This is a genomic window from Halomonas sp. AOP30-A1-24 (genome assembly GCF_052378165.1).
GTDB classification, from domain to species: domain Bacteria; phylum Pseudomonadota; class Gammaproteobacteria; order Pseudomonadales; family Halomonadaceae; genus Vreelandella; species Vreelandella citrativorans.
In genome coordinates, this window is record NZ_JBQSXL010000011.1 from 1 (window position 1) to 57,671 (window position 57,671).

At 55.6% G+C, this 57,671-nt stretch carries 47 protein-coding genes (1 of these 47 running past the window's edge); 27 read left to right on the plus strand and 20 right to left on the minus strand.

Features of this window, described 5'->3' with window-relative positions:
- The 3 genes from ACT3TJ_RS08025 to otnC form a co-directional block, all read left to right on the plus strand.
- The coding region (locus tag ACT3TJ_RS08025) for a tripartite tricarboxylate transporter permease (RefSeq protein ID WP_444665558.1) at window positions 1-1,498 on the plus strand (1,498 nt) is incomplete at its 5' end.
- A gap of 22 nt (window positions 1,499-1,520) precedes the next feature.
- Complete coding sequence (gene otnK, locus ACT3TJ_RS08030; protein WP_193056651.1) at window positions 1,521-2,807, plus strand: 3-oxo-tetronate kinase; 1,287 nt, start codon at window positions 1,521-1,523, stop codon at window positions 2,805-2,807.
- Window positions 2,804-3,451: a 3-oxo-tetronate 4-phosphate decarboxylase gene (gene otnC, locus ACT3TJ_RS08035; protein WP_193053377.1), complete on the plus strand. Its 648-nt coding sequence runs from the start codon at window positions 2,804-2,806 to the stop codon at window positions 3,449-3,451. The genes otnK and otnC overlap by 4 nt, the downstream gene beginning before the upstream one ends.
- A 3-nt stretch (window positions 3,452-3,454) precedes the next feature.
- Here otnC and ACT3TJ_RS08040 read toward each other — a convergent pair whose 3' ends face one another.
- From ACT3TJ_RS08040 to ACT3TJ_RS08080, 9 genes are all read right to left on the minus strand, one after another.
- Window positions 3,455-4,576, minus strand: a complete 1,122-nt coding sequence (locus tag ACT3TJ_RS08040; RefSeq protein ID WP_193056650.1) for a Gfo/Idh/MocA family protein — start codon at window positions 4,574-4,576, stop codon at window positions 3,455-3,457.
- An 80-nt stretch (window positions 4,577-4,656) separates the two neighbouring features.
- On the minus strand, window positions 4,657-6,159 hold the full coding sequence (locus ACT3TJ_RS08045; RefSeq protein ID WP_193056649.1) for a CoA-acylating methylmalonate-semialdehyde dehydrogenase: 1,503 nt from the start codon (window positions 6,157-6,159) through the stop codon (window positions 4,657-4,659).
- Window positions 6,160-6,194: 35 nt separating this feature from the next.
- Window positions 6,195-7,106, minus strand: a complete 912-nt coding sequence (gene iolE, locus ACT3TJ_RS08050; RefSeq protein WP_193056648.1) for a myo-inosose-2 dehydratase — start codon at window positions 7,104-7,106, stop codon at window positions 6,195-6,197.
- Window positions 7,107-7,144: 38 nt separating this feature from the next.
- Window positions 7,145-8,992 carry a 3D-(3,5/4)-trihydroxycyclohexane-1,2-dione acylhydrolase (decyclizing) gene (gene iolD, locus ACT3TJ_RS08055; RefSeq protein ID WP_193056647.1) on the minus strand — a complete coding sequence of 616 codons (1,848 nt, stop codon included), beginning with the start codon at window positions 8,990-8,992 and terminating at the stop codon, window positions 7,145-7,147.
- A 1-nt stretch (window position 8,993) separates the two neighbouring features.
- Complete coding sequence (locus ACT3TJ_RS08060; RefSeq protein ID WP_193056646.1) at window positions 8,994-10,952, minus strand: bifunctional 5-dehydro-2-deoxygluconokinase/5-dehydro-2-deoxyphosphogluconate aldolase; 1,959 nt, start codon at window positions 10,950-10,952, stop codon at window positions 8,994-8,996.
- A gap of 116 nt (window positions 10,953-11,068) precedes the next feature.
- Window positions 11,069-11,866 (minus strand): TIM barrel protein, encoded by a 798-nt coding sequence (locus ACT3TJ_RS08065; RefSeq protein ID WP_193056645.1) that lies wholly within the window; start codon window positions 11,864-11,866, stop codon window positions 11,069-11,071.
- A gap of 9 nt (window positions 11,867-11,875) precedes the next feature.
- Window positions 11,876-12,772: an ATP-binding cassette domain-containing protein gene (locus tag ACT3TJ_RS08070; protein ID WP_226912077.1), complete on the minus strand. Its 897-nt coding sequence runs from the start codon at window positions 12,770-12,772 to the stop codon at window positions 11,876-11,878.
- A gap of 1 nt (window position 12,773) precedes the next feature.
- Entirely contained in the window at window positions 12,774-13,904 is a 1,131-nt protein-coding gene (locus tag ACT3TJ_RS08075) for an ABC transporter permease (protein ID WP_193056644.1), read from the minus strand.
- 52 nt (window positions 13,905-13,956) lie between these two features.
- Window positions 13,957-14,901 (minus strand): sugar ABC transporter substrate-binding protein, encoded by a 945-nt coding sequence (locus ACT3TJ_RS08080; protein WP_193056643.1) that lies wholly within the window; start codon window positions 14,899-14,901, stop codon window positions 13,957-13,959.
- A 212-nt stretch (window positions 14,902-15,113) separates the two neighbouring features.
- Here ACT3TJ_RS08080 and ACT3TJ_RS08085 point away from each other — a divergent pair, with 212 nt between their 5' ends.
- From ACT3TJ_RS08085 to ACT3TJ_RS08100, 4 genes are all read left to right on the plus strand, one after another.
- A complete protein-coding gene (locus tag ACT3TJ_RS08085) occupies window positions 15,114-15,968 on the plus strand; it encodes a MurR/RpiR family transcriptional regulator (RefSeq protein WP_193056642.1) in 855 nt (284 codons plus the stop codon).
- 85 nt (window positions 15,969-16,053) lie between these two features.
- Window positions 16,054-17,049 (plus strand): inositol 2-dehydrogenase, encoded by a 996-nt coding sequence (gene iolG, locus ACT3TJ_RS08090; RefSeq protein WP_193056641.1) that lies wholly within the window; start codon window positions 16,054-16,056, stop codon window positions 17,047-17,049.
- A gap of 88 nt (window positions 17,050-17,137) precedes the next feature.
- Entirely contained in the window at window positions 17,138-17,941 is an 804-nt protein-coding gene (gene iolB / locus ACT3TJ_RS08095; RefSeq protein ID WP_193056640.1) for a 5-deoxy-glucuronate isomerase, read from the plus strand.
- A 110-nt stretch (window positions 17,942-18,051) separates the two neighbouring features.
- The gene (locus tag ACT3TJ_RS08100; RefSeq protein WP_444621602.1) at window positions 18,052-18,798 is read left to right on the plus strand and encodes a sulfite exporter TauE/SafE family protein; all 747 of its coding nucleotides are present in this window, start codon (window positions 18,052-18,054) and stop codon (window positions 18,796-18,798) included.
- Between the two features lie 42 nt (window positions 18,799-18,840).
- Here the strand turns inward: ACT3TJ_RS08100 and ACT3TJ_RS08105 are convergent, their stop codons facing one another.
- Entirely contained in the window at window positions 18,841-19,536 is a 696-nt protein-coding gene (locus ACT3TJ_RS08105) for an HAD family hydrolase (RefSeq protein ID WP_444621603.1), read from the minus strand.
- 217 nt (window positions 19,537-19,753) lie between these two features.
- On the opposite strand from ACT3TJ_RS08105, the gene ACT3TJ_RS08110 reads away from it, so the two are divergent.
- Entirely contained in the window at window positions 19,754-20,842 is a 1,089-nt protein-coding gene (locus ACT3TJ_RS08110) for an HDOD domain-containing protein (RefSeq protein ID WP_444621604.1), read from the plus strand.
- Between the two features lie 207 nt (window positions 20,843-21,049).
- Here the strand turns inward: ACT3TJ_RS08110 and ACT3TJ_RS08115 are convergent, their stop codons facing one another.
- Window positions 21,050-21,433, minus strand: a complete 384-nt coding sequence (locus tag ACT3TJ_RS08115; protein ID WP_442352912.1) for a winged helix DNA-binding protein — start codon at window positions 21,431-21,433, stop codon at window positions 21,050-21,052.
- Between the two features lie 367 nt (window positions 21,434-21,800).
- Here ACT3TJ_RS08115 and ACT3TJ_RS08120 point away from each other — a divergent pair, with 367 nt between their 5' ends.
- From ACT3TJ_RS08120 to ACT3TJ_RS08155, 8 genes are read left to right on the plus strand one after another with little or no spacing between them, the layout of a single operon-like run.
- A complete protein-coding gene (locus ACT3TJ_RS08120) occupies window positions 21,801-23,654 on the plus strand; it encodes an ABC transporter ATP-binding protein (RefSeq protein ID WP_192528279.1) in 1,854 nt (617 codons plus the stop codon).
- 48 nt (window positions 23,655-23,702) lie between these two features.
- Window positions 23,703-25,223 carry an ABC transporter substrate-binding protein gene (locus ACT3TJ_RS08125; protein ID WP_444621605.1) on the plus strand — a complete coding sequence of 507 codons (1,521 nt, stop codon included), beginning with the start codon at window positions 23,703-23,705 and terminating at the stop codon, window positions 25,221-25,223.
- A 57-nt stretch (window positions 25,224-25,280) separates the two neighbouring features.
- Window positions 25,281-26,204, plus strand: coding sequence for an ABC transporter permease (locus tag ACT3TJ_RS08130; RefSeq protein ID WP_172117827.1), 924 nt, complete (start codon window positions 25,281-25,283; stop codon window positions 26,202-26,204).
- Between the two features lie 8 nt (window positions 26,205-26,212).
- Window positions 26,213-27,061 carry an ABC transporter permease gene (locus ACT3TJ_RS08135; RefSeq protein WP_172117826.1) on the plus strand — a complete coding sequence of 283 codons (849 nt, stop codon included), beginning with the start codon at window positions 26,213-26,215 and terminating at the stop codon, window positions 27,059-27,061.
- Complete coding sequence (locus tag ACT3TJ_RS08140; RefSeq protein ID WP_444665560.1) at window positions 27,058-28,824, plus strand: peptidase M14; 1,767 nt, start codon at window positions 27,058-27,060, stop codon at window positions 28,822-28,824. The genes ACT3TJ_RS08135 and ACT3TJ_RS08140 overlap by 4 nt, the downstream gene beginning before the upstream one ends.
- Window positions 28,825-28,850: 26 nt before the next feature.
- The gene (locus tag ACT3TJ_RS08145) at window positions 28,851-29,612 is read left to right on the plus strand and encodes a 5-oxoprolinase subunit PxpA (RefSeq protein WP_192528403.1); all 762 of its coding nucleotides are present in this window, start codon (window positions 28,851-28,853) and stop codon (window positions 29,610-29,612) included.
- Complete coding sequence (gene pxpB, locus ACT3TJ_RS08150) at window positions 29,609-30,313, plus strand: 5-oxoprolinase subunit PxpB (RefSeq protein ID WP_192528404.1); 705 nt, start codon at window positions 29,609-29,611, stop codon at window positions 30,311-30,313. Before ACT3TJ_RS08145 ends, pxpB begins: the two co-directional genes overlap by 4 nt.
- Window positions 30,310-31,239, plus strand: coding sequence for a biotin-dependent carboxyltransferase family protein (locus tag ACT3TJ_RS08155; protein WP_441678612.1), 930 nt, complete (start codon window positions 30,310-30,312; stop codon window positions 31,237-31,239). The genes pxpB and ACT3TJ_RS08155 overlap by 4 nt, the downstream gene beginning before the upstream one ends.
- A gap of 70 nt (window positions 31,240-31,309) precedes the next feature.
- On the opposite strand, the gene ACT3TJ_RS08160 is transcribed toward ACT3TJ_RS08155, so the two are convergent.
- From ACT3TJ_RS08160 to ACT3TJ_RS08175, 4 genes are all read right to left on the minus strand, one after another.
- The gene (locus tag ACT3TJ_RS08160) at window positions 31,310-32,341 is read right to left on the minus strand and encodes a leucyl aminopeptidase (protein ID WP_441678610.1); all 1,032 of its coding nucleotides are present in this window, start codon (window positions 32,339-32,341) and stop codon (window positions 31,310-31,312) included.
- 123 nt (window positions 32,342-32,464) lie between these two features.
- Window positions 32,465-33,976 carry a sodium:solute symporter family protein gene (locus ACT3TJ_RS08165; protein WP_441678608.1) on the minus strand — a complete coding sequence of 504 codons (1,512 nt, stop codon included), beginning with the start codon at window positions 33,974-33,976 and terminating at the stop codon, window positions 32,465-32,467.
- Between the two features lie 202 nt (window positions 33,977-34,178).
- Window positions 34,179-37,217 (minus strand): c-type cytochrome, encoded by a 3,039-nt coding sequence (locus ACT3TJ_RS08170; RefSeq protein ID WP_441678604.1) that lies wholly within the window; start codon window positions 37,215-37,217, stop codon window positions 34,179-34,181.
- Window positions 37,210-37,695, minus strand: a complete 486-nt coding sequence (locus ACT3TJ_RS08175; protein WP_441678603.1) for a (2Fe-2S)-binding protein — start codon at window positions 37,693-37,695, stop codon at window positions 37,210-37,212. The genes ACT3TJ_RS08170 and ACT3TJ_RS08175 overlap by 8 nt, the downstream gene beginning before the upstream one ends.
- Window positions 37,696-38,198: 503 nt before the next feature.
- Between ACT3TJ_RS08175 and ACT3TJ_RS08180 the strand changes: the two genes are divergently transcribed.
- The 7 genes from ACT3TJ_RS08180 to ACT3TJ_RS08210 all read left to right on the plus strand — a co-directional run bounded on the left by ACT3TJ_RS08180 (window position 38,199) and on the right by ACT3TJ_RS08210 (window position 44,905).
- A complete protein-coding gene (locus tag ACT3TJ_RS08180; protein ID WP_441678601.1) occupies window positions 38,199-39,365 on the plus strand; it encodes an FAD-dependent monooxygenase in 1,167 nt (388 codons plus the stop codon).
- Window positions 39,362-40,195 carry an alpha/beta fold hydrolase gene (locus ACT3TJ_RS08185; RefSeq protein WP_441678599.1) on the plus strand — a complete coding sequence of 278 codons (834 nt, stop codon included), beginning with the start codon at window positions 39,362-39,364 and terminating at the stop codon, window positions 40,193-40,195. Before ACT3TJ_RS08180 ends, ACT3TJ_RS08185 begins: the two co-directional genes overlap by 4 nt.
- Window positions 40,196-40,208: 13 nt before the next feature.
- A complete protein-coding gene (locus tag ACT3TJ_RS08190) occupies window positions 40,209-40,970 on the plus strand; it encodes a maleate cis-trans isomerase family protein (RefSeq protein ID WP_444627143.1) in 762 nt (253 codons plus the stop codon).
- 10 nt (window positions 40,971-40,980) lie between these two features.
- Window positions 40,981-41,679 carry an N-carbamoylsarcosine amidohydrolase gene (locus ACT3TJ_RS08195; protein ID WP_441678597.1) on the plus strand — a complete coding sequence of 233 codons (699 nt, stop codon included), beginning with the start codon at window positions 40,981-40,983 and terminating at the stop codon, window positions 41,677-41,679.
- 206 nt (window positions 41,680-41,885) lie between these two features.
- Entirely contained in the window at window positions 41,886-42,809 is a 924-nt protein-coding gene (locus tag ACT3TJ_RS08200) for a Bug family tripartite tricarboxylate transporter substrate binding protein (RefSeq protein WP_444665563.1), read from the plus strand.
- Between the two features lie 31 nt (window positions 42,810-42,840).
- A complete protein-coding gene (locus ACT3TJ_RS08205; RefSeq protein WP_441678593.1) occupies window positions 42,841-43,365 on the plus strand; it encodes a tripartite tricarboxylate transporter TctB family protein in 525 nt (174 codons plus the stop codon).
- A gap of 22 nt (window positions 43,366-43,387) precedes the next feature.
- Entirely contained in the window at window positions 43,388-44,905 is a 1,518-nt protein-coding gene (locus ACT3TJ_RS08210) for a tripartite tricarboxylate transporter permease (RefSeq protein ID WP_441678591.1), read from the plus strand.
- Window positions 44,906-44,934: 29 nt separating this feature from the next.
- On the opposite strand, the gene ACT3TJ_RS08215 is transcribed toward ACT3TJ_RS08210, so the two are convergent.
- Window positions 44,935-45,420, minus strand: coding sequence for a MarR family winged helix-turn-helix transcriptional regulator (locus tag ACT3TJ_RS08215; RefSeq protein WP_290982284.1), 486 nt, complete (start codon window positions 45,418-45,420; stop codon window positions 44,935-44,937).
- 201 nt (window positions 45,421-45,621) lie between these two features.
- Here ACT3TJ_RS08215 and ACT3TJ_RS08220 point away from each other — a divergent pair, with 201 nt between their 5' ends.
- From ACT3TJ_RS08220 to ACT3TJ_RS08230, 3 genes are all read left to right on the plus strand, one after another.
- A complete protein-coding gene (locus ACT3TJ_RS08220; protein ID WP_441678589.1) occupies window positions 45,622-47,901 on the plus strand; it encodes a molybdopterin cofactor-binding domain-containing protein in 2,280 nt (759 codons plus the stop codon).
- On the plus strand, window positions 47,901-48,854 hold the full coding sequence (locus tag ACT3TJ_RS08225; RefSeq protein WP_441678587.1) for an XdhC family protein: 954 nt from the start codon (window positions 47,901-47,903) through the stop codon (window positions 48,852-48,854). The genes ACT3TJ_RS08220 and ACT3TJ_RS08225 overlap by 1 nt, the downstream gene beginning before the upstream one ends.
- Window positions 48,855-49,079: 225 nt before the next feature.
- Window positions 49,080-51,062 (plus strand): methyl-accepting chemotaxis protein, encoded by a 1,983-nt coding sequence (locus ACT3TJ_RS08230; RefSeq protein WP_441678585.1) that lies wholly within the window; start codon window positions 49,080-49,082, stop codon window positions 51,060-51,062.
- 102 nt (window positions 51,063-51,164) lie between these two features.
- Here the strand turns inward: ACT3TJ_RS08230 and katG are convergent, their stop codons facing one another.
- The 4 genes from katG to ACT3TJ_RS08250 all read right to left on the minus strand — a co-directional run bounded on the left by katG (window position 51,165) and on the right by ACT3TJ_RS08250 (window position 57,163).
- Window positions 51,165-53,315 carry a catalase/peroxidase HPI gene (katG, locus tag ACT3TJ_RS08235; RefSeq protein ID WP_444665565.1) on the minus strand — a complete coding sequence of 717 codons (2,151 nt, stop codon included), beginning with the start codon at window positions 53,313-53,315 and terminating at the stop codon, window positions 51,165-51,167.
- A 298-nt stretch (window positions 53,316-53,613) separates the two neighbouring features.
- Window positions 53,614-55,056, minus strand: coding sequence for an NAD(P)(+) transhydrogenase (Re/Si-specific) subunit beta (locus tag ACT3TJ_RS08240; protein ID WP_444665567.1), 1,443 nt, complete (start codon window positions 55,054-55,056; stop codon window positions 53,614-53,616).
- Window positions 55,057-55,072: 16 nt separating this feature from the next.
- The gene (locus tag ACT3TJ_RS08245) at window positions 55,073-56,653 is read right to left on the minus strand and encodes a Re/Si-specific NAD(P)(+) transhydrogenase subunit alpha (protein WP_444665569.1); all 1,581 of its coding nucleotides are present in this window, start codon (window positions 56,651-56,653) and stop codon (window positions 55,073-55,075) included.
- Window positions 56,654-56,890: 237 nt separating this feature from the next.
- Entirely contained in the window at window positions 56,891-57,163 is a 273-nt protein-coding gene (locus tag ACT3TJ_RS08250; protein WP_441678580.1) for a DUF2798 domain-containing protein, read from the minus strand.
- Window positions 57,164-57,294: 131 nt separating this feature from the next.
- Between ACT3TJ_RS08250 and ACT3TJ_RS08255 the strand changes: the two genes are divergently transcribed.
- Window positions 57,295-57,671, plus strand: the start of a protein-coding gene (locus tag ACT3TJ_RS08255) for a LysR substrate-binding domain-containing protein (protein ID WP_441678578.1). 547 nt of this gene lie beyond the right edge of the window; 377 of the gene's 924 nt are visible here — the first part of the coding sequence; it begins with the start codon at window positions 57,295-57,297; the stop codon falls past the right edge of the window.

Below are 57,671 nucleotides of genomic sequence, written 5' to 3' on the forward strand. Positions count from 1 at the left end.
GGAGTCGACCATGCTAGAACATTTTTTGGCTGGGTTAGCCGTGGTGATGCAGCCACTCAATCTACTGCTCTTAACCTCTGCCGTGCTTATCGGCTTTATCGGTGGTGCACTGCCCGGCGTTAGCGGCGTTATTCTGGTGGTTATCCTGCTGCCGGTTACTTATGGCATGGAGCCGACCACAGCCTTTATGGTACTGACCGCCATCTATGGAGCAACGGTCTTTTCAGGTTTGATTACGGCCATTCTATACCGTGCCCCGGGCACTCCTGAAGCGGTCATGACGGCGTTTGACGGCTATCCCATGACTCAGCGTGGAGAGGCAGGCAAAGCCTTGGGTATCGGCGTTTTAAGCTCCGCTATTGGAGGGCTTGTGGGCACCGTCGCGCTTATTATATTCACGCCCATGCTGGCCAAGATGGCCTTGAAGTTTTCATCTCCTGAGTACTTTGCCTTGGCGGTACTCGGTTTAACCGTGGTGGCTTCACTAGGCGGTCGCCTCATATTTGGCTTGATTGGTGCGGCGCTAGGCCTATTCATTGCGACCATTGGTATTGACCCGCTCACCGGCACCAGCCGCTTTACCTTTGGCAATCTTAATCTGGCCGAAGGCGTGGGCTTGATTCCGGTCATTGTGGGTCTGTTTGCCGTTTCAGAAGTCATGAAACGTACGCTGGACCATGAAAGCCATCAGCCCTTGAAAAAGGTGAAGGTCAAGATTTTCGATCTACCTGTCCTGCGCCAAATCGGTATGACCCTGTCGCGCTCATCCATTATCGGGGTCATCATCGGTATCCTGCCGGGTATCGGTGCCAGTACCGCGGCGATGGTGAGTTATAGCGAAACGGTCCGCTGGTCCAAGCATCCCGAGAAATTTGGGAAGGGTGCGCCGGAAGGTATTGCCGCCCCTGAGTCTGCCAATAACGCAGCGGCCATGGGTGCACTGGTACCACTTTTTGCGCTGGGCATTCCGGGTAGCGGCACTACAGCCGTTATTCTAGGCGCGTTTATCATGCACGGCCTGCAGCCTGGGCCAATGTTCATGCTGACCAGCAGTGACTTGATCTACGCCGTCTTTGCCGGGCTGTTTATCGTCAACTTTATGATTCTGCTTTTCTCAAAGCCGTTCATCGTGCTGTTTACCAAGTTGCTGAATGTACCTTATTCCGCACTCGGCCCCATCATTATCATGTGCTGCATCGTGGGTACCTATTCGGTGCGCAACTCCATGTTTGATGTATGGTTGATGATGGGCTTTGGCGTGTTGGGCTATCTGCTTGAGAAGATCAACTTCCCCCTGGTATCCATCATTTTGGGATTGGTATTGGGCCCTATCGCAGAAAGCGAGCTGCGCCGTGCGCTATCCATGTCACAAGGCGACTTCAGCATCTTTATTGAGCGTCCTATCAGCGCCACACTGCTGAGTATTGCTTTCCTTCTGCTGGCCGTCACGCTGATTACGCCGCTGATCAAGCGCGCACGTCGCAAGGCCACTACCTGAAGCCCGTATCCTGGAGAATGCTATGACCATCGTACTGGGCGCTATCGCCGACGATTTCACCGGCGCCACTGACCTTGCCAATAACCTGGTACGCGGCGGCATGCGCTGCGTTCAAGTTATTGGGGTGCCGACCACCTCGCCCGATTTAAGCAACGTGGATGCCGTGATAGTAGCGCTTAAATCGCGCTCCTGTCCGGTTAATGAGGCCACCACCGATTCACTGGCGGCATTTGAGTGGCTGCGTGAACAGGGTGCCCAGCAGATATTTTTTAAATACTGCTCAACCTTTGATTCAACCGACAAGGGCAACATCGGCCCGGTTGCCGATGCACTACTTGATCGACTCGGCATTTCGCAAACCGTGATGGTCCCGGCATTTCCGATTAATGGCCGTACGGTATACCAAGGGCACCTGTTCGTTGGCGATCGCCTGCTTAACGATAGCGGCATGCAGCATCACCCGCTGACACCCATGACCGATGCGGATCTTGTACGCGTGCTTTCGCGCCAGACTTCCCACTCCGTTGGCTTGGCCAGCCGCACCACGCTAGCCAAAGGGGCCGAAGCCACTCGCCAACACCTTGACGCTCTGGCGGCTAAAAACGTACGCCACGTGATTTGCGATACCGTCGATGACAGCGATCTGGACGTCTTGGCGGAGGCAACGGTAACGATGCCCTTGGTAACCGGCGGTTCGGGGCTAGGCCAAGCCCTGCCTGCCCAGTACCGCAAACAGGGTTGGCTTGCCGAGATAGCCGAGCCCGGGCGTCTTCAACCCGCCTCGGGTAACATGCTGGCACTGTCTGGCAGCTGCTCACGGGCAACGCTTGCCCAGGTTGCTGATTTCCTCGAACGCCATCCTGGCGCTGGTTTTGCGCTTGACCCGCAGGCTCTGGCGAAAGACGACAAACAATGGGAACAAGCCCTGGCCTTCGCGTTCGAGCGTCTTGAACAAGATGCACCTGCCTTGATCTATGCCTCAGCTGATCCTGAAAAGGTCAAGGCTGCTCAGGTGGAACTGGGCGTCGATAAGGCCGGCCTCATCGTCGAAAAAGCGTTAAGCCAGCTTGCCGTTACTCTGGTCAATGAAGGCGTTGGCCGACTGGTAGTTGCCGGTGGCGAAACTTCAGGAGCGGTGGTGTCTGCCCTGGGCATTTCAGTGCTACGTATCGGCGAGCAGATCGATCCCGGCGTGCCCTGGACACAGGCGGCACTTGCCAACCGCGAGGCCCCACTTTCCCTGGCACTCAAATCGGGCAACTTTGGCAGTATGGATTTCTTCACACGAGCGTTTGAGGTATTGGTATGAGTACTCACGACCAGAACTGCCTGCGTGAACAGATCAGCACGCTGGGGAAATCGCTGTTCGATCGTGGCCTGACCATGGGCTCCAGTGGCAATATCAGCGTGCGCCTGGATGACGGCGGCTGGCTGATGACGCCTACCAACGCCTGCCTTGGCCGTCTGGACCCTGCACGCATCTCGCACCTGGATACCCAAGGCCAGCTAATCAGCGGTGATAAGCCCACCAAAGAGCAGTTTCTGCATATGGCGATGTACGATGAGCGCCCTCAGTCCGGCGCTATCGTGCACCTGCACTCCACGCATTCGGTGGCGGTTTCCTGCCTGCCGGGTATCAACCCTTGCGACTGCATTCCGCCGCTCACCGCCTATTACGCCATGCGCGTAGGCAAGCTTCCCCTGGTGCCTTACCACATCCCGGGCGACCAACAGCTGGGCGAAGCGGTACGCGGCCTAGCAGGCAAGCACAGCGCCGTGCTACTCGCCAACCACGGCCCGGTTGTCGCCGGTAAAAATCTTGAAGCGGCAGTGTATGCCACCGAAGAGCTCGAAGAAACGGCCAAGCTGTTTCTGCTGTTGCGCGGCGAAAACCCGCGTGTGCTGACGCCTGAACAGGTTGCTGAATTGGAAGCCCGGTTTCCGAGAGATTAACAGTTATACTTCAATCCAACGCCCCGCCTGATGCGATGCTTCGATGGCATCGATCAAGCGGTTCACACGCACGGCCTCTCGAAAATCAGGGTAGAGCGGGCGGTCGTTGATAATACCTTCCACCAAATCGCGCACCTCGATAATTTTCTGATCGTTATAGCCTAAGCCATGGCCGGGTGCAGGGCTGAAGGCGGCATAGTCAGGGTGTTCAGGGCCGGTCAGCAGCGTGGTAAACCCGCGTCGACCGCTATTCGCTTCGTGGCGGTAGAGTTGCAGCTCACTCATACGTTCCTGATCAAAGACAATCGCTCCTTTGGTGCCCGTCAGCGTATAGGCAAGCCCCATCTTTCTGCCTGCCGCTACTCGTGAGGTTTCAATATTTCCAATCAAGCCATTGTTAAAGCGCAACATTGCTTGGGCCTGGTCATCGTTTTCAACCTTAGCCATACCTGTGCCATCCGCTGTGGGGCGCATGGCAATCACCGTTTGTAGCTGACCACACACCGAAGTGATGCGTTGACCGGTCAGGAACTCGGCCATATTGATAATATGCGAGCCTACATCGCCCAAGGCGCCAGCACCGGCGGTGGCTCGCTGGGTATGCCAATCGTGGGGCTTTTGAGGATCAAGTAGATAGTCCTCATTATGCCGCCCACGAAAATGGATCAACTCGCCAATTTCGCCGCTTGCCACAATATCGCGTGCCAGCTGTGTGGCTGAATTGCGAATGTAGTTAAATCCGACCAGTGTTTTGACGCCTGCCTGTTCGGCAGCCGCGGCCATCTCCTGCGCATCAGCCGTGCTGAGCGCCAACGGCTTTTCAGCATAAACATGCTTACCCGCCGCAATGGCTGCCAAGGCCATTTCTTTATGCAAAAAATTGGGGGCACAAATATCCACAACGTCGACGGCGCTATCCGCCACCAGTGCGCGCCAGTTATCAGTAGCACGAGCAAACCCCCAGGCATTTGCCCGGCTTTGCGCTACCTCAAGATTCACGTCCGCCAGCAGTTCACAAACCGGTTTTGCAGGCAGATCAAAGACACTGGGCGCTGCATTAAACGCAATAGCATGGGCTTTGCCCATAAAACCTGTTCCGATTAAACCAATAGTGAGCGTTTTCATTGTCATTATTCCTGTGAACAAGGCAGGCCATAAGCAAACGCCGAGCAGCGCTCGGCGTTAGTTTTACCCTTCGTTAGCCATTACATAGTGGGCATTGAAAAGTGATTGGTCTCTTCACGAATACCGCTTGGCCAGCGCTGGGTAATCGTCTTCATACGGGTATTGAAACGCACGCCATCGGGGCCATGCATATGCAAGGGGCCAAACAGAGAACGCTTCCAGCCGCCAAAGCTATGGAATGCCATGGGTACGGGAATAGGAACATTGACGCCCACCATGCCGACTTGGATCTGCTCACAGAATTGACGTGCGGCGTCACCATCGCGGGTAAAAATCGCCGTGCCATTGCCGTATTCATGCGCATTAATCATCGCCACGGCATCATCAAAGCTTGCAGCACGGGCAATGGATAAAACGGGCCCAAAGATTTCTTCAGCGTGAATGCGCATGGCTGGCGTCACATGGTCGAAAAGCGCTCCACCAATAAAATAGCCATTTCCCGCACTCTCGATATCGGCCTGGCGGCCGTCAATCACTAACTCGGCCCCTTCGTCAACGCCTACCTGGATATAGTCAGCGACCTTATCGCGATGCTCACGGGTAATCAGCGGGCCCATATCATTGTCGGGGCCATCGACCAGGCCCGGTCCGACGGTCAAATTAGCCAGTTCAGCAACCAGTTTTTCTCTTAAACGATTCGCCGTGTCTTCACCCACCGGAACCGCAACGGAAATAGCCATGCAGCGCTCGCCAGCAGACCCATAGGCTGCTCCCATCAGCGCGCTCACCGCTTGATCAAGGTCCGCATCGGGCATAATCACCATATGATTTTTAGCCCCGCCCAGCGCCTGAACGCGTTTGCCATGGGCCGATGCGGTCGCGTAAATGTACTCGGCAATCGGCGTGGAGCCGACAAAACTGACCGCCTGGACCCGTTCATCGGTGAGCAGCACATCGACCGACTCTTTGTCGCCGTTGACGACATTAAAGACGCCATCGGGCAGGCCCGCTTCTGTGAGTAGTTCCGCAAGGCGTAGCGGCGTTGAGGGATCTTTTTCAGAGGGCTTCATGACAAAAGTATTGCCGCAAGCCAGCGCAATGGGAAACATCCACATGGGCACCATGGCGGGGAAGTTAAACGGCGAGATACCTGCACAGACGCCCAGCGGCTGCATCATCGAGTAGCTATCCACCCCGGTACCCACGTTCATGGAGTGCTCGCCCTTTTGCAGGTGAGGAATACCGCAAGCAAACTCGACAACTTCAAGGCCCCGAGTCACTTCACCTTTGGCATCAGAAAACACCTTGCCGTGTTCGCTGGAAATCAGTCGCGCTAGTTCGTCGATGTGCTCTTCGACCAGCGCTTTAAACTTAAACAGAATGCGTGCACGCTTGAGCGGCGGTGTTTTTGACCATTCCGTGAAGGCGTCAGAAGCGATGCGCACGGCTTCACGCGTTTCATCGGCGGTCGCCAACATGACCTGGGCACTCTGCTCTCCGGTCGCTGGGTTATACACCGGTGCATAGCGTTCGCTGCTGCCCGATGTAAGCTGGCCGTTAAGGAAATGGGATAACGTCTTCATGCAAGCTCCTGTTTAACGGATGGTCGTGGCGCCGACTAATAAGTGGCACTGGCAACATCGAAGCCTGCCTGTTCGGCAAGATCGTGCAAATTACGGTAGCCCAAGCGGGCATACGTCAATGGGTGAGCAACTTCGGGGTCTTGCTCTGCCTCAACAACAAGCCAGCCCTGATAACCCTGATCACACAGATGCGTTAACGCCGGTAAAAAATCCACATCGCCATCACCAGGCACGGTAAAAAGACCATCCAGCACGCCATTTAAAAAGCTTTTATCACGGTTACGCACAGCTTCAAGTACAGGGAAGCGTAGGTCCTTGCAGTGCACGTGGTGAATACGTGTGCTGTAGCGCTGGGCGATGGTTAATGGATCACCCCCTGCGCCACGCAAATGTCCAAAATCAAGCAGTAACCCTACGCCTTCTCCGGTGCTATCCATCAAACGTTCAACGTCTGTCTGGCTTTCAATCACCGTGCCTAAATGGTGGTGATATACCAGTTGAATGCCTTGCGACTTGAGATAATCTCCAACGATATCCAGACCGCTGCATAAACGCTGCCAATCATCTTCAGAAAGATGGGGGCGCTGAGAAAGAGGGCGCTGTTGGTCACCGTGCACGCACCGAGATACTTCACAGAACACCATAACGCTGGCCCCACACTGCTTGAGCAGGTTCAAGTGGTCCTGAACGGCCGCAATCTCTTCCTCAGGGCTTCTTTCCAACAGATGGGCGGAATACCAGCCGGATACCAGGGCCAGCTCATGATCCTTTAACACCTTACCCAAGGCATCCGGTGTTCGCGGGAACTTGTTGCCTAGTTCAAACCCTGTAAAGCCCGCTTCGCGGCCTTCCTGCAAACAGGTTTCCAGCGGTGTCGAAGCTCCCAAACTGGGTAAGTCATCGTTGGTCCAGGTGAGTGGATTGATCCCCAGCGTGACGGTTGGCATAGCATGTATCCTTATCGTTATTGGATGATTAAGCAGGCTCAGCGCGCTTGATGCTGCTTGGCATCGCGGTAGCCTTGATAAGCGGACGTGACCTGCTCCCGGGAAGAGACCTCGGGTACGGCCACTTCCCACCAGGCGCCGCCTTCCTCGGTGCTGGGGATCGGGTCCGTGTCCAAGGTAATCACATAGGTAGTGGCTGCTTGGCGGGCACGCACCAGCGCTTGCTCCAGCGCGGCAATCCCCGTAATCGATTCCGCCTGACAACCCAGTGCTTTCGCATGGGCCGCAAAATCGGTTTTGGGTGCGCCCGCCTCGACACTGCGGCAATCCTTAAGCAAGTTATTGAACCCTTCCCCTCCCGTTGCGTGCTGAAGCCTGTTAATGCACCCATAGCCGCGATTATCCAATACAACGACGATCAGCTTATGGCCCAACATTACCGAGGTGGCGAGCTCTGAGTTATGCATCAGGTAACTACCGTCGCCAACCATGACGACCACTTCGCGCTCAGGCTTAGCCATTTTGACGCCCAAGCCGCCGGCAATCTCATACCCCATGCACGAGAAGCCGTACTCCACGTGATAGCTTCCAGGACCCGAACACTGCCATAGCTTATGCAGTTCCCCCGGCAGCCCGCCAGCCGCACACACCACGGTTACGTCGTCCCCTGCCTGGCGGTTAACAGCGCCGATTACCTGAGCATCGGAGGGTAATGGAAGGCCTTTATCTGCCGTCACCCGTTTAACCACGTCAGCCCATTCACGCTTTAGCGCTCCTGCCTGCTCTCGCCAGCTATCTGAAGCACGCCATTCCCCCAGCTCACCGTCAAGCTGCTGTAAGCCAACACGCGCATCGCAGATAAACGGTATCGCGTGATGTTTGAGGCTATCAAAACGACCAACGTTAAGGGCTATAAGCGTTTTTTCACGACGTTCAAACAGCGCCCGGGATCCAGTCGTAAAATCCTGCAAGCGAGTTCCAATCGCTAAAATGACATCCGCCTGTTCAGCCAAACGGTTGGCGGCAGCGCTACCGGTGACACCAATCGCTCCTACGGCGAACGGATGGCTATCCGCTAACGCGCCTTTTCCCGCCTGTGACTCGGCGACAGGGATACCGTGCACTTGTGCAAAGTTCGCCAGCATTTCGCAGGCATCGGCGTAATGCACCCCACCCCCAGCAATGATTAACGGCCGCTTTGCCTGTTTAAGTGCGACAGCGGCGTGCTGTAACTCGTCAAGCACAGGTGGCGAGCGGCGAATGCGGTGTACTTTGGGGATAAAAAAGGCGTCTGGATAATCGTAGGCAAATGTTTGCACATCCTGCGGCAGGGCAAGCGTTACCGGGCCACAGTGTTCAGGGTCAAGTAGCGTGGCTATCGCCTGAGGCAGACTGGTGAGCAGCTGCTCAGGGCGGCTGATGCGATCAAAATAGCGTGACACGGGACGAAAACAGTCATTAACACTGATCGTCGGATCACCAAAATGTTCGACCTGCTGTAGCACCGGGTCAGGAGCACGCGTGGCAAACGTGTCGCCCGGTAATAACAAAACCGGAAGGCGATTGGCGTGGGCAAGTGCTGCTGCCGTCACCATATTGGTCGCGCCTGGCCCAATGGAACTGGTCGCGGCCATCAGGCGCCTTCGCCCGTTCGCTTTGGTAAAAGCAATCGCCGCATGTGCCATGGTTTGCTCGTTATGGGCGCGATACGTCGGCAGCGTTTCCTTGACGTGATAAAGCGCCTCACCCAAACCAGCCACATTGCCATGGCCGAAAATCGCAAAGACCCCTTCAAACAACGGTACATCAGTGCCGTTTATTTCAATACGTTGAACTGCCAGGTATTTGACTAACGCCTGGGCCATGGTGAGTCGGATCGTTCTCATCTCACGCCTCCTCCGTATAGGGCAACGTTTGCGGCTGGCTATTTCGTAACTGCCGCCATGCGTGAATCAATTCGGCATAATTGCAGGCCACCTGCTGTACCAAACTGACGTCATCAAGACGGCCTGCCAACCATTCGCGACTTGCCTGGGCAAACAGCGTGCGTCCTACGGTAAAGCCCTTGCAGCAAGGGTGCCTGGCCGCTTCCATAAAACCCTGCTTCATTTCCGTCATAGGTGCGTCCAGCCCCAACAGGACAACACCACGACAGTAAGCGTCTTCACGGTTAATAATTTCGCCAACGGCTTTCCATGCAGCGCCAGACATCATGGGCAGCTTCCACCAGTCGGGGCGAATTCCCAGGTTGTAAAGCCGTTGCAGGCTACGCGGCAGCGTTGTGTCATCACAGGTCATATCGGCCGGTGGAATAATTTCAATCAACAGTTCCAGACCTTGTGAACAGGCGGATTGATAAAGCTGGCGAAGGCGCTCTTCCTGTTCCAAACGCAGGGGTAAGGCATCGTCCGGGTGGTAGAAAACGAGGCACTTGATAACCTGCTCGCGGGGCCAATGACGCAGGCATGAGCCCAAGTCATCGCCATGCTGAAAACGTAGCGGGCGTGAGCCGGGTAGCTCAACGGGGCGGCCAATCCACCAGCCCTGCCCGCTTGCCTGATTGAGGGCATCCTGGCCAAATACATCGTCGACCAGAATCGCTGGTGTGGCGAGGCCACCGCGTTTTGCGCCCTCCTCGGCGGCCGTTACCAGAAGTTTTTTAAGCTTGGGTAATTGGGTGGCCTCCGCCTGCTCATCGCGCGCCATGTCAGTGAGCTGGCGGCGGTGATCAAAGGCCAAGCCAAGCACTTCAGGCCATTGAACGGGCACACGCGTTGTTACACGGTGCAGATGATTTAAACGTTTATCTACATCCGGCCGAGGTACATCATCACGGCGTGCCAGATAATCAAACAGCTCATCCTCGGTTGGCATAGCAGGCGCGCATCCATGGCGAGACACCACCAGCGCACCACATGCATTGGCGTACTGAGCACAGGTTTGCCAAGGCTCATCACGCAACCAGCCCCGCAACAGGCCGCTCATAAAGGCATCGCCCGCGCCCAGTACGTTCAGCACTTCAACCTGTACCCCTTCGACCAAAATGCCGTCTTCGATACGTGGCGGAATATCCCCTTCAAACACCACACAACCTAATGGGCCCAGTTTGCACACCAACGTGGCCGCACTTACCCGGCGTACGTTGTGTAAGGCTTCCAGGGTGTCCGTACTACCGCCTGCAATGTGAAACTCTTCTTCCGTGCCGACAATCAGATCAAAATCAGGCAACCATTGCTGGAGATCAGTGGTTACTTTGCCATCAGCAATAAAACGGGTTTCACCATCACCGGGATGGGTCAGCCCCCACAGCACAGGGCGATAGTCGATATCCAGCACACGTTTAACGCCCGCGTAGGCCGCTGCGTCCAGCGCCTTTCGGCACGCTTTTCGGGTGGTTTCGGTTGAAAGGTGAGTGCCAGTGATCGCAAGCGCCTTGGCCCTCGCAATAAAGTCAAGATCAATGGCCGCAGCATCGATAGCCATATCTGCGCAATCGCGACGGTAGAACAGCAGCGGAAAACTTTCACGGTCTTTCAAGGCCAGCAGTACCAGGCCCGTATGGCGCTCAGGGTCGGTTTGTAGCACGGAAGTATCCACCCCTGCTCGCGAAAGTTCTTCACGTACAAAGTGGCCCATTTGCTCGTTGCCTACCCGTGAAAGCATGGCCGACTTCAGCCCTAAGCGCGCAGTACCATAAGCGACATTGCCGGAGCTCCCGCCCAGGTACTTGGCAAAACTCGCCACATCCTCCAATCGGCTACCAATTTGTTCGGCGTAAAGATCAACGGCCACACGCCCCAAACAAATCAGATCAAGCGGCTGTTGTTGTCCATTATTATTCAGCATTAACGTCTCCCCACGTCACTCGTGGTGGTACTGAGTATCAAGTACCAGGTCCCGGGTTTATAGAAGTGCTTTGGCAGTTGCCGATAGACACTTTTCCAGAGGGCATACAGTGGCGTTTAAAGTGAAAAGACCGTTCGGAATCTTTCAAGTGCAAGCTCATCATCACCTGATGCCCAGCCCTCTAGCCCCACCGTGCCGCGGTAGCCTATATCGTTCAGCGTGCGGGCTATGACCGCGTAGTTAATCTCGCCAGTTCCCGGTTCACAGCGCCCCGGCACATCGGCTACCTGCACTTCCCCAATGTAGGGAGCACAGCGTTGGATCAGCTCAATAAGGTTACCTTCGCCAATTTGGGCGTGATAAACGTCCAACATGATACGCAGGCTGGAGCGATCAACACTTTCTACAAGCGTCAGCACATCCACCAAGCGTGCAAACGGTACGCCGGGGTGATCAACGTCGGTGTTGAGATTTTCCAGCACAAAAGTGACACCGTGCTGTTCACCTAAATCCGCCAGTCGGTTCAAGGTTTCACGCGCTTTGAGCCACATGGCTCCGGTCAACTGGTAGCACGGTTTTACGGGAAGGCCTTCAGTATTCAACCCAGTGCCGTGCAGGTTAAGGCGTGGAATACCAAGTCGCTTGGCTACCTCGACCGACGCAGCCGCCGTGTGCAGTAGCTCATTTGCGCCAGCACTATCTGCCAAGGTGCCTGAGACGTAACCGGTCATGGATGAGAACACTGCTCCGCTATTGGCCAGCGCCTGAATGTCATGTCGAGTCCAGTCCCAAATTTCTACGTTGAAACCTAGCTCGTCGATACGCTTAACACGCTCAATCATTGGCTGATCGCAGAAGACCATTTCAGCGCAAACGGCGAGCGTAAAAGGCGACGATGAAGTGGGTATACTCATCATGACTCCTTAGTAACCGCCTGCCACATGTTCCTTGACGGGGTCATCAGTACTTCTTCCACCGGCTATAGAGCCGGGCTGGCCTTCGGCATCGCTACCGGCTTTTTTTTCGCGGTCGCAGCGCTGAAACTCGGCGAGTTCGGCATCCAGACTCTCAAGTTCAGCCCCACCGGCCATCATGTTGAGCACTTCTTCGCGGGTAACGTCTTCTTTACGATAGGAGCCCAAGCTGCCACCACGTGATAACAAGGTAAACGCATCAGCGACGGGGTAAGCGTGATGGACGTTATGAGTGATAAAGATGACCGCCAGCCCATCAGCGCGTGCTTTAGCGATGTAACGCAAGACCACCGAGGCCTGTTTGACACCAAGCGCTGATGTGGGCTCATCCAAAATCAGCACTTTGGCCCCAAAATAAACCGCTCGAGCAATGGCGACACATTGGCGCTCGCCACCGGAAAGGGTACCGACAGGCTGGCTGGGATCACGTACATCAATACCGATCTTTGACATCTCTTCTTTGGCGATCCGGTCGGCGTATTTCCAGTTAATACGTTTGAACGGCCCCCAGCCTACGGTGGGTTCACGTCCCATAAAAAAGTTACGGGTAATCGACATCAGAGGCACCATCGCCAGATCCTGGAAAACCGTCGCAATACCGGCATCCAGCGCATAAGCAGGCGATTTAAAATGCATCGGATCACCACCCAAAAGCATTTCGCCATGGGTAGGCTGATGGACACCGGAAAGCGTTTTGATCAGTGTGGATTTTCCGGCACCGTTGTCCCCAAGCAAGCACATTACCTCACCGGAATACACCTGCATGGAAATGTCACTTAAAGCAATGACACTGCCAAAGTGCTTACTGACACTGCGCATTTCGATCATTGGAGTACGTGTCGTCATATTACTTGGCCTCCATTGCTTTTTTGCGCATGTAATTGTTGAACAACACGGCCACCAGCAGCATGACGCCAAGGAATACCTGGAACCAGTCGGTGTTAACACCGGTGTAAAAGATGCCCATCTGCACCATGCCGAAGATCAGTGCACCCAGCGCCGCGCCAATGGCAGAGCCGTAGCCACCGGTCAGCAAAGCCCCACCAATCACCACGGCAATAATGGCCTCAAGCTCTTTCAACATGCCGCGAATAGTGTCCGCTGAGCCGGTATCCATCACCTGGATGCAGGCAAAAATAGTCGCGGAGAAGGCGGTAAACATGAACAGCGAAATCTTGACCCGATGCACCGGCACGCCCGAGTTGCGTGCCGCATTAGCATCACCGCCGCTGGCAAAGATCCAGTTACCGTAAGGAGTACACAACAGCACCCAGGTTGCCAAGGCGGTTAGGCCCAGCCACCAGACAATAGAGACGGGAATGCCAGAAACCACGGGGTTACCCGCAAAGTTGGTCGCTATCCAACCATTGGTGGCCATCCAACTGAAGAGCCCGGTCGCGACTTCACCCGAAAAGAGCGCTGCAAACCAATCGCCGGGGATATGTTCGTGCACCCCGCCCACTTGGGTCCGCCCGGTGAGTAAACGGCTGACACCGATCGCTAGGCCACGCAGAATAAACAGGAAACCCAGCGTTACAATGAAGGAAGGCAGCCCAGTGCGATTAACCAGGTTGCCGTTAATCCAACCGACCAGGCCCGCACAGCTAAACGCCAACAAGATAGCAGCCCACAGCGGCCAGTCATACTCCACGGCAGGGATAGCGATCAGAATGCCCGCCAACCCAATCATTGAACCAATCGACAGGTCAAATTCGCCGCCAATCATTAGTAGCGCCGCAGCGGTGGCAATAATGCCGAGCTGAGCGGCTACTTCAAGAAAATTAATGATCCCCGCAGGCGTAAACATGCCGGTGCCACTTGAGGCAACAATGAAGAAAGAGAGGACCAAAACAGCCCCCGCCAAGGCTCCCAGCTCCGGCCGGTTTAGCGCTTTCTTCCAAAACGAGACTCGCTGGATACGCTCGTCCTGGGGAACATCCGCTGGCGTAGCAGGCTGTTTGGCTTCATTGGAATTCATAGCGATCGACTCCCAAGGCTCGACACCGTCGAGCCTTTTGAATAGGTAATGTTCAGCGAATACCCTGACTGCTCAGTTCAACGACCTGGGCGGCGTTTTCCTGGGTTACAAAACCGGGGCCGGTGGCTACGTCACCTGCCGGTAGCAGGCCGTTCTTAACGAACTGATCAAGGAACATGACGGGTAAATAACCCTGCATGTATTGCTGTTGGTCGATCGCAAAATCCAACTCGCCCGCTTCAAGGGCTTCCAGGATGCCGGGAGAAAGATCAAAGGTGCCAAGCGTGAACATATCGGTTGCCCCTTGATCACGCATGGCGCGGATCATCGGCTCGGCGGAAAGCGGTCCAAGCGTTAGTACACCTCGAACATCTTCGTTCTGATTAAGGTAGGCAATGATGGCATTGCGAATACTGGTAGGGTCATACGTTGTCGCGAGCTGCTCGGCATTGCCGTTAAAACCGTCAACAAAACCATCACAGCGCTGGTCAAGTCCCTGGTTGCCCTGCTCATGATTGATGCAGACGCCTTTTTCAACGCCCATTTCCTGCATGCGTTCAGCCGCTTGCTTACCCGCCTCGTATTCGCTTTGTCCTACATGAAGCCGGGCGCCATAATTACGTGCCACGTCGCCACCCGAGTTGATCGTAATCACAGGGATGCCGTTATCAGCCGCGCTTTGGACAACGCCGCCCAAGGCATTTTCGTCGGTGAAAGACAGAATCAAGCCATCGGGATCGGAGGCTATCGCCGCCTGCACGAGTTGCTGCATCTGGGCCATATCAAACGTAGAAGGTGCTCGATATTCAAGCGTTGCACCCACCGTTTCAGCCGCCGCTTCCGCGCCATTTTTTACAATGGACCAAAAGGGATCAGACGGGACACCGTGCGTTACCATGACGAAGCGACTGCTTTCTGCATACACGGCAGAACTCATCAAACCAGCAGCGGCAGCAACTGATAGCCATCGCGCTATACCACAAGATAGACGTGCCATAATTAATTCCTCTTAGCATTATCATTATTGGTTGGAAGTGGCATTAAATGCCTTGGCGCTATGAAATATAGATTCTGAAAACAAAAGCACCAAATTATTTATTCTAAACTTTGGTATTAATGGAATATTCATTTCAATAAACTAAACTGCATTTCAGCTCGCCACTGGGAATGATTGCCCAGTGGCCTACGATTAAACGCTGAGGAACGTTCATGCAGCAGCCACCACAAAGTTATCGTGAGCTGGAAGTGTTACTCACTGCCGAGTACGACTCGCTGAGCAAACGACTCCAGCAAACAGCACGCTTCATGCTTGATCATCCTCAAGAGGTAGCGCTAGCCACCGTGGCTAAAATTGCCGAACAGGCGGATGTCACACCCTCTACGCTGATTCGCTTGGCCAACAGTTTGGGCTTTAAGGGCTTTTCCGAAATGCAGCAGCTGTTTCGTAGCCGTTTAGTGAATGAGCTACCCAATTACACCGAACGTATTCGTGCAGTGCGTAGCGCGACGGGAGAAACGCCGAATAGCACACAGTTGCTATGGGAATTTGCGGATGCCAATCGCGACGTACTGGAGCAGCTACCGAGCCGTATTGACCCTGCAAGCCTCGAAGAAGCACTGGATATCTTTGAAAAAGCGCATGCGATTCACGTTATGGGTGCCAGGCGTAGCTTTGTGGTTGCAAGCTATATGACCTATGCCTTGGCCCATGTGGATAAACCCGCCTTACTGGTGGGCGGCCTGGGAGGCATGTACCGGGAACAGCTGCGCGCCATGAGCCAGCACGACGCCCTGCTGACAATTAGCTTTTCGCCCTATGCTGAGGAGGCCCAGCAAGCGTGTGAATATGCCAAGCAGCGTAACTTGCCCATTATCGTGATTACCGACTCAAGCTTAAGCCCACTCGCCCGTTTGGCAGATGTTGTCTTTGTAGTTCAGGAGGCAGAAGTGAAGAGTTTTCGCGGCTTGACCGCCTCACTATGTTTGACCCAGGCCTTGGCGATTTCTTTAGGAGTACGCCAAGACAAGGCGCGCGAAAAGAGCGCTACGGCAGCACCGACATAGGCATAAAAGACATAAACATAGAAAAAGACACGTAATACCCAACAATCCAACACACCTGAATGCCAAGAACAAAACAGGAGGGATTATGAAACTCGCTCTCATCGGCGCTGGGCGCATCGGCAAGGTGCATGCCCAAGCCATCGATTTACACCCTGACATTACCCTCGCCGCGGTGGCTGATTTCCACTCGCCCGCTGCCGAAGCGCTGGCCATGCAGTACGGTAGCCGCGCCGTTGATGTCGATACAATTTTTGCAGACGCTACCATTGATGCCGTTTTGATTGCCTCAAGCACCCCAACGCACGCGGAGTACCTGGAGCGGGCGGCACGCTCAGGTAAAGCGATTCTCTGCGAAAAGCCCATCGCGCTTGACTTGGCGCGCACTCGGGACGCGCTACAAGTGCTTAGCGAACATCCCGTCACCTGCGCGCTCGGCTTTAACCGCCGTCACGACCCTCAATTTGCAGCGCTTAAAGAAGCGATTGCTCAGGGGCGTATTGGCGCGTTGGAAACCTTGACGATCATCAGCCGTGACCCTTCACCACCACCTGCTGAGTACGTGGGTGACTCGGGCGGGCTGTTTCGCGACATGATGATTCATGATCTGGATATGGCGCGCTGGCTCCTTGGTGAGCCAATCGAAAGCGTCTTTGCGGTGGGTAGCTGCTTGATCGACCCAGCCATTGGCGAAGCAGGCGATGTCGATACTGCCATGGTAACGCTCACCACTGCGAGCGGAAAGCTCTGCCAAATCAGCAACTCTCGACGCGCCTGCTATGGTTATGATCAGCGTATTGAAGCCTTCGGAAGCGAAGGCATGCTGCAGGCGCAAAACGAGAGCGATACACGGCTGCGCTTTACAGGCACTTCTGGCCAAGTGGAAGAAAAGCCTAAGTGGTTTTTCCTGGAGCGCTATGCGCTAGCCTACCGGTTAGAGATTAATGATTTTGTGGATGCCTGGAAAAAGCACCGTGCACCGTTAGCAGGCGCTCAGGACGGATTGGAAGCCCTGCGTTTAGCTGATGCGGCGGAACATTCACGGCGAGAGGGGCGCAAAATACTGCTGGAGGCAGCGGTTTAAACATCCGCTCAATTTTTTCTTGCTCACCAATTACCTACTCAAAACGGTTAGCAGCACTCAAAACGCTAGCTTTTAGAAGGAGCGATATATGGCTTCACTACTGGTACGCCCCACCGCCCCTGATGAGCAGGGCACTATCATCGACGTAACTCCGGCCTCAGCGGGCTGGGAACACGTTGGCTTTCGGGTCCACACGCTTGCCAAGGGGGCACGAATTGAAGCCAGCACAGGTGACCAGGAAGTCTGCCTGGTACTGCTAACCGGGCGTGCCAATGTCGTCAGCGGCGAGCACCACTTTGAAGATATCGGCGAGCGGATGGATGTCTTTGAACAGATTCCACCCTACGCCGTTTATTTGCCCAATGGCGCAAGCTACCAGGTAGAAGCCACCACCGACCTGGAGCTTGCGGTATGTGCAGCTCCCGGGCAGGGCAACCATGCACCGCGCTTGATCGCTCCGGATAGCATCAAAAAAAGCACCCGTGGACAAGGCAGTAACGTTCGTCATGTGCACGATATTTTGCCGGAAAACGAACCCGCCGATAGCTTACTGGTGGTGGAGGTGTTTACGCCTGAGGGTAACTGGTCGAGCTATCCGCCACATAAACACGATGTGGATAACTTGCCTCACGAGTCATTATTGGAAGAGACTTACTATCACCGCATCAATCCTTCCCAGGGCTTTGCCTTTCAGCGTGTGTATACCGACGACCGCTCGCTTGATGAAACCATGGCCGTGGAAAACGGCTGCTGTGTGCTGGTACCCAAAGGCTATCATCCAGTGGGCGCGCCTCATGGCTACTCGCTCTACTATTTGAACGTGATGGCAGGGCCTAAACGCGCCTGGCAATTTCACAATGACCCCGACCATGAGTGGTTGATTAACCGCTAAATCGGCCTGCTCTGTGCCTGGCAACGCTCACCAGATGCTATCCTTCCATGCCCCGCCTGCGCGGGGTTTTCGCGTTAAGCGTTTCAACTTCGGGCTTTTTAGGAATTGCCATGCTGCCGGACTACTCCATTATCGCTTGGCTATTGATCGGATTTTCGGTGTATCTGACGGGCGTCTCAAAAGGCGGCTTTGCTGGTGGTTTTGGCACGCTTTCGGTGCCGCTGATGGCACTGGTGATTAGTCCCACGCAGGCCGCAGGTCTATTGCTGCCGCTACTGCTGGTCATGGACGTATTGGCAGTGAAAGCATGGTGGGGCAAGCATGACATGGCCGAAGTATGGCGATTTTTGCCAGGGCTCTTCGTCGGTGTTGCAGTGGGCACGCTACTCTTTGGCAGCCTGAGCGAACAGGGCGTTCGCCTGGTGTTGGGGGGTATTTCAGTGGTGTTTGCTGCGTATATGCTGTTAAAGCCATTGGCCGCCAAGCCTATCTCTACGCGTTGGGCGCTGCCTGCCGCCAGCGTGTGTGGTTTCACAAGCTTTATTGCCCATGCAGGCGCCCCACCACTCAATCTTTACCTACTGCCTCGAAAACTGCCTAAAGAGACCTTTATCGCCACCTGCGTTGTCACCTTTACCGCGGTTAACGTGATTAAACTGGGCCCGTACCTGTGGCTTGGTGAAATCAATATGACCAGTGCTTGGGCATCGCTACTCTTGGTGCCGGTCGCTTGGGTAGGCGTGCGCAGCGGCCTTTGGCTACAAAGCCGAGTTAATGAGCAGTGGTTTTATCGCCTGGTTATACTGGCCATGTTCCTGGTGGGTATGAATTTGATTTGGCAGGCGTTGGCGCCTTAAGAGGTGAACGTCTCCCAATACAATTGTTTGCGTAGAGTGTCTTTACAACTGACAACCTGGTAGCGGCCAGGTTCGCCAGTCCAGCCTCTGCCACCCTTCAAGGCTCGCGACCTCAGCCAGCACAGGATCGGGATTAACCACCACGGGGTAATCGACATATTGCAGAAGCGGTAAATCGTTGCGGGAGTCCGAGTAGAACATGGTGTGGCTGGGGGTAATCTGGTGCTCCGTTAGCCACTGCTGCAAGCGCAGCACTTTACCGCCGCGGTAAGAGAAAATGCCCTCACTCTCACCGGTATAACGCGCTTCTTCTGCCTCTTTATCAATGCTTAGGTCCACCGCCAGCACGTGGGCGATACCCAGCATCTTGGCAATGGGTGCGACCAAGTGATGCGACGAGGCAGAAATCAACACTAACGTATCACCCGCCTGACGATGAGCCGCCAGGCATGCCAAGGCTTGAGCGAATATACGCGGCTGAATATGCGTCGCAACAAAGCGCTCTACTTCTTTTTCTACGTCAGTAACGAGCCTGTTCTTAAGCGGCGCCAGCGTCATCGCCAGATACTCTTCCAGCTTTAATTGACCCGCATGATAGGCCTGCTGCATCTGCTCAGCCCGGGCGAGAAAGGTCTCGGCGTTGCTGATCCAACCCTGCTCGAACATCCATAAATTCCAGCGGTCGCTACAATCTCCATCCAAGAGAGTATCATCAAGGTCAAACAAGGCCAGCCGCATAAAGCACTCCTATCGTCGCGGATTGACGGCGCGTAGGATATGCCACGAATCATGGCAAAAAGATGACAACCGCAAGCCATTCGTTGTTACTCACCCGCTGTACAAGCGCTGTTCATTGCATCAGCATGGAAGACGTCGACGCCTACGGGGTATATGATTAACGAAAGTACTGACAGCCGCTGCCCGCTACGCTGACAACACACAAGGAGATTATCCCATGACGGGCCCTTTAGTATCAGTCGATACGCTCTACATAACACTGACTGATGAACTGCCAGCGTTTTTGAGCCAATCACTTTTACAGTGCAAGAGCCTACCAACGCTACCGTCTGTAGCGCTTAAAGTGCTTGATATAGCCCGTTCATCAAGTTCAACCTTGAGCGATTACGCCAAAGCGATTGAGCACGATCCAGCGTTAACACTGCGCCTCATTGCGCTCGCGAATAGCGCCTATTACACGCGCTCAGCGCCACCTGTTCAAACCTGTATTGAAGCCATGCAGCGTCTTGGTATAAACGCAACGCTGCCTGTTATATTAGGGTTTAGTTTGTTTCAAGAAGCGCCTAATCGTCATCAGGCTTGGCAACGCACCATCACTGCGGCCCTGGTAGCCCGCTATTTGGCTGAGCAGCTATGTCCTGACAAAAGTGGCAGCATATTTACACAGGCGCTACTACAGGATATTGGCATATTAGCGTTACAGGCAGCCTACCCTGAAGAAGCCGACAAACTCTATACCGATACTTCCTTATCGCATACTGAGATAACGCAAGCAGAGCAACGCTGCTTTGGCTGCGACCATACGCTGGTTGGCGCTTGGTTAGCTTCTAAATGGGGAATGTCCAATCACGCGGCAATGGCCATACGCCAAAGCCATGAAAGCTTTTTAGTCAGTGATAAAGCACTTCTCTGCCTTCGTTTGTCAGGGCCCATTGCCGATGCCTGGCTATCCAACAACCCAGCATCTCAACTGGCGGCCTTGTTATATCAACTCAAGACCGTTAGCTATGCCGACACGCTGCAGCTCGACGAAGTGCTTTATAATGTTCAGCATCAGACCAGCCTGATTGCCAATGTGATGAACATGAATACGCCCATAGAGGTCGATAGCACGGCCCTGTTGGCGGAAGCTCATCAACTGCTCTTTCAGCACACGCTGACGCTTGGTTCTCAACTAGAAGCCCAAAAACAAGCGTTAATCTCATTGCGCTACCCCAATGACAACACCAGTCCCAAAGAGCGTATCCGACGGGATGCTTCTCTTGATGCCAAGCGATCAGGGCTAGTACGCAAGCATAAAAAATAGATAAACCGCATTTTGACCCATGCTAAAAAAACAGGCCGTGATTAAGCGACCTGTTTTTTAAGTATATTGTTATTTTCACCCTTATCTTTTCTCGTCGACGAAACATTTCAAATAAACAGCAATAAAATAAAGCATTAGATATCAGCGATCGATAAAAGTGGGCCTAATTGAAGTTGATTTTAACCGCTACGTGATCATAAAGTGTATTCATAAAGAAGCAGCGGCTCGCGCGGCCTGATCATAAAGACCTGACATGGCGCGCAAAATACCTGCCACGCGGCTGATTTCGGCCCGTTCAATTCCCATGGAAGCGAGTGAGTCAATCAAGCATGTTTCTCGTATTTCAGCATAACGGCTACACACACCGCCTCCTTGTTCAGTTGTACTGAAATACGTCTCTTTACCCTGCTTTTCGCCTATCACCAAGCCAAGTTTGGTTAGCTTTTTAAGCGCGTAAGTAACGGTATGCGTATCTTCCACGTTAAGTACCAGGCAGATATCAGATTGGCGCTTGGCTCTCCCTCGATGGTTCACCCGATGCAACACCAGGACATCCAGAGCGCTCAATTCAGGGTATCCGGTCGCCGCCATGCAACGCACCATCCAACGATTAAACGCATGGCTCGAAATAATAACGCCAAATTCAAATTCCGAGAGTTCGTGAGCCTTATGAGATAAGTGCTCCGAAGAGACGATCGGCTCTCGACTACTGACTACTGTCTGGCTTGATTCTATCATCGCTAACATATCCATTGTCTTTGTTCGTAAACATATATTTACGCTGCTTGATCGCTCGCTAGGGAACCATACTCTACGTAGTTTCGGATGTTTGGCAACTTGTTATCAATGCCGGGGTTGCTTACAGAATAGGAAAGGGATAAACACTGCACGATTGACACGCAGACATCTTACGGATAATTTCTATATAAATTACATAAAAAATACAGGTAAACACTCTGTGCCATCACAACCGCCCTACCCGCTGCTATCCGTTAATTCGTTAGATATCGCCTTCGGCTCAAACCGAGTCGTCAAGAACCTATCTTTCGATCTCTACCCCGGTCAAACGCTTGCGATCGTAGGAGAGTCCGGGTCAGGTAAATCCATGACCTCACTGGCTATCATGGGTCTGGTTCACTATCTCAATGCCACCATTGCCAACGGCAGTATTCTTTTTCAAAAAAACGTCGATAGCACACCTGTCGACCTGACCCAGTTATCTGATCGCCAGATGCGCAAGATCCGTGGGAAGGATATTTCCATGATCTTTCAAGAGCCGATGACATCGCTTAATCCGGTTTACACGATTGGTGATCAAATCACCGAAGTTTTGCTACTTCACGGTGATTACACGCGAGCATCAGCACAAGAAGAAGCACTGCGACTATTACGCTTAGTGCGATTGGCCGATGCCGAGTCCTTGCTAAAGCGCTACCCCCACCAACTATCTGGCGGCATGCGGCAACGCGTTATGATTGCAATGGCACTCGCTTGTAAGCCCAAGGTACTGGTCGCCGATGAACCGACGACAGCACTGGATGTCACGATCCAAGCACAAATTCTAACGATTATTCGCGACCTGCAAAAAGAACTGGGCATGGCAGTGATTTTCATCACCCATGACATGGGCGTGGTCGCTGAAATTGCCGATCATGTAGTTGTCATGCGTGATGGAGAAAAGGTTGAAGAAGCGGATGTTGAACCTCTTTTTAAGCATCCTCAAGAAGCCTACACCCGCGCCCTTCTAGCGGCTGTGCCTACGCTGGGCAGCATGAAAGGACAAGCGCTCCCGTGCGCTGACCCACTCGTTATCTTTGACGGCACAGAGATCGTTACCCACGGTGAACCTACCGTTCAGGATACGGTTCGTGTTCAGGAGGAACCGATAGTACGCGTCGAAAATCTGGTAACGCGCTTCGATATCAATAAAGGCTTTTTTGGAGGCGTTAGCCATCGCGTCCATGCCGTAGAGAACGTTAGCTTCGCTATCTCTCCAGGCGAAACACTGGCGCTGGTAGGTGAGTCTGGCTCAGGAAAGTCGACCATTGGCCGCACTATCCAGCAGTTACAAAAGAGCAACAGTGGTGACATTATTTTCTCTGGGAAGCCTGTCTCACAGATGTCCCGCAGCGAGAAAATGACGCTTCGTCAGCAAGTACAGTATATTTTCCAAGACCCCTTTGCATCGCTAGATCCGCGCAAAACGGTAGGCTTCTCCATTGCTGAACCCATCCACACCCACTATTTAATAAGTGATAGCAAACGTATTAAGCAACGGGTGAGTGAGCTTCTCGAACGGGTTGGCCTTAAGCCAGAGCATGCCAAGCGCTATCCGCATGAGTTTTCCGGCGGCCAGCGCCAGCGCATCTGTATCGCTAGGGCGCTAGCGTCTAAACCCAAGCTTATTATTGCCGATGAAGCGCTCTCAGCACTGGACGTCTCTATCCAGGCACAAATTATTCATCTCATGATGCAACTACAGCGTGAAGAGGGGTTGGCATATCTCTTTATCAGCCATGATATGGCCGTAGTAGAAAAGATGAGTCATCGCGTTGCCGTACTACACCTGGGCCAAATTGTTGAAATGGGGTCACGCCAACAGGTGTTTGACTCCCCCAAGCATACTTATACCCAAAAATTACTTTCTGCCGTCCCGGTAGCGGATCCACTTCACCACCGTAAGCATCTGTTATTGGAGGGTGATATCCCAAGTCCCATCCGTAAAGTAGGCGACGAGCCCGCCATTTACCCGTTGGATGAAGTAGCGGCAGGACATTTTGTGTCGCGTAGCGGCACGTCGTCCCGCCTGTAATTGCTCGTTTTGTTAACACAAATAACAAGCCCTTGGAGAATGATACTAATGAAAAAGACAAAACTGTTCCAAGCATGCACCCTGGCTGCTGCCATGGCTGCTGCAAGCACCAGCTACGCGGGCTCAATCACTATAGCCTCACCGCAGGATCCGGGCAGTTGGGATCCGATTGACACCTTTTTGGTGAACTGGGCCTCAGTGGCCACTAACATCTTCGATGGTCTGACCTACCGAGGCCCCGACCTTGAGTTAGTACCAGGCTTGGCCACCAGTTGGGAAGAGCTGGATGATGGTAAGCGCATCCGCTTTACGCTGCGTGAAGGCGTGGTCTTCCATAATGATGAACCGTTCAATGCTGAATCGGTTAAGTTCACCTTCGACCGTCTGCTCGGAGAAGAGGGCTCACGCGGGCCACAACGCTCTAACTACACGGCTATTTCTCATGTAGAGATCATTGACGACTATACCGTTGATTTCTTCTTATATAATGCGGATCCCGTGCTGCTCACCAAGTTGGCCGGGTATGGCGCGATGATCGTACCGCCTGGCTATATTGAAGAGCATGGTGACGACCACTTTAATACTCATCCTGTCGGTACCGGTCCTTTTAAATTAGTCGACTACACACCACGCTCTGATGTGAAGCTGGAAGCGTTTGCGGATCACTGGGGTGGCGCACCCAAGCTCGACAGTGTGACTTACCGTTTTATCTCTGAGCCTTCCACTGCCGTTGCCGAGCTACAGTCCGGCCGAGTCGACTTGGTACTACCGCCCACTATTCCGATCGGCATGATCGAATCCATCAATAATCATCCTAATGCGGAGATTGTCAGCGTCGCTTCTCCTACGGTAGAAGCTCTGCGTTTTAATACCCAGTCAGGCATTACCGCCGATGAGCGAGTACGTCAGGCGATTATCATGGCGGTTGACCGTCAGGCGATCGTCGACGCCGTACTCGCAGGTGAAGGCAATGTTATCGCCAGCTTCCAAGGCAGCCAGTCGTTTGGCTTTGATCCCTCGCTTGACCCCTACCCCTTCGATCCGCAGCGCGCCCAGCAACTGCTCGCCGAAGCGGGTGTTGAACCTGGCACCTCACTGCAGATTGATGTACGCGGAAACGACTCTACCTTTTCCGAAGTCGCTCAAGTAGTAGCTTCCTACCTGCAAGGCGTTGGGCTTAATGTCTCTATCCAACCTTACGAAACCAACGTATTGCTTAATGACATTATTCCAGCGGGACGTACCGGCGCAATGTTCCAGCAAAAGTGGGGAGGCTGGACGTTTGACTTCGATAACACTGCGTATTTGATGTACCACACTGGCGAACGTTGGAACCCCTACGACAGCGATGCCCAGTTGGATGAGATGCTGAACGCTCAACGCGGCATTACTAACCGCGAAGAGCGCGAAACCCTGCTGCAGTTCATCGCACGTTATACCAAAGAGCGTGCCCTGGAGATGCCTCTGTATAGCCAAAATGCGCTGTACGGTGTGGGTAGCCGAGTGAAGAACTTTGAGCCAGCACCTGATAACCGGATACGTCTCACTAACGTCGACGTCAGCGAGTAAGCCTAATTCGCCGTCGTCCTTGTGGGCGGCGGTGCCTATTTTGAGTGGGGAGGCCACGTGGCCAAGTTTCTTTTCTACCGACTGCTACAGGCGCTGTTTGTGCTTGTAGCCGTCACGTTGATCGTGTCGTTTGCGATTCGCCTCACCGGCGACCCGGCCGTTATGCTCGCCCAAGGTGCAGGCAGCATTACCGAAGCAGACCTGGAGCGTATTCGCGAGGCTCTTGGACTCAACCAACCGTTTTTAGTGCAGTACCTGGAATTTTTAAAAGGTTTGTTTACAGGTGACATGGGACGCAGCTTTATGGGCGGCACATCCGTAAGCGAGCTGATTAGCCGCGCCCTACCAGCCACCCTGGCGCTGGCCTTTGCATCCCTTTTCATCTCAATTGCGCTGTCGATTCCTTTAGGAGTAAAGGCCGCTGTTTCACGCGGTAAATGGCCCGATCAGGTCATTCGGATTGTTTCGCTGGTGGGGCTCTCCTTCCCCAACTTTTGGCTAGCTATCATGCTGGTATTAGTGTTCTCCATTACCTTTAATCTGCTGCCCCCCAGCGGTATGGAGGGCTGGCAGAGTTTCATTATGCCGGCGGCGACCATGGGCATTATTCTTACCGCAACCAACGTGCGTCTGGTCAGAACAACCATGCTGGAAACCCTACGCTCTCAGTACATCATGGTGGCGCGTGCTAAAGGCCTATCCAATTCTGTAGTGCTCTATAAGCACGCACTGCGCAACTGCTCTATTCCATTGATTACCTACTTCGGCCTGCAATTCGGCGGCCTACTGGGCGGTATTGTTGTGGTTGAGCGTGTTTTCAACTGGCCTGGGCTGGGTACGCTGGCCTTTGATGCTGTTGCTGCCCGCGACTACCCCGTACTGCAGGGCGTTATCACCGTCCTCTCGCTGATGATTATCTCAATCAACCTGCTGGTCGATATCGCCTATGGCTTTGTTGATCCCCGCGTGCGCAAGAGCTAGGTATCATTATGTCGGCAAACTCTCTGGATCTAAGACATTTTAAAAGTATTGAATTTATCATGGGCGCCCTGTTGGTGGGCGGCATCACCTTGGCCGTTCTGCTATCAGGCTGGCTATTTCCAGACGGCGGCAGCGGTATCAATCTCGCCATGCGCCTCACGCCTCCCTTGGTCGACGGTAGCTTTCCGTTAGGTACTGACCCACTGGGACGCGATGTATTAGCACGCGTGGTCATCGGTGGTGAAATATCGCTTAAGGTCGGCTTTTACTCCGCGTTAGGTGCTGTAGTGCTGGGTATTATTATGGGGCTTTTATCGGGCTATTATGGCGGCATTGTCGATATGCTCGTGATGCGCTTTGCCGATGTGCAGCTTGCGCTGCCCTTTATTCTGCTCGCCATTACGTTCATCGCCGTCATCGGTGGTGGGCTGACCAACATGATCATTCTGCTCATCATCTCACAGTGGGTGCAGTACGCTCGTTTGGTACGCGGCTCGGTGCTATCACTTAAAGATCGCGAATTTATTCTCTCGGCACAGGCCATTGGTGTGCGTGACTGGCGAATTCTCTTTCAGCACTTGCTGCCGAACTTGCTTGGCCCGGTTGTTGTACTGATGACACTTAACGTCGCCAACAACATTCTTCTGGAGAGCAGCCTAACCTTCCTGGGCTTGGGAGTTGACCCCGTTATTCCTAGCTGGGGTGGCATGCTGGCAGAGGGCCGTACTTATCTGCAAACCGCGTGGTGGGTCAGCGTATTTCCTGGTGTGGCGATTTTGCTCACCGTGCTGGGTCTCAATCTATTGGGAGACTGGCTACGCGATACCCTTGATCCTACTGGGCGGACATCACGATGATCACATTACTGGAGACTTCGTTTGAGCGCAGCGTAGATGCCATCGTTTCACAATACCAGACAGTGCTGTCGTCTGGCGATACGCTTAACGCTTGGGTATTTGATGACCTCGCCGCACGTCAGCAGGCTGAGCAAACACTTGCACAACATGGCATTAAGGCGCACTTCTACAGCGCCTATAAGCCCTTGGTGCACTATGTTATTGAGGTACTGCCCGAGCGGTCGCTACGGGCTATTCATATCCGCTACCCAGCACCTTTGGAAACGCCCCAGCGTTTTTTGTTGGAAGCCTACCCGCTGGCAGGACTGCTTGATGCCAACGTAGCACTCAGCTGGGAACCCGTAGCATGTGACACGCAAACCCGACGTTACCACTACGAACTGACACTTACCGATAGCGATGGCGCACAAGAGCAGGTCCGTGTCGCGGCCCCTAACCGCCACCATCTGGACCACATCAATACCTGGCAACTCTCTCCTTGCGGCTGGGTCGAGTGGAGCACTGGCGATGGCAACACCGAAAGCGCTTTTTACGCCTGTGATTACGCCAAGCTGTTTGAGGCGGCGATAGAAGCTGTCACCCGAACTGATTGGCCCACCGAGCAGCCGTACTTTGAAGAGCTAAATATCAGCGTTACGCTGCCAAGCCAGGATACATGCTTACCCTTTGGGCTAGAGCACATCAGCTTGGCCGAGGCCCTGCATGAAGAATTATACTTTTCGCTTTTGGAGTATTATCAGCACCTTGCAGGCTTACCGCTCGGCGATCGTTCGATTCAGCCGGGCCAAATTGTGCCTGAAATCAAGACTCGCCCGGACGCATCTCCTTCCCTGAACATTACCCTGCGTCCGCTGAATACCACAGAGGCACCCGCCAAGGCAGAGGTTGAGCTCGATACGGCCTCCCACCCGCTGAGCGTTGGCCAAATCAGCACGCAGTTGGAGGCATTAGGCGGCGAAGCAATCCACACTAAAAGCCGCAGCGGACGACAACTCTCCGCACGCTACCGTCCAGGCAGCGATCGTGCCGTGATGATTAGCGCAGCGCAGCACGCCAATGAGCCGTCTGGTATCGTTGGCGCACTTCGGGCCGGGCGCGACTTGGCGCAGCAGGCTGAGGCACACTTTGTACTTTCACCCCTTGAGAATCCTGATGGCTATCGCCTGCAACAGCGCTTGGTCGCCGAGCAGCCGACCCATATGCATCACGCTGCACGCTATACCGCATTTGGCAACGACCTCCAGGCACAGCCCGCCAACGGCGAGTTTGAGCTAGCTATCCGCGAGCGTGCCAAAGCATTAAGTGATGCTTACCTGCACATTAACCTGCACGGCTATCCCGCCCACGAGTGGACTCGCCCATTGACCGGCTACGTGCCGCGTAACTTTGAACTATGGTCCATTCCGAAAGGGTTCTTCCTGGTCATTCGCTATCATCAAAAGTGGGAAACCCAAGCCAACGCACTGCTTGAGAGCGTAACCGCTCACTTGGCAAACGTACCGGGTCTTGTCGCCTATAACCAACGACAGATTAAGGCTTTTGAAGCCCATGCTGGTCCTCTGGAATTTTCCACGCGTCGCCATATTCCTTATTTACTGACACGTGACGAGCAGCAGTTAACCCCTTTGCAACTGATTACCGAGTATCCCGACGAAACGATTTATGGCGACGACTTCGTAATGGCACATCAAGTGCAGTACGAAACTATTTTAAGCGCTTATCAGTGCTACCAAACGATGGCCTTGCCCAACACGCCATGCTGATCGACCGCTCACCAGGAGAGTCAATAATGACCGATAAAAAGCTCCCCACGCTCAACTGCGACATGGGTGAAAGCTTCGGTAACTGGACACTTGGGCTGGATGCTGAGGTCATGCCTTTTGTTGACTGCGCCAATATCGCCTGTGGCTACCACGCCTCCGACCCTCACGTAATGCGTCGTACCGTGGCATTGGCTGTTCAGCATGGGGTGCGGATCGGCGCGCACCCAGGCTATCCGGATTTAATCGGCTTTGGACGACGCTCCATGGCCTGCTCGGCGGCAGAAGTTGAAGATATGATGCTCTACCAGGTCGGCGCACTGGCCGGTATTTGCCGTGCGGAAGGCGCTGAGCTTTCCTACATCAAACCCCACGGGGCGATGTATAACGACATAGCCGCCAACCCTGAATTGCTGGAAGGTGCAATGCGCGCCGTGCGAGCCTTTGATGCCCGCCTACCGATAGTGGTCATGGCAACGGCCATGCCTGAACCCTTTCGTGAACTGGCCACCAGCATGGGCGTGACACTGTGGTTTGAGACATTCGCCGACCGCGCCTATGAGCCTAACGGCCACTTGGCATCGCGACGCCTGCAGGGTGCCGTTCACCACGACCAATCGACTATCGTGGCCCAGGCCATAGCGCTTGCTAAAGGCGACGCTCTAACGGCCCGCGACTGCTCATCGCTGCGACTTCCCTGCGACACGCTCTGTGTTCATGGTGACAACCCCGAGTCGATTGCCGCCGTACGTGCGATCCGTGAAGCCTTCAAGGTGTTGGAGATCGCGTGAAACTGCGTCTGGAAACCGCTGCCATGGACGCCCTCACGGTGCGTCTTTTTGATGAGATTGATGAGCGCAATATGGGCTGGATCATGGCCGCAGACACTGCCCTGCGCCACGCCTTTAGCGATGCGCTGATCGATCTCATTCCTTCTTATACGACCCTGCTCGTTCACTACGACTGCCAACGCATGACCTTCGTTGAGGCAACGTCACGAATCCGCGAAGCTCTCAAGGGTCTTCAGCCTGCCGATACACAGCAGGGTCAACTGCATGAGATCCCGGTGTGGTACGACGTAAGCGTGGGGCCTGAACTACCGGCAGTGGCCCAAGGCGCCGGGTTAAGTATTGAGCAGTTGATTGCGCGTCACTGCGGTCACGACTACTGCGTTTTTGCGCTTGGTTTTGCACCGGGTTACGGCTTTATGGGGCTGGTGGATGAAGACCTGGCCACCCCTCGCCTGAAAACCCCGCGACGCCGGGTGACAGCCGGGAGCGTAGGCATCGCCGAGCGCCAAACGGCGATTTACCCGCTGCTTTCGCCTGGCGGCTGGAATATTCTCGGCCGCACGGCGGTACCGCTTTTTGAGTACGCAAAACGCGGCGAACCGCTGTTGCGACCCGGCGATAAGGTACGCTTCAAGGCCATCTCTCAAGCCGAATTTGAAGCTGCCGGTGGTGATACGACCCCGCTAGAGGAGCGCGTATGAGCCAAGCTAGCATCACCGTAAAGCAGGCAGGCCCCCTTGCGCTTATTCAGGATAACGGGCGCTTCGGCGTCGGCCACCTGGGCGTTACCCAAAGCGGCGCCGCCGACTGGATCTCCTTTCGCTGGGCCAACTGGCTGCTGGGCAATCCGCTTGAGAGCGCCGCGCTAGAGATTGTGATGGGCGGCAACCTGACATTGGAAACCGACGCAAGCGTGTGCCTGGCGTTGGCCGGTGCCGACCTTGACGCGCGTATTGATGATAAGCCGCTGGCAGTTAACGCGCCCTTCACTCTACGCCCTGGGCAAGCACTCACGTTTCGCCAGCCACGTGCCGGGCTGCGTGCCTACCTCGCCTTCCCCGGTGGGCTTGAGGCGCCAGTCGTATTGGGTAGCCGCGCCTGCACGGCCCGAGAGCAGCTGGGCGGGCTTTATGAGGATGGCAGACCCTTACAGCTCAATGACCGCTTGTATTGGCAGGGCGCGTCCGTGACGCCACGCCGACTTCCAGCAAGCGCTCAGTTGCCGATTCCCAACGGTCGCTGTTGGCTGCCAATGGTACTAGGTGCCCAGGCGGCCCTCTTTGCGGGCCGCAGCCTCTATCAATTATTTAATCAGCCCTGGCGCGTTGATCAGCGCGCTGACCGGATGGGCATTCGACTTACGGGACAGACACTCAAAAGTAAAGTAAGCGGCGTGATCTCAGAAGGCATCCCGCTGGGCGCTGTACAGGTGCCGCCCGATGGTCAGCCGATCATTTTGATGAATGATCGCCAGACCATTGGCGGCTACCCGCGTATGGGCGCGATTACTCCCAGCGCCTGTGCTCTGCTCTCCCAGTGTCTACCCGGCACCGAGGTGTGGCTACAGCCGGTTAGCGCTACTCAGGCTCAGGTTACTCACCGCCGCCAGCTGGCCGTGTGGGAGTGAGCCTTTAAGAAGCGCTCAAATGTCAAAAGGCACCCTGGGGTGCCTTTTGTATTGAACTGCCCGCTAACGGTCAGTTTCGAAGCATCTGTATATCTTTTACTACGATATCGCCATCAACCACAACAGGCTCGTCGTCCAAAAATAACGAGCAATTGCGCATGGGAATATCCAGATGGCAGGCCGTATCGTTGGGCCCGCCCAATTCGTTGTTGGGGCCGGTGGAGAACATCACGTTGCCATAAAAGCTGCGTGGCTCCATGCCCATCCCGCCCGGAAACTCACCGGGCACCATACGGTGCCACTTGGCATCAGGGTTCATGCCCCAGCCAACATGGCTCATGCCCAGGCCACGTTTGTCGTTGAAGCTGTCCATGTAGGATTTAACCAGCTCGGCATCCAAGCCACCTTGAATACCGGTAATCCAGCCCTTCTTGATGGTGTAGGTGATCGGCTCGCGGACATACATGTTCTGAGGCAACAGGACATCGCCGGGCGCCACGACAATGGTGCCGTCCACACCATCGTCATCACCGCCGGTAAACACAAAACCGGAGGGCCAATGATCCCAGCGGCCCGGTTCATCGGTACACGCATATTCGGCAACCGTTGGATAGGTATTCAACTGGTAAGTCACGTCGGTGCCATGGGCGGAAGTAATGCGCATTACCTTGGCCTTAGCTAATAGCTCGGCGGCAATCTCGACCTTCTCTCTGAGTTCCTGGGTTGGCAGCATACGCGCCAGCAGTTCAGGCGGTTCCACCGCGGTAAGAATCCGCGTGCCTGCCGCCTGAATGGCCATCTGTTCAGGGGAGAACAACAGGAAAATACAGTCGATGAGCATATCGCAGTTCTTGAGCGCTTCCACCGCCTCGGGCATCGCAGCAAGCCCGGTAGTGCCGACGTTCCAACCACCCACAAGAGGCGGTGACGGCAGGCGCATATGGTACATATTGGCGCCTAAACGTTGTCCGGCGGCCATGAAAGCATCGGCATAATCGAGCCGGTCGTTGCCCTGAGTCAGTACGATGAGCCTTTCATCGGACTGAACGCCGGACATTTTCAACTGGTGAAGGCAGATTTCCGTAAAGCTTGCGTGATCCATAACTACTCCTGCATATCGTCAGCATGACGTGAAGGCGGTAACCCCTGCACTGACGCTAGCTGTATTTGCCAGTCCAGCATCAAGACAGACGGTTATCGAGAGATAGCGTTGGTAGGAATAGTCCTACACAGCGGCTTTCTGAGATGACGGCGCACTGACCGGAGCGCTCTTTTTGCGTCCCAACTCTTCGGAAATAGCGTTCAGGAAGGCATCGGTTGAGGCCTTATGCGGCTTGGTTACAAGGCTTACGCCAACGAAGAGGGCCGTCGAGACAAAGATGCCCCAGATACCGGACGGTAAACCCAGCAGGGAATTACCCGTGGCATACATCAACAGCACGAAAACGCTGGTACCTATGATGCTTGCCAGCGCACCGGCGGCCGTGCCACGCTTCCAGTAGAAAGCGCCGATAATGGCAGGCACCATGGCGACCAGACCTGATGAAGCCGCCACTGAGAGTACAGCGATCAAGTCCAGCTGCAGCTCAGCAAAACCCAGCGCCAACAAAGCAATAACCGGGACGACGATTTTGCCCACCATCAGTTGGCGTTTTTCACCCACGCCCGGTTTAGCGTTGGCATAGACATCCCGAGACAGCATGGAAGCTAGGGTCAACATGATCGAATCGATCGTTGAGACGGCAGCGGCCATGATACCGATCATGACGATGACACCCAGAACCGGCGGGATAAAGTCAGAGGCGAGCAGCGCCGGCGTTGCAAGGTCGGCACGCGCAAGGTCGGGAAATGCAGCAAGCGCCGAGAAGCCCCACAGCACCGATACCAATGTATAAATGAAGCCGAACACCAGAAAACCGATCAGCATCTGACGCATAGAGCGCAAGGACGACGGCATGAAAAGACGCTGACTGACCTGCGGGTTGGATAGGCTGAAGAAGAACCAGGGAATGCTCAAGCCCAAGAAGGTTACCAGGCTAAAAAGCCCTGACCCCGGCACGCTAAGCGAGGTGGGATGTTCAGCTACAAGCGTACCAAACAAGCCGCTGAAGCCGCCAAGCCCTTGAACAACCAAAAAGGCGACCAGCGTCGAGGCAACGATCATCATCAAGGCCTGTAAGGAGTCGGTCCACATCACTGAACGAATACCGGCAATATAGGAGAAGAAAACGGCTATCACCGTTGCCATTACCACCCCAGTGGTAAACGTGATGGCACCATTGGTCATGCCGTCCAGCAGGTAGCCAACCCCGGCCAGTTGAACGGCAGAGTAAGGGATCAAAAAGATGCAGCTGGCAATCGCGACAGCCATCGCGACATGCTTACTGTTATAACGGTTTCCCAACATTTCACTGGGCGTGACGAAGCCAAACTTCTTGCCGACAGCCCAAAAACGCGGGCCGAAAACGGCCACTAGAGAAACACCGGCAAAATAGATGATCTCAAAGCCTAGCGCGCCGACGCCACCGGCATAGGTCAGCCCCGCCAAGCCCACCATCATAAAAGCACTATAGGTTGTAGCGCTGTAGCTCAGCGCCGATACAAACCCGTTCATCTGCCGGTTGCCAAGGAAGTAGCCCGACATACTTTCCGCCGGTCCCTGACGGGAGAGGAAAGCAATACCGACCGCGATCAGTAGATAGATGGCAATTGACCACCAGATCATTGACTCAGTCATGGTCGTGCTCCTCGAAATCTTTGGTAATGAAGACATTAAGTGCAATAACCACGAGCCCGGCGCAGGTCCAGAAGAGAAAGCTGCCATACCAGGCCGCAATATTCGTTAGTAGGGTGTAGGGCACAAGACAGCTCAAAAGAACCACTGTCCAGACTGTCCATATCCACTTGCTGCGTTTCATGATCCACCTCGTTTTGTATTGTCAGTGAGAAGAGTGCGTATTGTTGTGATGAGGCTGGCGTATTGCGGCAACACGTTGTTCAAGTTGTTGCCAGGGAGGTGCGCCGGGCGCGAAACGTGCCCGAAGATAGCTTGCCAGGGTAGCGACTTGCGTATCGCTGAAGCTGTCAGCAAAACCGGGCATGTTACCTACACCAGGGACGGTGTCAGCATGCACACCGCCTAAAATCGATTGAATAACGTTATCGGGACGATCGCTGTGCAGATTGGTATTCAGCGCAAGCGATGTTCGGGCTCGGGTAAACGAGGGCAAGCCGTTATCCAGATGGCAGGCGGCACAGGCACCTTCAAACAGGCGCTCGCCCTCCTCCATGCCACTAGGGCTAACCGCTGCTGCGGCCAAGCGTTGCTGGGCGTCGGCTTGCTGTACTTCACTGTCCCCAACCGGCGCTTCCATCTGCTGCGCTACATAATGAGCAATGGCGCGAACATCATACTCGGGCAGTTCGCTCAACCCGGCGACCACGGGCGCCATTGGCCCCGAGGCCACGCCATGTAACGCTGACTCGCCGTGGCGTAAGTAGTCGTATAGCGAGCTTTCGCTCCAGCCAATGGGTGATCGCGAAAGCGTGTTCAAGGCAGGCGCTTCCCACCCATCTACCATGGCACCTGCAAAGTAGTACTTACCGTCCTTTTCCGCGCCCATCGCATTGCGCGGACTATGGCAGGCACTGCAATGCCCCAGCCCTTCGGCAAGATAAGCGCCGCGATTGTAGAGCTCGCTTTGCGCAGGGTCCGGTTGAAACGGTTTCGGATCGTGATAAAGCGCATTCCAGGGCGCCATGAGCGCACGCACATTGAAAGGGAACGATAGATCGTTCTGGGGCGCAGGAGCCGATACGGCAGGCTGAGCCATCAAATAAGCATAAAGCGCCTGAAGGTCGGCATCGCTGGTTTTGGCAAACGCCGTATAGGGAAACGCAGGATAAAGGTGGCGGCCATCACGGCTGATACCGTGACGCATGGCGCGCTCGAACGCCGCATACGACCACCGGCCGATCCCGGTTGTCTCATCAGGCGTAATATTCGTGCTGTAAAGCGTGCCGAACGGCGTGTCAAAAGCATGGCCGCCGACATTTGTCGCGCCACCTTCAACGGTGTGGCAAGCGACACAATCGCCCGCCGCCGCCACTAGCCGTCCACGCTCGATAGTTTCAGCGGAATAAAGAGTTGCCGCAGGCCGGGAGACCGGTGCAATCGCCCCTTTCCAGGGCCAAGCCATAGCCGCGCTACCGGCAACCGTCATAAAAGCGGCGGCCGCCAGCCATTGGCGACGCGGCGATATGCCTTTGCGGGATAAAAGCAGGCTACTGCGGCCTTTAGATGCCTCCAGATCCTGCTCTTGTAACGCCTGCCGCACCCGGTTGGCCGTAAAAGGCGGCTGCCGAAAACGTATGCCTGTGGCATCGAACAACGCGTTGGCGATAACTGCGACACTAGGTGAAAGCTCGCTATCCGCAAGGCTAGCCGGCAACGTCGAGGGTGCTTCATTTGGCGTCACCACCTGTCTTTCAAACGAAGACTGGCGCCGGGCCAATGGCGACTCTTTTTTGGCTTCTAAACGACCATCGCCCCACTCATCGAAAGCCGGCTCACTGCCCAGCAGCGGCCGCGCTTCGCCTAACACTCGCGCTTGAAGCGTGTGTTGCAAACGCGCTGTATCAACCTCAATACCCGAATCCTGGCCCACGACCAGTCGCGTCAACTGGACAGCGCCCGTAACCCGATTAACCTCGACATCGGCAATCCAGGCAGAGCGTACGCCACTTTCCAGACGCTGCTGGCGGCCGGGTAGCTGTGCATAAGCCAAACCACGGCCCCGTAACAGATCAATCGATGCCTCACGAGAAGGGGCATCTGCTTGCCAGTTGGCTCGCTTGGCAACCGATTCAATAAGCTCGCGACCACGTGCGTCGTTAAGATAGCCTAGGCGTAACGCCAGCGGGTCCTGGCCGAGCGCATGAGCGACTTCATCAAGAAATGACTCACGGGCGAACGTTTGCTGAATACCCAGCAGGGTATCGTTTAACGGCTGCCCTGAGGGGCGCCCGGTATGCGCCGACAGATGGGCGTTATGGAAGGCATAAGGAGAATATAGCGGCTGCTCGGCTTCCTCTGAAACACCTTGTGCGGCGACTCGCCCACTCAGAAACAGGCCGACGGCCGCCACCTCTCCACTGGCATGCGCTTGTCGGTAGCGATACCGCTCTATGTAATCCCCTTCACCAAAGACAGCGCTTAGCGATAGGCGTTGCGCCTGCCCCAATGCCTTAACATCCGTGCTGTACTGCGCATCCAGCCATACCGCGACCGGATGGCCCAGCGCTTTTGCCATCAAAGCAGCATCGACGGCGGCATCGTCACCACAATGGCGGCCAAGGCCGCTGGCCACGTGCCGTTCTGCCCCCTCCCACTGTTCTCCTTCGCTGGTATAAAGCGCTATTTGATCCATACCCAGCGTCGTTAGGGTACTCAAATCCTGGCGCAGCGCTTGTGGCGTTGTAGTGTGCGTCCAAACCTCAAGACAGTTATTTCGGTATTCGGCAACCACCCAGCTTTCGGTTTCTCCCCAGCGCATACGGCTGGGCCAACCGTAGTCGCACTCATATCTGCCAACGTGGTCACCGTCGACATCAGCTAAGCCAGTTTTTTTGTGGTCGGGCGTCTTACGGCTTTCTTCGCTTGCGCGTACTTGCTGTGTTGGCGCGGCCGATATTTGGCCGTGTGGCTGCCAGCTTAGAACCAGACACTTAGCGGCATCGCGCGCGTTTTCAATGCTACTTGCCACAACCCCCACAAAATTACCCTCGACCACCGCCTTTGCGTCATATGGCAACGTCTTCAGCATCGAGGTATCGACATGCGCCAACCGGTCACACGTGAAATGTTCGCCGTTCCAACGGTAGTAAGGCGGACGCACCACAACGCCGTAGCGCAGGTGCTCGAAACCGTCAGGCCAGGCAACCTGGCGGGGCTGCACCGTGGTATGGGGCTTAGTCATCAGCGTCTCCCAACGCCGCAGCGTTGAGGGCAACGGCACGATGGGCGGCATTCAAAATTTCCAGGTGCGTGCCACAACGGCAAAGGTGATGCTCAAGCGCCGCCCCGATCTGTTCTGAAGAGGGGGCCGAGGTGTGATTTAACAACGAGCGAATGCTGATAATCATGCCATTCAGGCAATAGCCGCACTGTGCTGCCTGCGCATCAATGAACGCTTGTTGGACTGGATCCAGGCGGCCCTTATCGGCCAGCCCGTCCAGCGTCGTCACTTCACGTCCAACCACCGAGGCGACCGTGAGCACGCAGGCTCTGGCAGCCATGCCATCCACCAGCACACTGCACGCACCACATTCGCCCAGCCCACAGCCATACTTTGGGCCGTTCAGCAACAGGTCGTTACGCAGTGCGTTGAGCAGCGGTGTTGTAGGCGGAATGGTCAGCTCAACCTTCTGTCCATTCACTTTTAGCTTCAGCGTCATAGGGAATTATCATCATTATTGTTAAAGCAAATTTTTATTTAGAGCTTTCTGATTAACTGGCAGCACTATTAACTGACAGCGCTATTAGCTACTAGCACTATTAACTAGCAGCACTAAGGTAATTGTTAATTATTTTTTGACCATATCTAATCTACCGGGGTCGCTCCCAGCTTCGATGCACCTGCATGGTGCATACCTGCCTCAACTTGCTTAAAAATAGCGCACACCCTATAAGTGCGCGACTATAAAACATATAGCACCCTACTCTCGCATCGAGCAAGTTTTTTATTAAAACAGCTTAAAAAATAAAAATACATATATTTAATATAAGGTTACACAAAAATCCGGGTGGCTAGTAATTTTATTCTGATTTAGGTTTATTTTTTCTTGACCAAAAAATAAATGGTGTATACGTTGTTTTATAACGTTTCAAAGACTCTTCCAAAGGTTTGGCTATTGCCCCCCCCTGTGCGTTATGCCAATAAAACGAGGGAAATTACGTTATGAATAACAAACCCACCATCGCCGTGATTGGCGCAGGCCTTGGCGGCGCCGCCGCTGGCGCCTTGCTACAGCAGGCCGGTTACCCCACCAAGGTGTACGAGCAGGCGCCAGCGTTTTCCCGCCTGGGTGCCGGCATCCACTTGGGGCCTAACGTGATGAAGGTGATGCGGCGCATCGGTATTGAGGAAAAGCTCAATTCCATGGGCTCGCATCCCAATTACTGGTTCAGCCGTAATGGCCTGACCGGCGAGTATCAGTCGCGCATTCCTCTTGGCGACTTTGCCCGCGAACACTACGGGGCGGCTTACATCACCGTTCACCGCGGCGATCTGCACGAGCTGATGGTCAGCACACTCGATCAGGAGAACCTCTTCTTCAACAAACGCCTGATGGATGTCGACGATCAGGGCGACAAAGTGCGCATGACCTTTGCAGACGGCACCACAGAGGAGGCCGACCTTGTGATTGGCGCCGACGGCGTCAACTCGCAAATTCGCGAAAAACTACTGGGGTCCGAAGCACCAACCTACAGTGGCTGGGTAGCGCACCGGGCGATCATCTCCGCCGAAAAGCTCAAGGCCTATGATCTGGATTTCGAGGCCTGCGTGAAGTGGTGGTCAGAAGACCGTCACATGATGGTTTACTTCGTCACCGGCGACGAGAAAGAGTACTACTACGTCACCGGTGTACCGGAGCCCGAGTGGAGTCACGGTACGTCCTTCGTCGACAGTTCCCAGGAGGAAATGCGCGAGGCCTTCAAGGGCTACCACCCCACGGTGCAGGCATTGATCGATTGCACCGAAACGGTCACCAAATGGCCGCTTCTGGAACGCACTCCCCTACCACTGTGGCACGACAACCGTCTGGTACTGCTGGGCGATGCCTGCCATCCGATGAAGCCACACATGGCCCAAGGGGCCGCCATGGCTATCGAGGATGCTGCCATGCTGGTGCGCTGTCTGGAGGAAGTAGGTGCCCACGGCTATCGTGAAGCCTTTGAGCTTTACCGCACCAATCGCTTCGAACGGGCTTCCCGCGTACAGAAGGTCTCCCACGACAATACCTGGCTGCGCCAGGATGAAGATCCTGCCTGGGTCTTCGGCTATGACGTGTTCGAGACGCCGCTGCAAACGCCTGAAGCCGTTAGCGAGGAGAACCCGGCATGACCGACACGCTTTCTACCAGTACGTACCGCTACGGCGCCAATATTCACGCCAACGACATCCGCCAGCACTACCTGCGCTTTGGCGGTGACTCGGCCTCCACCAGGCAGCCACTGGTGCTGATTCCGGGCATCACAAGCCCCGCGGTCACTTGGGCCTTCGTCACCGAGCGCCTTGGCCGTCACTTCGATACTTACGTGCTGGACGTTCGTGGGCGTGGGCTCTCCTCCACGGGACCCGATCTGGACTACGATATCGACACCTGTGCCGACGATGTCATCGCTTTCATCGAAGCGTTGGGGCTTGAAAACGTGATTCTCGCCGGTCACTCCATGGGCGCACGCTTTGCCCTGCGCGCCATGACGCGTGGCGCAAAAGGCATCGACAAACTGGTGCTGATCGACCCGCCCGTTTCCGGCCCCGGCCGCCGGGAGTATCCCAGCAAGCTGCCTTGGTACGTGGACTCCATCCGTGATTGCTCCCAGGGCGCTGGCCTCGACACCATGCGCACCTACTGCCCCACCTGGAGCGAGGAGCAGCTGCGCCTGCGCGCCGAGTGGCTGCACACTTGCTATACACCGGCTATCGTGCAGGCGTTCGAGGAGTTCCACAGCGTGGATATCCACCAAGACCTCCCTGCTATTGAAATACCGACGCTTCTAATCTGCGCCGGCAAGGGCGGCGTGATCCAGGAGGAGGATCGCGAAGAGATCCAAACTCTGCTGCCGTCGATTCGTATCACTACCGCCGCGAATGCGGGCCACATGATTCCCTGGGATGACTTCGAAGGCTTCTTCACTGCCTTCGAAGACTTCCTCGGCACCCCACTCTGAGAGACCGATTGCCATGACGCTTGAAACCAAGACCTATCGTATCGGCCAGATCGTGCCGAGTTCCAATATCACTATGGAAACGGAAATCCCTGCCATGCTCGCCGCAAGGCAATTAATTCGTCCTGAGCGATTCACTTTTCACTCCAGTCGCATGCGGATGAAAACGGTCAGTAAGGACGAACTGGCCGCTATGGATGGCGAATCTGATCGCTGCGCGCTGGAGCTTTCCGATGCCGCCGTGGACGTCATGGGGTACGCCTGCCTAGTGGCCATCATGTCCATGGGCCCGGGCTATCATCGTGAGTCCCAGAAGCGACTACGCAGCCGCACTGAAGAAAACGGCTGCGATACGCCTGTCGTCACCAGCGCCGGCGCCCTGGTAGATGCCCTGCACGTCATGAAAGCCAAACGCGTAGTCGTGGTAGCCCCCTACATGAAGCCGCTGACCGAAATGGTGGTGGATTACATTCGTCAGGAAAACATCGAGGTGGTCGACTACCGGGCGCTGGAAATTCCCAACAACCTGGACGTGGCGCGTCATGACCCGGCCAAGCTGCCCGAGATCGTTGCCAGTCTAGACTTGAGCGATATCGACGCCATCGTGCTTTCGGCCTGCGTACAGATGCCCTCACTACCGGCCGTCGCCAAGGTCGAGGCGCTGACCGGCAAGCCGGTGGTGACCGCCGCCATCGCCACCACTTACGCCATGCTCAAGGCGCTGGATCTGGAGCCGGTGGTGCCTGGAGCTGGCGCTTTGCTTTCCGGCGCCTACTAGGAGCGTACCCATGGCAACCCCTGATGCGATTCAAGACAGCTCGCTTCAAAACGGCTCGGGTCATGAGGAAAAATCGGCCCAGGAGAACTCGGCTCAAGAGAACTATCGGGGCGTCTGGGACGGGCGCATCGGCTTCGGGCGCAAGGCGGCACTTTTGGTTGTGGACTTCATGCAGGGCTACGTGCGTGAGGAGTCGCCACTCTACGCGCCCGGCGTCGTCGAGGCCGTGGCCAACATGCCGCCGTTGCTTGATGCCGCTCGACAGAGTGGAACTCCGGTCATCCACACCAATATTCTCTACCATGCGCCGGATCAAGTCGACGGCGGCATCTGGGTGAAGAAATCGCCGGTCATGCGCGCCATGGTGGCTGGCAACCCCTTCGCCGAGTTCTGTGCTGAAGTGGTGCCGGACTCAACGGAGCCGGTTATCACCAAGCAGTACGCGAGCGCCTTCTTTGGCACCTCGCTCGCTTCCATGCTGGTAGCCATGGGCGTGGACACGATCATCGTTACCGGCTGCTCAACCAGCGGCTGCATTCGCGCCACCGCCGTCGATGGCCTGCAGTACGGCTTTCGCGTGATGGTGATACGCGACTGCGTGGGCGACCGTCACCCCGACCCGCACGAGGCGAATCTGTTCGACATCGACAGCAAGTACGGTGACGTTATCGACCGCCAGACCGCAATCGATCATCTGTTGGGAGGCTGAACAGCGCTTCTGAAAGGCCGACTTGCGGCCTTTGGGCTTCTATAGCATTCATTAAAAAAGGAGAAAGTCCCTCAACGCTCGCCAGCTCGGAAAAACCAACAAACCACAATAAAACGCTTCGCTTTGATCTACTGACAACACAACAGGTAACTCATATGACACTTCGCCGTTTGATGATAGCGTCCGTTTTGGGCTTCACTCTACCCTTGAGTTCTGGACTTCTCGCCGATGACTTTCCCGAGCGTGCACTCACCCTCGTCGTTCCCTGGCCCGCTGGCGGCGCCTATGACCTAGCGGCCCGTTTAATGGCCGAGCATGCTGGCACGGCACTCTCTGTCCCCATCGTCGTTCAAAACGTGACGGGGGCGGCCGGATCTACGGGTATTCGCCACGTAGCTGAGTCCGATCCAGATGGCTATACTTTAGGTATGATGGGTACCCATGCCATCGCCCAAAGCTACATGAACCCCAACGCCACGCCGTTGGACGAACTCGAGGCGCTGGTATTCATCGGCCCCGAGCCAGCCGCGCTCGCAGTGGGCAGCGATACGGGCATCACGAATCTTGATGACTATCTGCAAACACTTCAGGAATCGCCCGGCGCAATTGTCAACGGTAACGACTCGCCCGGCGGCTTCTCTTATATCGCAGCCAGCATGCTCGAGTCACAGTTCGACGTTACGCTGACGAAGATCCCCTATCAGGGTTACGCCCCCACCCTCTCGGCATTGCTTTCTGGTGAGGTCATGTCTGTCCTGCTGCCAATACCGTTGCTAGCTGACCAGCACGCCTCGGGGCAACTCCAGATACTGGGCGTGGCCACAGATGCGCGTCATCCCTTTGCGCCGGATGCTCCTACCTTCAAGGAGCAAGGTTATGGCTTCGCGGCGGAGGACTTCTTTATGCTTTATCTGCCACAAGGCGTACCCGATGAGCGCCGCGACACGTTGGAGTCGGCTTTCTACACACTGCTCGAAGACGAAGCGTTTCAGTCGGCGGCAAGCGAGGCGGGCTTAGTGATTGCTCCGCAACCTCAAGAGGTAAGCTCAGATTATCTTACCCAGCGTGCCGATGAGGTCTATGAGATCCTTTCTTCCTCCAATCTGGTGGATGCCGCGCTGACGCGCTGACGGCTCCTACTCACGACTTAGGAGAGACGCCATGCGTTCGTTTAACAGTTTTCTTGATCGCGCCGCCGGGCGCGATCTTGCCTGTGGACTGCTTTTCAGTGGCATCGCCCTTGTCGGGCTCATCGACGTAAGCGGCAATACGATGTTGATGAACACGCTGGGCCGAGGCCCTGACCCAGGTCCCGCACTGCTGCCGCTGACCGTTCTAAGTTTCATGTTGCTGGGAGGGGGCATTCTCCTTCTCAAGGGGTTGGCCGGCTGGGTACTTCACTTGCGCAAGACAGCCGAGCAGACGCCGACCCAAAGTGACGCTCCTCTAAGCCGTCACACGCACGCGGCAGCCCTGCTTATTTCTCTTTTGGCGCTGCCAAGCGTGGTGACATCGCTTGGTTTCTTGCCAGCGACCTGGCTTTTCGCCGCCCCTTGGCTCATCTGGCTGGAATATCGTCGCTGCCATCGCCTGCATCGTGCCCTACTGCTCGGCATCATAACCGCCTCGTTACTAAGCCTTGCGCTGTATCTGATCTTCATCACCCTGCTGGGCGTCGCGCTATGACGCCCGCGATCAGGAGACTACCATGCTGATCGACAGTTTCTTTACCTCGCTCCTAGCAACACTCGCATCGCCCTGGGGTTTGATGCTTGCTGTGCTGGGCACTCTGCTTGGCATCGTACTCGGCGCCCTACCGGGCGTTAGTTCCACCATGGCGCTAGCTATTCTGCTACCGTTGAGTTTCGGTATGGACCCCGCATTTGCCATTCTCTTTCTACTCTGTGTATTCGTTGCCAGTGTCTACGGTGGTTCAATCTCCGCCATCCTGATCAACATTCCAGGCACGCCGGGTGCAATCGTCACTCAATTGGACGGTCACCCTCTTGCCCGTGCAGGACGAGCTAAGGAAGCGTTGGTCTATGCGCTGATCGCCTCGAGCGTAGGGGGCGTCATCGGTCTGGCGCTTCTGGTGGTCACCGCTCCGATGCTGGCCTCAATCGCGATGCGCTTTAAAAGCCCCGAGTTCACGGCTATCGCGGTATTCGGTTTGGTGCTACTTGCCTACGCTTCGCCAGGTTCAACGGTACGCGGATTGCTGGTCGGCGCCGTCGGTCTACTCTGTGGAATGGTAGGGTTCGATGCTTTAACCGACGTCTCGCGCTTCACTTTCGATACACGTGGCCTGCAAGGTGGCATCGAACTAGTACCGCTATGTGTAGGGTTGTTCGGGCTCGCTGAGGTTCTCAGGAATCTGCACGACTCTCATCGCGCCACGCCTGAGTTCGACATGCAATCTACCCAATCGCCTCTACCGAATCTGCGCGCGATCGCTGGACGCTGGGCGTCGATGTTACGCGGTTCCTTTATTGGCGCATTTGTCGGCGCTATACCCGCTGCCGGGTCGGCTATCGCAGTGGCTATTGCCTACGCCCAGGAGATGCGCTTTTCAAGGCATCCCGAGCGCTTCGGCCATGGCGCCGTCGAGGGTGTGGTGGGGCCCGAGGCCGCTAATAGTTCGAGCATCGGTGGCACGCTGATACCAATGATGACGCTGGGCGTACCTGGAGATGCCATCACGGCAGTATTGATGGGGTCGCTGTTAATCCATGGGCTGCGGCCAGGGCCAATGCTCTTCGCCGAAAACCCAAGTTTCGTCTCGAGCCTCTACGCCGGGTTCTTCCTTGCGCTACTGCTCACGCTGGTCATCGGCCTTTTGCTGATGCGCTGGTTGCCTTGGGTACTGCGCATCCCTTCGCATACGTTGCTCATCGGCATTGCGCTGCTTTGCGTGGTAGGCGCCTATGCTATTCGCAGCAGCATGGCAGATGTCTACATCATGCTCTTCTTCGGCGCCGTAGGGTACGCCTTATATCTCTTGTCGCTACCCGCTGCCCCTTTGGCCTTCGGCTTGATTCTGGGGCCGCTGCTTGAGGAGAATCTGCGCCGCAGCCTGCTGCTGGGTCGCGGCTCTTGGGAGGTATTCTTGCACAGCCCCATTGCCATGGGCCTGTTTGGTCTGTCATTACTGGCCATCATACTGCCGCTTTTGGCGCCACTCTGGGTGCGGCTTGGCAATGACATAAAGCGCGTAAGGATGCGCTGACTGTCGCGATCACCAAACGGCCCCTCGTACTATGGGACGGGGTCTGCATTCATTTTTTCCAGCAGGTGCATCAGCGCCACCCGCTCGGCAGGGTTGAGGTTTTGCATCGTCGCATCGCTGATCTGTTGAGCGTTGGGCACCATTGCCTCAACGATGGCGGCCCCAGCTTCGGTAATCACCACCATCACCTTGCGTTGATCGTTGGGGTCGGTGGTCAGCGTTACCCATTCACGGGCCTTGAGACGCTTGATCACCCCCCGAACAGTGGCCGGGTCAATGGCCGTGGCGTTAACGATATCGGTTAAGGAGCTGGCCCCTCGCTCCATCACTGTGCACAAAGCGACAAACTGAATGGCCGTTAGCTGCTTATCGCAGACGTGGCGCTGGAAAATGGCAATGTGGCGCTGATAGGCCTTACGTAACAGATGGCCTACCTGTTCTGAAAAATCGTACCCCTGCTCAGACGGTGTAGGGTGTGCGTTTTTTTGGACGTCGAGGGAACGATCCGATGTCATTCAAACTCCTTGCTGATGTGCAATGATGTCACTGAAGTATGGCAGTGGAAAAAGGTTAGGGAGAACTTTACGTATAACGCGAGAATTACCGCCTGATTCACCGTCAATTTATGGCGTACACATTATAAGTTTATATTAAACTCAAGCAACCTCTCGCGATACATGAAAGACCTGAGCATCTAAAAAAACCAAGGAGGCCACATGACCGGCAAGAAAGTCTATGATCGACAAGCCCTTCTGCATGATCCAGATCATCTTATCGTGTATCGAGATCCGATTACGCCTCCCAAGCCCGCACCAGGACAACCGGGTACACATTCTAATTTCGTACCTACTGAGCCCGAAATATTTATTGCTATCCTGAGCGCGGGCCAGGTGCTGGCGTTCAACGGTCATGTGGATCTTGGCACAGGCATACGCACTGCGCTTGCCCAGATCGTGGCGGAAGAGCTTGAGGTAGCGCTTGAATCCGTCACCATGGTTTTGGGTGATCCGTTCGAGGTACCCAATCAGGGGCCGACGATTGCAAGCGCCACTATTCAGATTACTGCCGAGCCGCTTCGTCGTGCTGCCGCTCAGGCGCGTGAATATTTACTGTTCAGAGCCGCCCTGCATTTTGGTCTACCTCAACACAAGCTCTTTTGTCGTGCAGGTCATATTTCACCGTTAGACGACACGTTACCCGCCATCGGCTATAGCGAACTGCTCGTCGGCGCCCGACATGCTCTGAAGCTTGCCGATGAGGTGCCCCTCAAACCTGTCCATCAATACAGCTTGGTGGGCAAGGCAGCGCCTCGCGTTGATATTCCCGGCAAGGTGACGGGCGCACTGACGTTCGTACATGACTTTCGTTTGCCGGATATGCTCTACGGCCACGTGATTCGACCTCCTTACAGTGGCTATGACCGGGGCGATTTCGTCGGTAATTCACTGGTATCCGTTGATGAAAACTCAGTAGCCGGCATGGCAGGGCTGGTCAGCGTCGTGACGATTGGCGACTTTGTCGGCGTTGTGGCTGAACGCGAAGAGCAGGCGGCCGCTATCGCCCGTAAACTCAACATCGTTTGGCGCAAGCCCGATACGCTGCCCCCCATGCATAACATTGAGCAGGCATTGGACGAACTGCCGGTGCAACAACGCCTGCTGCTTGAAGAAGGCCAGGTCGACGATGCCCTCAAAAGTGCTCAACATCGTGTTCGACGCGCTTATGTCTGGCCCTTTCAACTGCATGGCTCAATTGGGCCTTCATGCTCGGTTGCCCACTACCGTGACGATCAACTGCACGTCTGGTCGGGCACGCAGAATCCTCACAGCTTGCGTGCCGATCTGTCACGTCTAATGCTGCTGGATGAAAGCGCCATTACCGTCACGCGTATGGAGGCCTCTGGCTGTTACGGCCGCAACTGTGCCGATGATGTGGGTGCTGATGCGGCGTTGTTATCAAGGGCCGTTGGTCGCCCTGTGCGCGTCCAGCTCACCCGCGAGCAGGAGCATCTCTGGGAACCCAAGGGAGCTGCCCAGCGGATGGATGTTGAAGCCGGTATCGATGCCGACGGTAATCTGACAGGCTACCGTTTCGTGGCTCGCTACCCTTCCAACAATGCACCGACTCTGGCGCTTTTGCTGACAGGCGCACAGCCACCCAGCGACGTGCCTTTCCAGATGGGTGATCGTACGTCCGTTCCGCCCTATGGCTATCCGCATCGGCGTATTGCCTGTGACGATGTGCCCACGCTCGTACGCGCCTCATGGCTACGCGGCGTTTCCGCCATGCCGAACGCTTTTGCGCATGAAAGTGTCATTGATGAGCTGGCTTACCTGGCCGGGGAAGACCCCGTTGCCTTCCGAATTAGGCACTTGACCGATACGCGCGCGATAGAACTCGTCAAGACCCTGGCAGAACGTGCCCATTGGCAGCCTCGCCCAGCGTACCCTGCCCCTCGTACCGAAGCGGGCTGGCATTACGGGCGGGGGTTTGCCTACGCGCAGTACGTGCATAGCAAATTCCCCGGATTCGGCGCCGCGCTGGCGGCCTGGGTCGTCGAGCTCAAAGTGCATACCGCCAGTGGCCGGATCATTATCGAACGTCTGTATGTGGGCCAGGATGCCGGACTCATGATCAACCCCGATGGCGTACGCCACCAGGTGCATGGCAACGTCATCCAGACGCTTAGCCGAACCCTGAAAGAGCGGGTGACCTTCGAAAAGGGACTGCCCATGAATCGCGAATGGGGCAGCTACCCCATCCTGCGCTTTTCGGAGCTTCCGGATATTCAGCTTCTAATGCTGGACCGAACGGACCAGCCGTCGCTAGGTGTCGGCGAATCCACGTCGCTGCCTGGCGCCCCGGCCATTGCCAATGCGCTGTTCGATGCGACCGGGGTTCGCTTTACACACCCTCCGTTTACCGCAGAGACCGTGCGTCGGCGGCTTGGGCAGGGCAATAGACCCACAGAAAAACGCGCCGAGGTGGCGCTGTAATGCAGCACCTTGATCTTCAGGTTGTCGAGCGGGCCCTCCAGTGGGCTAACCAAGGCCGTGTGGTCTGGCTGTGTACGGTGCTGTCGACCTTTGGCTCGTCACCCAGGGAGCCCGGAGCCATCATGGCCGCGTGCTCAAAAGAGCAGTTCATTGGTTCGTTATCAGGCGGGTGCGTTGAAGAGAACTTTCTGGAACGCCTGGAAAAAGGGGCTTTTTCATCCTCACCGGTTCAACTGATTCATTTTGGTGGCGAAAGTGATGAAACCGTTCGCCTGCCCTGCGGCGGACGTCTTGATGTGCTGGTAGAACGGCTTGAGCCCAGCGCCGACACATTGATCCATCTTGAAGTCATGCATGCCACGCTGATGGGGCGACGGCCATTGATACGTCATGTGTTACTGGACGGATCTCGCAAGCGCTTCATCGTGCCCGAAGGGCCGGGACCTGCCGTCACGTGCGATGAGCATGCCGCCTATCTTCGTATTGGCCCGTCACTGCGCCTTGTAATCGCAGGTATTTCCGCCATCGCTACTCCTTGCGCCCAGTTCGCTCAGGCACTGGGATTTGAAGTCATTGTCTGCGACCCACGCGAGGAGATGCGGCGCGGCTTCAATGTTCCTGGTGTCGAGGTACAGGCGGTGTTGCCTTCGCTGTTCATAGCCTCAGGAGCCTGCCACGCAGCCACGGCGATTGTCGCCCTTACGCACGATCCGCGTATTGATGATCTGGCGATGATCGAAGCTGTACGCACTGACGCTTTTTATATCGGCGTCATGGGGTCGAAGAAAACCTCAGCCCAACGTGCCGAACGCTTACGGCGCTCCGGCGGTTTGACCGACACCGATATCGCGCGGATCGTGATGCCGATTGGCCTAGACCTGGGAAGTAAGACACCGGCGGAGATCGCGCTGGCGACCATGGCCGATATTCTGCGTGTCTACAGGGGAAAATGACATGACAAGCGGTAACACATCGATAGTCAGTAGCGTATCCAACGCTTTTGATAAAAGCATCCTCAACGTTTACTGGCCTATACCAATGGTAATTACACTTAAGTTAATCGTAAAACGGTCGTTATTAACTTTTGCGCCAGCAATAAAAACGATCTCTGCGCCATAAAAAACTGCGTGGATCATGATCGGCCAGTGATGGCCAACCTTTAACCACCGAGGCTTTTAATGAGCAAGTTCTCTCGTCTGTCGTTAACACAAAAATTGCTGAGCGCAGTCGCTCTTCCTTTACTGCTTGTTGCCATCGTTCTCGGCATTATCGTCAATCAGCAGCTCAATCGAGCCATTCCTGACCTAATCGACAATGCCGGTACACGGCAAGTTGAGGCACGCGCCGACGAGATAGGCCGCTGGATCAACGGCTACCGTAACTGGAATGCGGTGCTGGCGGAAGATGAGCGTCTCGCCGAAGATCTGCCTGTCGCTACGCATCTTGACTGGCTCGCCAAACGCTACCCTCCGGGCGGCACCATCGAGTCGCTTTTTTTCTCTAATGCCTCGGGCGACACGATAACCCATGCTGGCGTGCCGCTAGACATCTCGGAACGTTCCTACTTCAAGACACTCATTTCTGAAGGCAGCCAGGATAGCCTGCTTGTCGACCCGGTGATCTCCATGGTCAGCGGGCTGCCAACGGCGTTAGTAGTCGATACCGTTTTCGATGAACGCGGCAATCGCGCAGGGCTACTCGGCATCACCGTGTCCATGGCGGCGGTGTCTGATATCACCTCGGCAATCAATGTCGGTGAGGGGAGCTACGGCTGGCTTATTGACAGCCAGGGCCAGGTCATTGCCCACCCGGTGGAAGAGTACCGCATGTCGCTGAACTATACCGACGCCGACCGCACTCAGGGGTATCAGGGGTTGGATGCGCTGAGTCAGTCAATTCTCAGCGGCGCCCCCGGTTCCGGTGAAATCACCATGCCCAGTGGCGAACGTACCCGGCTTATGTGGAGTCCGGTGGAGGGCACGTCCTGGGTTGTCGGCGTGACCGTCCCGATGACCGCCTTTACCGCCGTAACCAACAGCTTGCTGAAATCCCTGCTGCTGGCGGGCGGGTTGCTGCTGATATTGCTTCTGGTGGTAGCTGCCTATGCGGCACGCCGCTCGCTTGCGCCAATCAAGCATACGGCTAGCGCCATGGCCGATATCGCTCAGGGCAAGGGCGATCTGACCCGCCGTCTGGAGGTTAAATCACAAGACGAGATCGGTGATCTGGCGCGTGGTTTCAATGCGTTCGTTGAACGTATGCAGGGCACCCTCCAGGAAGTGCGCTATAACGCCCAAACGGTACTCGCCGGTGCCAGCGACATGGCGGATGGCACTCACGAACTCTCCTCACGTACCGATCAGGCCGCCGCCAATATCCAGGAAACCTCCGCCTCCATGGAGGAGATCCACTCAACGGTGGCGCACACGTCGCAAGCTTCTGAGCAGGCTAATGGTCTGGCGATTGAAGCCGCCGGCGCCTCTAAACGCGGCACTGAATCCATGACCCAGATGGAAAGCAAGATGGGCGCGATCAGCGAGTCGTCCAACAAGATCAGCGATATTATCGGCCTGATAGACTCCATCGCTTTTCAAACCAATATCCTAGCGCTTAACGCGTCGGTCGAAGCCGCAAGAGCCGGTGAACAGGGGCGCGGATTTGCGGTGGTGGCCAACGAAGTGCGTACGCTGGCCAGCCGCTCGGCCACTGCGGCGCAGGATATCCGCGCGCTGATTGATGTGTCGGTCAATCATGCCAAGGAAGGCAACCATATCGTTAAATCCGCTGCCCAGCAGATGCAGGAAATCCATCGCAGCATTACTCAGGTATCTGACGTGATTGGCGAAATCACCGCTGGCGCTCGCGAGCAAACCGCAGGCATCGAACAGGTGAATACTGCCGTTGCCGAAATGGATACCATGACGCAGCAGAATGCCTCCATGGTCAGCCAGAATGCCTCTCTTGCCGCGCAGATGCGTAAAAACGCCGAGCGCCTGGACCAGTTGATGAGCGAGTTCGTGCTGGGCGATTCGCAGCCGCTATCCATCACGGCAAGCGCTACTCCGCCAGCAAGCAGCCCCCGCTTACCGGCCGCATCCACTACACCTTCAGCACCCAAGCCCAAAAAGGCCGTCGCCGAACCTGAGTGGGAAGCGTTTTAAGCCTTTCCTTATACCTAAAAAAGCCCGCATCTTTCGATGCGGGCAAGACTGGGTACACCAATAACAGTGACTGCTCACGCGCCCCTTATAGGGCGCGTGGCATTACGCTAAATCAAACCGATCAGCGTTCATCACTTTTGTCCAAGCGGCAATAAAGTCGCTGGCAAACTTCTCGACGTGGTCATCCTGGGCGTAGATTTCGGCATAGGCACGCAGAATCGAGTTGGAGCCAAACACCAGATCAACGCGGCTGGCTGTCCACTTCACTTGACCCGTTTGGCGATCACGAATCTCATAATGGTCGCCCGCCGGGTGCCAGGTATTGGCCATATCCACCAGGTTCACGAAGAAGTCGTTGGTCAATGCGCCTTCGCGCTCGGTGAACACGCCATGTTTGGTGCCTGCGTGGTTGGTGCCCAGCACACGCATGCCGCCGACCAGTACGGTCATTTCCGCCGCAGTCAGGCCAAGCAGCTGGGAGCGGTCCAGCAGCATCTCTTCGGGGCTGACCACGTAGGTATCTTTCTGCCAGTTGCGGTAGCCGTCGGCCAGCGGCTCGAGCGCCTCGAACGACTCGGCGTCGGTCATCTCATCCGTTGCATCACCACGGCCGGGGGCAAAGGGCACTGTGACGCTTAAGCCTGCGGCTTTTATCGCCTGTTCGATGCCCACATTGCCCGCCAGCACGATGGTATCGGCAAGACTTGCACCGCTTTCCTGGGCAATGGGTTCAAGCACTGCCAGCACGCGGGCCAAGCGCTCGGGCTCGTTGCCCTCCCACTGGTTTTGCGGTGCCAAGCGGATACGTGCTCCGTTGGCACCGCCGCGCATGTCAGAGCCACGGTAGGTGCGTGCGCTGTCCCAGGCGGTGTTGACCATATCGCTGATGCTCAGGCCGCTGGCGGCGATGCGGGCTTTCAGGGCATCCACATCGTAGTCGGTGCGGCCCGCAGGCACCGGGTCTTGCCAGATCAGGTCTTCCTGGGGTACGTCCGGGCCTACATAGCGTACCTTCGGGCCCATGTCGCGGTGGGTCAGCTTGAACCAGGCGCGGGCGAAGACATCATCAAAGTACGCCGGGTCCGCCATGAAGCGCTGGCAGATGGCGTTGTAAATCGGGTCGACCTTCATAGCCATATCGGCATCGGTCATGATCGGCATGCAGCGGATGGAAGGGTCTTCCACGTCTACCGGCATGTCCTCTTCTTTAATGTCGACAGGTTCCCACTGCGAAGCACCGGCGGGGGATTTTCTCAGCTCCCATTCGTGGCCAAACAGCATCTCGAAGTAGCCCATGTCCCACTGCGTCGGGTTCTTGGTCCAGGCGCCTTCAATACCGCTTACCAGGGTGTCACGGCCAATGCCACGACCCTTGGTTTTCATCCAGCCAAGGCCCTGGAGCTCGGGGCCAGCCGCTTCGGGCTCCGGGCTTAGATCGCCGGGTGTGCCGTTACCATGGCACTTGCCGATAGTGTGGCCACCAGCAGTCAGGGCAACCGTTTCTTCATCGTTCATCGCCATGCGTTTGAAGGTTTCACGCACCTGGGCGGCGGTCTTGAGCGGGTCGGACTGGCCGTTCACGCCTTCCGGGTTCACGTAGATCAGGCCCATCTGCACGGCGGCCAGCGGGTTATGCATGGTGTCGGGCTTTGCCACGTCGCCGTAGCGGCCGTCGGAAGGCGCCAGCCACTCTTTTTCAGCGCCCCAGTAGGTGTCCTTTTCAGGGTGCCAGATATCCTCGCGACCAAACGCAAAGCCGAAGGTTTTCAAACCCGCGACTTCATAGGCCACAGTGCCGGAGAGAATCATCAAATCGGCCCAGGATATTTTGTTACCGTACTTCTTTTTGATTGGCCACAGCAGGCGGCGGCCTTTATCGGTATTGGCGTTATCCGGCCAGGAGTTGAGCGGTGCAAAGCGCTGATTGCCGGTGCCGCCACCACCACGGCCATCCGCCAGGCGATAAGAACCTGCCGCATGCCAGGCCACCCGGGCAAACATGCCTACGTAGCTTCCCCAGTCGGCTGGCCACCACTCCTGGCTTTGGGTAATCAGTTGGCGAAGGTCCGCTTTCAGTGCCTCGACATCCAACGTTTGAAGCGCTTCGCGATAGTTAAAATCTTCACCCAGTGGGTTCGTCTTGGTATCGTGCTGGTGCAGGATGTCCAGGTTCAGGGCGTTAGGCCACCAGTCGGTGTTGGACTTGCTGGCGGCTGTGTTACCACCGTGCATTACCGGGCATTTACCACTCATGCGTTCGTTTCCCCTTATTGCTCTTACCCCTGGCGTGACCAGAGGAACACTCAATGACGTCTCTCAACATGACGCTTTCAAAACGCGCGAGCGGGCGACTCATTGACATGGCACTGTTTTAAAGCACATTAGCTATAGCTACAATTTGCATTTAGCGACTAACTTGATAGTAATTTTTAATCCACAGGCGAAAAGGCCATTTCCTGGTAACCATGGCAGTGAGCGAGACGCGCCGACTAAACGCAAACAGGGCGCCCTTTGGCGCCCTGTTCGTTGGGTTACACTGCGTTGTGGAGCGTTAATCGACCAGCGGCAGCAATGCATTCAGACTATCGCGAGCATCACCGTAGAACATCCGGCTGTTCTCCTTGAAGAACAGCGGGTTTTCGATGCCTGAGTAGCCGGTACCCTGCCCGCGCTTACAGATAAACACTTGCTTGGCCTCCCAGACCTTCAATACCGGCATACCGGCAATGGGGCTGTTAGGGTCTTCTTCAGCGGCCGGGTTAACGATATCGTTGGAACCAATCACGATCACCACGTCGGTGCTGGCGAAATCATCATTGATTTCATCCATCTCCAATACAATGTCGTAAGGCACCTTGGCCTCGGCCAGCAACACATTCATGTGCCCCGGCAAACGGCCCGCCACCGGGTGAATGCCAAAGCGTACGTTCTTACCTGCCGCGCGCAGCTTGCGCACCAGGTCGCTGACCGCACCTTGAGCTTGCGCGACAGCCATACCGTACCCCGGCACGATCACCACGCTATCGGCATCGTTTAGGGCACTGGCCACGCCGCCAGCATCAATCGCCACCTGTTCGCCTTCGATCTCTGCCGCTGGCCCAGTACTTCCGCCAAAACCGCCCAGAATCACGTTAACGAAGTTGCGGTTCATCGCTTTACACATGATGTAAGAGAGAATCGCCCCAGAGGAGCCCACCAGCGCGCCGGTCACGATCAACAGATCATTAGAGAGCGTAAAGCCGATAGCCGCCGCCGCCCAGCCGGAGTAGCTGTTGAGCATCGACACCACCACCGGCATGTCCGCACCGCCAATCCCCATGATCAGGTGATAACCGATGAAGAAAGCCAGTGCGGCCAGCAAAATCAGCGTCCAGAAGCCTGCACCGTTGAGATAGAGAATCGCCAACAGCAGTGAAAGCACTGCCGCCCCAGCATTCAGCAGATGCCCGCCAGGCAGTTGACGCGGTTTGCCATCCACCTTGCCCGCCAGCTTGCCAAAGGCGATCACGGAGCCTGTAAAGGTGATCGCACCGATAAAGATGCCCAGCACGACCTCAATCTGCAAAAACGTTAGCTCATCGGGGGCCTTGGTAGCCACCAGCGCGGCAAACGCCGAAAACTCTTGCATGACACCATCAGCCGCACGAGCAGCCAGCACTCGGCGGCGCTCCAGGTCCGCACTCCATGCCACAAACACGGCCGCCAAACCCACAAAGCTGTGCAGGGCGGCCACCAGCTGGGGCATTTCGGTCATTTCGACCTTACCCGCCATATAGGTACCGATGCCTGCGCCGATAATCATCATCGGGATCAACCACCAGTAGCCACCTATGCCCGGCCCAAAGGCGGTGAAAAATACCGCAACGGCCATCCCTACAATGCCGTACCACACAGCACGCTTGGCTTTTTCCTGATTACTAAGCCCACCCAGCGATAAAATAAACAGTACGCTTGCCGCAATCGCCGCGGCAGATACGAATCCTTGACCTAACATATCGTCTCTCCGCCGCTCAGGATTTTTGGAACATGGCCAGCATCCGGCGTGTCACCAGAAAGCCACCCACAATATTGATCGTTGCGATGAGTACCGAAATAGCCGCCAGCACGCTAACCACCGCGCTGCCTGAGCCAATCTGCAAAATCGCCCCCAAAATAATGATGCCGGAGATCGCATTGGTCACCGCCATCAGCGGCGTATGCAGCGAGTGGCTAACTTTCCATATCACCTGGAAGCCGATAAAGCACGCCAACACGAAGACAATAAAGTGCTGCATAAAAGACGCAGGCGCGACCTGGCCGAGCAACAGCATCAGCGCACCACCGATCGCCAATATGCCGACCTGGCGTTTGGTCTGGGCCTTAAACGCCGCCGCTTCTGTGGCTTTTTTCTCTTCAGGCGTCGGCTCTTTTTCTTTCTTCTTCGGTTTGGCCGCAGCAATCGCTTTTACTTTGGGCGGGGGCGGCGGAAAGGTCACTTCATTCTGGTAAGTCACCGTCGCGCCACGAATCACGTCATCATCCATATTGTGATTGATCACGCCATCTTTCTCAGGCGTTAAATCGGTCAGCATATGGCGAATATTAGTGGCATACAGCAAGGACGACTGGGTCGCCATGCGTGAAGGGAAGTCGGTATAGCCGACCACAATCACGCCGTTATCGGAGACGATACGCTCATCGGGCTGGGTTAAATCGCAGTTGCCGCCTTTTTCAGCCGCAAGATCGACAATCACCGAACCGGGCTTCATGGCCGCGACCATATCTTCAAGCCACAGCTTGGGCGCCGGGCGCCCGGGGATCAGCGCAGTGGTAATAACGATGTCCACATCAGGCGCCTGTTCGCGGAAACAAGCCAGCTGCTTTTCGCGAAACTCGGGGCTTGAAGGCGAGGCATAACCGCCGCTTGCCGAGCCATCCTGACTATCTTCGCTGTCTGCAAAATCCAGGAACAGGAACTCAGCGCCCATCGACTCGATCTGCTCGGAGACTTCCGGACGCACATCAAAGGCACGCACCACAGCACCCAGGCTGGTGGCGGTACCAATGGCCGCAAGCCCGGCAACGCCTGCGCCAATTACCAGCACCTTAGCCGGAGGCACTTTGCCCGCAGCAGTTACCTGGCCGGTAAAGAAGCGGCCAAAGTTATTGCCTGCCTCTATTACCGCGCGGTAACCGGCGATATTGGCCATCGACGAGAGTGCATCCATCTTCTGGGCCCGCGAGATACGCGGCACCATATCCATCGCAATCACGGTGGCGCCTTGGGCACGGCACTTCTCAAGCAGCGCTTCGTTTTGAGCGGGCCAGAAAAACGCAATCAGCGTTTGTCCTTCTCTGAGTCGCGCCGCTTCTTCATCAGAAGGCTCGCGGACTTTAATGACCACCTCAGCGCCGTGCCAAAGAGCGTCAGCACTATCCACTACGGTAACGCCAGCATCACGATAAGCGTTGTCATTAAAGCCCGCCGCAAGACCAGCGCCTGTTTCAATCAGACACTCGTGGCCCAGCTTTTGGATCTGCTTTGCGCTTTCAGGGGTAAGCGCCACACGTGCTTCTCCCCGACTCGTTTCCTTAGGTGCGCCTATTCTCACACGGGTACTCCCTACGGTTTGAAAGCCGACAATGAGCTGTCATGGTTTGTTTTGATGCCAAGTACAGCCCGCTTGACGGCAGTTGATTTCGACCACCACATCTTTATAAAACGTTACAGTTTCGCATGTTGCGTTTTAATAAAGCCATTCAACCTTTGATGCATGCATAGCATGAGCTTTTCCAAACATCGTCACCGGCAGGAGCAGTATGCGCAAAAAACAGGCGGCATAATTACCTCAATGCGACCTGATCGTAAGCTGTACAAGACGGGCAACCAGTGGCCGTACTACCAAAATGCACACAAAGGCGCTGGGCATGGCTACCCGATAGGCGTGCCATACCTGGCTGAAATAGTAGTCACTCACTCCGGCATTAACGGCGGTAATAATCAGGGTCATCAAGAACGCCATAATCGTCGACATAAAGAATGCAAATACGACCGGCGTAAAACGTGGGTGCAACTTGCGCGCTGCAAGCAGGCGCTGTTCTGGGTAGCGGCGGGTTGTCATGGGTGAATTACCTTATCTATCAAAAGTGTTTGCGCACTCTACAGTGACTTGAAACAATTCAGAAGCAGGCCCACGACAAGCACAGCCGTAAGCTAGTATTACGAATGGCGCTAAAGATTAAGGTATGGCTTATGGTTGCGTTACGCGGTATCGAGAGTTTTGTGAAAGCAGTTGAAGCCGGCAGCATTGCGGGCGGCGCGCGCCTTTTGGGTATTAGCGCGGCAGCCGCCAGCCAAAACATCAGCCGATTGGAAACCCACTTGGGGGTGCGCTTGCTCACCCGCACTACGCGCCGTTTGGCGCCGACGGAAAGCGGAGCCACCTATTACGCAAAAGTGCGTGAACTGGTACAGGAATTGGAGCTTGCCGGTCAGGCCGTCAGCGCGCTGCATGACGCACCCAGAGGGCGTTTGCACATCGCTTCAACCGGTGCCTTTGCCCGGCACCTATTGGCCCCCATGATCCCGGCCTTTAATCGCCGTTATCCCGACATCACGGTCGAGCTCAG

Excerpts from the sequence above, each read along its gene's own strand:
- otnK (WP_193056651.1), top strand. The coding sequence starts at position 1,521 with ATGACCATCGTACTGGGCGCTATCGCCGACGATTTCACCGGCGCCACT.
- otnC (WP_193053377.1), top strand. The coding sequence starts at position 2,804 with ATGAGTACTCACGACCAGAACTGCCTGCGTGAACAGATCAGCACGCTG.
- ACT3TJ_RS08040 (WP_193056650.1), bottom strand. The coding sequence starts at position 4,576 with ATGAAAACGCTCACTATTGGTTTAATCGGAACAGGTTTTATGGGCAAA.
- ACT3TJ_RS08045 (WP_193056649.1), bottom strand. The coding sequence starts at position 6,159 with ATGAAGACGTTATCCCATTTCCTTAACGGCCAGCTTACATCGGGCAGC.
- iolE (WP_193056648.1), bottom strand. The coding sequence starts at position 7,106 with ATGCCAACCGTCACGCTGGGGATCAATCCACTCACCTGGACCAACGAT.
- iolD (WP_193056647.1), bottom strand. The coding sequence starts at position 8,992 with ATGAGAACGATCCGACTCACCATGGCCCAGGCGTTAGTCAAATACCTG.
- ACT3TJ_RS08060 (WP_193056646.1), bottom strand. The coding sequence starts at position 10,952 with ATGCTGAATAATAATGGACAACAACAGCCGCTTGATCTGATTTGTTTG.
- ACT3TJ_RS08065 (WP_193056645.1), bottom strand. The coding sequence starts at position 11,866 with ATGAGTATACCCACTTCATCGTCGCCTTTTACGCTCGCCGTTTGCGCT.
- ACT3TJ_RS08070 (WP_226912077.1), bottom strand. The coding sequence starts at position 12,772 with ATGACGACACGTACTCCAATGATCGAAATGCGCAGTGTCAGTAAGCAC.
- ACT3TJ_RS08075 (WP_193056644.1), bottom strand. The coding sequence starts at position 13,904 with ATGAATTCCAATGAAGCCAAACAGCCTGCTACGCCAGCGGATGTTCCC.
- ACT3TJ_RS08080 (WP_193056643.1), bottom strand. The coding sequence starts at position 14,901 with ATGGCACGTCTATCTTGTGGTATAGCGCGATGGCTATCAGTTGCTGCC.
- ACT3TJ_RS08085 (WP_193056642.1), top strand. The coding sequence starts at position 15,114 with ATGCAGCAGCCACCACAAAGTTATCGTGAGCTGGAAGTGTTACTCACT.
- iolG (WP_193056641.1), top strand. The coding sequence starts at position 16,054 with ATGAAACTCGCTCTCATCGGCGCTGGGCGCATCGGCAAGGTGCATGCC.
- iolB (WP_193056640.1), top strand. The coding sequence starts at position 17,138 with ATGGCTTCACTACTGGTACGCCCCACCGCCCCTGATGAGCAGGGCACT.
- ACT3TJ_RS08100 (WP_444621602.1), top strand. The coding sequence starts at position 18,052 with ATGCTGCCGGACTACTCCATTATCGCTTGGCTATTGATCGGATTTTCG.
- ACT3TJ_RS08105 (WP_444621603.1), bottom strand. The coding sequence starts at position 19,536 with ATGCGGCTGGCCTTGTTTGACCTTGATGATACTCTCTTGGATGGAGAT.
- ACT3TJ_RS08110 (WP_444621604.1), top strand. The coding sequence starts at position 19,754 with ATGACGGGCCCTTTAGTATCAGTCGATACGCTCTACATAACACTGACT.
- ACT3TJ_RS08115 (WP_442352912.1), bottom strand. The coding sequence starts at position 21,433 with ATGGCGGCGACCGGATACCCTGAATTGAGCGCTCTGGATGTCCTGGTG.
- ACT3TJ_RS08125 (WP_444621605.1), top strand. The coding sequence starts at position 23,703 with ATGAAAAAGACAAAACTGTTCCAAGCATGCACCCTGGCTGCTGCCATG.
- ACT3TJ_RS08135 (WP_172117826.1), top strand. The coding sequence starts at position 26,213 with ATGTCGGCAAACTCTCTGGATCTAAGACATTTTAAAAGTATTGAATTT.
- ACT3TJ_RS08140 (WP_444665560.1), top strand. The coding sequence starts at position 27,058 with ATGATCACATTACTGGAGACTTCGTTTGAGCGCAGCGTAGATGCCATC.
- ACT3TJ_RS08145 (WP_192528403.1), top strand. The coding sequence starts at position 28,851 with ATGACCGATAAAAAGCTCCCCACGCTCAACTGCGACATGGGTGAAAGC.
- ACT3TJ_RS08155 (WP_441678612.1), top strand. The coding sequence starts at position 30,310 with ATGAGCCAAGCTAGCATCACCGTAAAGCAGGCAGGCCCCCTTGCGCTT.
- ACT3TJ_RS08160 (WP_441678610.1), bottom strand. The coding sequence starts at position 32,341 with ATGGATCACGCAAGCTTTACGGAAATCTGCCTTCACCAGTTGAAAATG.
- ACT3TJ_RS08165 (WP_441678608.1), bottom strand. The coding sequence starts at position 33,976 with ATGACTGAGTCAATGATCTGGTGGTCAATTGCCATCTATCTACTGATC.
- ACT3TJ_RS08170 (WP_441678604.1), bottom strand. The coding sequence starts at position 37,217 with ATGACTAAGCCCCATACCACGGTGCAGCCCCGCCAGGTTGCCTGGCCT.
- ACT3TJ_RS08175 (WP_441678603.1), bottom strand. The coding sequence starts at position 37,695 with ATGACGCTGAAGCTAAAAGTGAATGGACAGAAGGTTGAGCTGACCATT.
- ACT3TJ_RS08180 (WP_441678601.1), top strand. The coding sequence starts at position 38,199 with ATGAATAACAAACCCACCATCGCCGTGATTGGCGCAGGCCTTGGCGGC.
- ACT3TJ_RS08185 (WP_441678599.1), top strand. The coding sequence starts at position 39,362 with ATGACCGACACGCTTTCTACCAGTACGTACCGCTACGGCGCCAATATT.
- ACT3TJ_RS08190 (WP_444627143.1), top strand. The coding sequence starts at position 40,209 with ATGACGCTTGAAACCAAGACCTATCGTATCGGCCAGATCGTGCCGAGT.
- ACT3TJ_RS08195 (WP_441678597.1), top strand. The coding sequence starts at position 40,981 with ATGGCAACCCCTGATGCGATTCAAGACAGCTCGCTTCAAAACGGCTCG.
- ACT3TJ_RS08205 (WP_441678593.1), top strand. The coding sequence starts at position 42,841 with ATGCGTTCGTTTAACAGTTTTCTTGATCGCGCCGCCGGGCGCGATCTT.
- ACT3TJ_RS08210 (WP_441678591.1), top strand. The coding sequence starts at position 43,388 with ATGCTGATCGACAGTTTCTTTACCTCGCTCCTAGCAACACTCGCATCG.
- ACT3TJ_RS08215 (WP_290982284.1), bottom strand. The coding sequence starts at position 45,420 with ATGACATCGGATCGTTCCCTCGACGTCCAAAAAAACGCACACCCTACA.
- ACT3TJ_RS08220 (WP_441678589.1), top strand. The coding sequence starts at position 45,622 with ATGACCGGCAAGAAAGTCTATGATCGACAAGCCCTTCTGCATGATCCA.
- ACT3TJ_RS08225 (WP_441678587.1), top strand. The coding sequence starts at position 47,901 with ATGCAGCACCTTGATCTTCAGGTTGTCGAGCGGGCCCTCCAGTGGGCT.
- ACT3TJ_RS08230 (WP_441678585.1), top strand. The coding sequence starts at position 49,080 with ATGAGCAAGTTCTCTCGTCTGTCGTTAACACAAAAATTGCTGAGCGCA.
- katG (WP_444665565.1), bottom strand. The coding sequence starts at position 53,315 with ATGAGTGGTAAATGCCCGGTAATGCACGGTGGTAACACAGCCGCCAGC.
- ACT3TJ_RS08240 (WP_444665567.1), bottom strand. The coding sequence starts at position 55,056 with ATGTTAGGTCAAGGATTCGTATCTGCCGCGGCGATTGCGGCAAGCGTA.
- ACT3TJ_RS08250 (WP_441678580.1), bottom strand. The coding sequence starts at position 57,163 with ATGACAACCCGCCGCTACCCAGAACAGCGCCTGCTTGCAGCGCGCAAG.